Origin of the sequence: Sinorhizobium sp. B11 (assembly GCA_039725955.1) — a bacterium.
In the GTDB taxonomy this organism is placed as follows: Bacteria; Pseudomonadota; Alphaproteobacteria; order Rhizobiales; family Rhizobiaceae; genus Rhizobium.
In genome coordinates this window covers 794,149-851,819 of sequence record CP091034.1, presented here as the reverse complement: position 1 = coordinate 851,819, position 57,671 = coordinate 794,149, and the positions used below count along the sequence as shown (strand labels likewise).

The 57,671-nt window shown below is 60.4% G+C and carries 47 protein-coding genes and 2 pseudogenes (2 of these 49 only partly in view); 18 read left to right on the top strand and 31 right to left on the bottom strand.

The window, feature by feature from the left end; all coding sequences use genetic code 11:
* Positions 1-1,755 carry the 3' portion of a 1-deoxy-D-xylulose-5-phosphate synthase gene (gene dxs / locus LVY75_13925; protein ID XAZ24310.1) on the top strand. It extends 162 nt beyond the left edge of the window, so only the last 1,755 of its 1,917 coding nucleotides appear in the window; the start codon falls outside the window, past its left edge; the stop codon is at positions 1,753-1,755.
* A gap of 23 nt (positions 1,756-1,778) precedes the next feature.
* Here dxs and LVY75_13920 read toward each other — a convergent pair whose 3' ends face one another.
* Both LVY75_13920 and LVY75_13915 read right to left on the bottom strand, forming a co-directional pair.
* Positions 1,779-2,108 (bottom strand): Atu4866 domain-containing protein, encoded by a 330-nt coding sequence (locus tag LVY75_13920; GenBank protein XAZ25716.1) that lies wholly within the window; start codon positions 2,106-2,108, stop codon positions 1,779-1,781.
* 2 nt (positions 2,109-2,110) lie between these two features.
* Positions 2,111-2,848: an SDR family oxidoreductase gene (locus LVY75_13915; protein XAZ24309.1), complete on the bottom strand. Its 738-nt coding sequence runs from the start codon at positions 2,846-2,848 to the stop codon at positions 2,111-2,113.
* A 173-nt stretch (positions 2,849-3,021) separates the two neighbouring features.
* On the opposite strand from LVY75_13915, the gene LVY75_13910 reads away from it, so the two are divergent.
* On the top strand, positions 3,022-3,897 hold the full coding sequence (locus LVY75_13910; protein XAZ24308.1) for an AraC family transcriptional regulator: 876 nt from the start codon (positions 3,022-3,024) through the stop codon (positions 3,895-3,897).
* 122 nt (positions 3,898-4,019) lie between these two features.
* On the opposite strand, the gene LVY75_13905 is transcribed toward LVY75_13910, so the two are convergent.
* A complete protein-coding gene (locus LVY75_13905; GenBank protein ID XAZ24307.1) occupies positions 4,020-5,963 on the bottom strand; it encodes a methyl-accepting chemotaxis protein in 1,944 nt (647 codons plus the stop codon).
* A gap of 310 nt (positions 5,964-6,273) precedes the next feature.
* Between LVY75_13905 and LVY75_13900 the strand changes: the two genes are divergently transcribed.
* Both LVY75_13900 and LVY75_13895 read left to right on the top strand, forming a co-directional pair.
* Positions 6,274-7,020, top strand: coding sequence for a TlyA family RNA methyltransferase (locus LVY75_13900; protein ID XAZ24306.1), 747 nt, complete (start codon positions 6,274-6,276; stop codon positions 7,018-7,020).
* Positions 7,017-8,267: a class I SAM-dependent RNA methyltransferase gene (locus LVY75_13895; protein XAZ24305.1), complete on the top strand. Its 1,251-nt coding sequence runs from the start codon at positions 7,017-7,019 to the stop codon at positions 8,265-8,267. Before LVY75_13900 ends, LVY75_13895 begins: the two co-directional genes overlap by 4 nt.
* A 4-nt stretch (positions 8,268-8,271) precedes the next feature.
* On the opposite strand, the gene LVY75_13890 is transcribed toward LVY75_13895, so the two are convergent.
* From LVY75_13890 to LVY75_13875, 4 genes and pseudogenes are all read right to left on the bottom strand, one after another.
* The gene (locus tag LVY75_13890) at positions 8,272-8,745 is read right to left on the bottom strand and encodes an SRPBCC family protein (protein ID XAZ24304.1); all 474 of its coding nucleotides are present in this window, start codon (positions 8,743-8,745) and stop codon (positions 8,272-8,274) included.
* Positions 8,746-8,749: 4 nt separating this feature from the next.
* Positions 8,750-9,082 (bottom strand): metalloregulator ArsR/SmtB family transcription factor, encoded by a 333-nt coding sequence (locus LVY75_13885; protein ID XAZ24303.1) that lies wholly within the window; start codon positions 9,080-9,082, stop codon positions 8,750-8,752.
* Positions 9,083-9,405: 323 nt separating this feature from the next.
* Positions 9,406-10,159: pseudogene (locus tag LVY75_13880) on the bottom strand (crotonase/enoyl-CoA hydratase family protein).
* A 10-nt stretch (positions 10,160-10,169) separates the two neighbouring features.
* Positions 10,170-11,948, bottom strand: a complete 1,779-nt coding sequence (locus tag LVY75_13875) for an acyl-CoA dehydrogenase (GenBank protein ID XAZ24302.1) — start codon at positions 11,946-11,948, stop codon at positions 10,170-10,172.
* A 309-nt stretch (positions 11,949-12,257) separates the two neighbouring features.
* On the opposite strand from LVY75_13875, the gene LVY75_13870 reads away from it, so the two are divergent.
* Positions 12,258-13,250 carry a transporter gene (locus LVY75_13870; protein XAZ24301.1) on the top strand — a complete coding sequence of 331 codons (993 nt, stop codon included), beginning with the start codon at positions 12,258-12,260 and terminating at the stop codon, positions 13,248-13,250.
* Positions 13,251-13,305: 55 nt separating this feature from the next.
* Here LVY75_13870 and LVY75_13865 read toward each other — a convergent pair whose 3' ends face one another.
* Positions 13,306-13,791, bottom strand: coding sequence for a BA14K family protein (locus LVY75_13865; GenBank protein ID XAZ24300.1), 486 nt, complete (start codon positions 13,789-13,791; stop codon positions 13,306-13,308).
* 143 nt (positions 13,792-13,934) lie between these two features.
* Positions 13,935-15,179, bottom strand: a complete 1,245-nt coding sequence (locus LVY75_13860; GenBank protein XAZ24299.1) for an aromatic ring-hydroxylating dioxygenase subunit alpha — start codon at positions 15,177-15,179, stop codon at positions 13,935-13,937.
* Positions 15,180-15,572: 393 nt separating this feature from the next.
* On the opposite strand from LVY75_13860, the gene LVY75_13855 reads away from it, so the two are divergent.
* From LVY75_13855 to LVY75_13845, 3 genes are all read left to right on the top strand, one after another.
* On the top strand, positions 15,573-16,181 hold the full coding sequence (locus LVY75_13855; protein XAZ24298.1) for a hypothetical protein: 609 nt from the start codon (positions 15,573-15,575) through the stop codon (positions 16,179-16,181).
* A gap of 89 nt (positions 16,182-16,270) precedes the next feature.
* Positions 16,271-17,245 carry a threonylcarbamoyl-AMP synthase gene (locus LVY75_13850; GenBank protein ID XAZ24297.1) on the top strand — a complete coding sequence of 325 codons (975 nt, stop codon included), beginning with the start codon at positions 16,271-16,273 and terminating at the stop codon, positions 17,243-17,245.
* A 19-nt stretch (positions 17,246-17,264) separates the two neighbouring features.
* On the top strand, positions 17,265-18,695 hold the full coding sequence (locus tag LVY75_13845) for an FAD-binding oxidoreductase (protein ID XAZ24296.1): 1,431 nt from the start codon (positions 17,265-17,267) through the stop codon (positions 18,693-18,695).
* Between the two features lie 117 nt (positions 18,696-18,812).
* Here LVY75_13845 and LVY75_13840 read toward each other — a convergent pair whose 3' ends face one another.
* On the bottom strand, positions 18,813-22,535 hold the full coding sequence (locus LVY75_13840) for a DUF1217 domain-containing protein (GenBank protein XAZ24295.1): 3,723 nt from the start codon (positions 22,533-22,535) through the stop codon (positions 18,813-18,815).
* A gap of 300 nt (positions 22,536-22,835) precedes the next feature.
* On the opposite strand from LVY75_13840, the gene LVY75_13835 reads away from it, so the two are divergent.
* Positions 22,836-23,402, top strand: coding sequence for a DUF6101 family protein (locus LVY75_13835; protein XAZ24294.1), 567 nt, complete (start codon positions 22,836-22,838; stop codon positions 23,400-23,402).
* Positions 23,403-23,478: 76 nt separating this feature from the next.
* On the opposite strand, the gene ubiA is transcribed toward LVY75_13835, so the two are convergent.
* The 5 genes from ubiA to LVY75_13810 form a co-directional block, all read right to left on the bottom strand.
* Entirely contained in the window at positions 23,479-24,438 is a 960-nt protein-coding gene (ubiA, locus tag LVY75_13830; GenBank protein XAZ24293.1) for a 4-hydroxybenzoate octaprenyltransferase, read from the bottom strand.
* 167 nt (positions 24,439-24,605) lie between these two features.
* Entirely contained in the window at positions 24,606-25,415 is an 810-nt protein-coding gene (locus LVY75_13825; GenBank protein ID XAZ24292.1) for a MipA/OmpV family protein, read from the bottom strand.
* 118 nt (positions 25,416-25,533) lie between these two features.
* Positions 25,534-26,112, bottom strand: coding sequence for a histidine phosphatase family protein (locus tag LVY75_13820; protein XAZ24291.1), 579 nt, complete (start codon positions 26,110-26,112; stop codon positions 25,534-25,536).
* A 48-nt stretch (positions 26,113-26,160) separates the two neighbouring features.
* The gene (locus LVY75_13815) at positions 26,161-27,420 is read right to left on the bottom strand and encodes a cyclopropane-fatty-acyl-phospholipid synthase family protein (GenBank protein ID XAZ24290.1); all 1,260 of its coding nucleotides are present in this window, start codon (positions 27,418-27,420) and stop codon (positions 26,161-26,163) included.
* Between the two features lie 125 nt (positions 27,421-27,545).
* Positions 27,546-29,864: an RNA-binding transcriptional accessory protein gene (locus tag LVY75_13810; GenBank protein XAZ24289.1), complete on the bottom strand. Its 2,319-nt coding sequence runs from the start codon at positions 29,862-29,864 to the stop codon at positions 27,546-27,548.
* Positions 29,865-30,102: 238 nt separating this feature from the next.
* Between LVY75_13810 and glyS the strand changes: the two genes are divergently transcribed.
* Entirely contained in the window at positions 30,103-32,280 is a 2,178-nt protein-coding gene (glyS, locus tag LVY75_13805) for a glycine--tRNA ligase subunit beta (GenBank protein XAZ24288.1), read from the top strand.
* A 49-nt stretch (positions 32,281-32,329) separates the two neighbouring features.
* Here the strand turns inward: glyS and LVY75_13800 are convergent, their stop codons facing one another.
* A complete protein-coding gene (locus LVY75_13800; GenBank protein XAZ24287.1) occupies positions 32,330-32,539 on the bottom strand; it encodes a 4-oxalocrotonate tautomerase family protein in 210 nt (69 codons plus the stop codon).
* A 97-nt stretch (positions 32,540-32,636) separates the two neighbouring features.
* On the opposite strand from LVY75_13800, the gene LVY75_13795 reads away from it, so the two are divergent.
* Both LVY75_13795 and LVY75_13790 read left to right on the top strand, forming a co-directional pair.
* Entirely contained in the window at positions 32,637-33,551 is a 915-nt protein-coding gene (locus tag LVY75_13795) for a LysR family transcriptional regulator (protein XAZ24286.1), read from the top strand.
* A gap of 32 nt (positions 33,552-33,583) precedes the next feature.
* Positions 33,584-34,105, top strand: coding sequence for a DUF523 domain-containing protein (locus LVY75_13790; GenBank protein XAZ24285.1), 522 nt, complete (start codon positions 33,584-33,586; stop codon positions 34,103-34,105).
* 37 nt (positions 34,106-34,142) lie between these two features.
* Here LVY75_13790 and LVY75_13785 read toward each other — a convergent pair whose 3' ends face one another.
* The 11 genes and pseudogenes from LVY75_13785 to LVY75_13735 form a co-directional block, all read right to left on the bottom strand.
* Positions 34,143-35,966 (bottom strand): methyl-accepting chemotaxis protein, encoded by a 1,824-nt coding sequence (locus tag LVY75_13785; GenBank protein ID XAZ24284.1) that lies wholly within the window; start codon positions 35,964-35,966, stop codon positions 34,143-34,145.
* A gap of 279 nt (positions 35,967-36,245) precedes the next feature.
* Positions 36,246-38,068: pseudogene (locus LVY75_13780) on the bottom strand (methyl-accepting chemotaxis protein).
* Between the two features lie 348 nt (positions 38,069-38,416).
* Positions 38,417-38,869: a hypothetical protein gene (locus LVY75_13775; protein XAZ24283.1), complete on the bottom strand. Its 453-nt coding sequence runs from the start codon at positions 38,867-38,869 to the stop codon at positions 38,417-38,419.
* Positions 38,870-39,067: 198 nt separating this feature from the next.
* On the bottom strand, positions 39,068-40,339 hold the full coding sequence (purD, locus tag LVY75_13770; GenBank protein XAZ24282.1) for a phosphoribosylamine--glycine ligase: 1,272 nt from the start codon (positions 40,337-40,339) through the stop codon (positions 39,068-39,070).
* 91 nt (positions 40,340-40,430) lie between these two features.
* Complete coding sequence (locus LVY75_13765) at positions 40,431-42,368, bottom strand: DUF2207 domain-containing protein (protein XAZ24281.1); 1,938 nt, start codon at positions 42,366-42,368, stop codon at positions 40,431-40,433.
* Positions 42,369-42,402: 34 nt separating this feature from the next.
* The gene (gene aroA / locus LVY75_13760) at positions 42,403-43,674 is read right to left on the bottom strand and encodes a 3-phosphoshikimate 1-carboxyvinyltransferase (GenBank protein ID XAZ24280.1); all 1,272 of its coding nucleotides are present in this window, start codon (positions 43,672-43,674) and stop codon (positions 42,403-42,405) included.
* A gap of 83 nt (positions 43,675-43,757) precedes the next feature.
* On the bottom strand, positions 43,758-44,309 hold the full coding sequence (locus LVY75_13755; GenBank protein XAZ24279.1) for a LemA family protein: 552 nt from the start codon (positions 44,307-44,309) through the stop codon (positions 43,758-43,760).
* Positions 44,310-44,424: 115 nt separating this feature from the next.
* Positions 44,425-46,161, bottom strand: a complete 1,737-nt coding sequence (locus LVY75_13750) for a DUF2207 domain-containing protein (protein XAZ24278.1) — start codon at positions 46,159-46,161, stop codon at positions 44,425-44,427.
* Between the two features lie 168 nt (positions 46,162-46,329).
* On the bottom strand, positions 46,330-47,289 hold the full coding sequence (locus tag LVY75_13745) for a glycine--tRNA ligase subunit alpha (protein XAZ24277.1): 960 nt from the start codon (positions 47,287-47,289) through the stop codon (positions 46,330-46,332).
* Between the two features lie 135 nt (positions 47,290-47,424).
* Positions 47,425-47,616 carry a hypothetical protein gene (locus tag LVY75_13740; GenBank protein XAZ24276.1) on the bottom strand — a complete coding sequence of 64 codons (192 nt, stop codon included), beginning with the start codon at positions 47,614-47,616 and terminating at the stop codon, positions 47,425-47,427.
* An 18-nt stretch (positions 47,617-47,634) separates the two neighbouring features.
* On the bottom strand, positions 47,635-48,495 hold the full coding sequence (locus tag LVY75_13735; protein ID XAZ24275.1) for a S49 family peptidase: 861 nt from the start codon (positions 48,493-48,495) through the stop codon (positions 47,635-47,637).
* A gap of 194 nt (positions 48,496-48,689) precedes the next feature.
* Between LVY75_13735 and LVY75_13730 the strand changes: the two genes are divergently transcribed.
* Positions 48,690-50,033: an Nramp family divalent metal transporter gene (locus LVY75_13730; GenBank protein XAZ24274.1), complete on the top strand. Its 1,344-nt coding sequence runs from the start codon at positions 48,690-48,692 to the stop codon at positions 50,031-50,033.
* A 60-nt stretch (positions 50,034-50,093) separates the two neighbouring features.
* Here the strand turns inward: LVY75_13730 and LVY75_13725 are convergent, their stop codons facing one another.
* Complete coding sequence (locus tag LVY75_13725; protein ID XAZ24273.1) at positions 50,094-50,870, bottom strand: methyltransferase; 777 nt, start codon at positions 50,868-50,870, stop codon at positions 50,094-50,096.
* A 3-nt stretch (positions 50,871-50,873) separates the two neighbouring features.
* The gene (locus tag LVY75_13720) at positions 50,874-51,101 is read right to left on the bottom strand and encodes a DUF2007 domain-containing protein (protein XAZ24272.1); all 228 of its coding nucleotides are present in this window, start codon (positions 51,099-51,101) and stop codon (positions 50,874-50,876) included.
* Positions 51,102-51,210: 109 nt separating this feature from the next.
* On the opposite strand from LVY75_13720, the gene LVY75_13715 reads away from it, so the two are divergent.
* The 4 genes from LVY75_13715 to moaB all read left to right on the top strand — a co-directional run bounded on the left by LVY75_13715 (position 51,211) and on the right by moaB (position 55,712).
* On the top strand, positions 51,211-52,227 hold the full coding sequence (locus LVY75_13715; protein XAZ24271.1) for a polyprenyl synthetase family protein: 1,017 nt from the start codon (positions 51,211-51,213) through the stop codon (positions 52,225-52,227).
* Between the two features lie 201 nt (positions 52,228-52,428).
* Entirely contained in the window at positions 52,429-54,261 is a 1,833-nt protein-coding gene (locus LVY75_13710) for a tetratricopeptide repeat protein (GenBank protein XAZ24270.1), read from the top strand.
* Between the two features lie 6 nt (positions 54,262-54,267).
* Entirely contained in the window at positions 54,268-55,161 is an 894-nt protein-coding gene (locus LVY75_13705) for a 4-(cytidine 5'-diphospho)-2-C-methyl-D-erythritol kinase (protein ID XAZ24269.1), read from the top strand.
* Complete coding sequence (gene moaB / locus LVY75_13700) at positions 55,161-55,712, top strand: molybdenum cofactor biosynthesis protein B (protein XAZ24268.1); 552 nt, start codon at positions 55,161-55,163, stop codon at positions 55,710-55,712. The genes LVY75_13705 and moaB overlap by 1 nt, the downstream gene beginning before the upstream one ends.
* A gap of 23 nt (positions 55,713-55,735) precedes the next feature.
* On the opposite strand, the gene LVY75_13695 is transcribed toward moaB, so the two are convergent.
* Both LVY75_13695 and LVY75_13690 read right to left on the bottom strand, forming a co-directional pair.
* Positions 55,736-56,050 (bottom strand): hypothetical protein, encoded by a 315-nt coding sequence (locus tag LVY75_13695; GenBank protein ID XAZ24267.1) that lies wholly within the window; start codon positions 56,048-56,050, stop codon positions 55,736-55,738.
* 182 nt (positions 56,051-56,232) lie between these two features.
* Complete coding sequence (locus tag LVY75_13690; protein XAZ24266.1) at positions 56,233-56,751, bottom strand: glycosyl transferase; 519 nt, start codon at positions 56,749-56,751, stop codon at positions 56,233-56,235.
* A gap of 140 nt (positions 56,752-56,891) precedes the next feature.
* Between LVY75_13690 and LVY75_13685 the strand changes: the two genes are divergently transcribed.
* A protein-coding gene (locus LVY75_13685; protein XAZ24265.1) for a PA0069 family radical SAM protein crosses the window boundary here: on the top strand, positions 56,892-57,671 show its 5' portion. It continues 378 nt past the right edge of the window; 780 of the gene's 1,158 nt are visible here — the first part of the coding sequence; it begins with the start codon at positions 56,892-56,894; its stop codon lies off the right edge, out of view.

Below are 57,671 nucleotides of genomic sequence, written 5' to 3'. Positions count from 1 at the left end.
GTGGTGGAGCTGACGATCGCGATCCACAACGTCTTCAATACGCCTGACGACCGGCTGATCTTCGATGTCGGCCACCAATGCTATCCACACAAGATCCTGACGGGGCGCCGCGACCGGATCCGGACGCTGCGCCAGGAAAACGGTCTGTCCGGCTTCACCCGCCGGGCCGAAAGCGAATACGATCCCTTCGGCGCCGCACATTCCTCGACTTCGATTTCCGCCGGCCTCGGCATGGCGGTCGCCGCCGATATCGACAAGACGGACCGCCGTGTGATTGCCGTTATCGGTGACGGGGCCCTCTCGGCCGGCATGGCCTATGAGGCACTCAACAATGCCGGCGCGCTCGATGCGCGACTGATCGTCATCCTCAATGACAACGACATGTCGATCGCCCCGCCAACGGGCGCAATGAGCGCTTATCTCGCCCGCCTTGCTTCCGGTCGCACCTATATGGGCTTCCGCGATTTCGGCAAGAAACTGACGGCCTATCTCGGCAAGAATATCGACCGCGCCATTACCCGCGCCGTCGAGCATGCCCGCGGTTACGTGACCGGCGGGACGATGTTCGAGGAGATGGGCTTCTATCATATCGGCCCGATCGACGGTCACTCCTTCGATCACCTTCTGCCCGTCCTGCGCAATGTACGCGACAATGCGAATGGCCCGGTGCTGATCCATGTCGTGACCCAGAAGGGCAAGGGTTATGCCCCGGCGGAAGCTGCAGCCGACAAGTATCACGGCGTCAATAAGTTCGATGTCATCACCGGCACACAGGCGAAGGTAAAGCCGAATGCGCCGAGCTATACGAATGTCTTTGCCGAGACGCTGGTCCAGGAAGCTACGCTCGACGATCGCGTCGTCGGCATCACCGCCGCCATGCCAAGCGGCACGGGCCTCGACAAGTTTGCGGAGATTTTCCCGTCCCGCTGTTTCGACGTCGGGATTGCCGAGCAGCATGCCGTGACTTTCGCCGCCGGACTTGCCGCCGAAGGTTTCAAGCCGTTTGCAGCGCTCTACTCCACCTTCCTGCAGCGCGCCTATGACCAGGTCGTGCATGATGTGGCGATCCAGGGCCTGCCGGTGCGCTTCCCGATCGACCGCGCCGGTTTTGTCGGTGCCGACGGACCGACGCATGCGGGTTCCTTCGACACGGCCTTCCTCGCCACCCTGCCCGGCTTCGTCGTCATGGCCGCCGCTGACGAGGCGGAACTGAAGCATATGGTGCGCACCGCCGTTGCCTATGATGCCGGCCCGATCTCGTTCCGCTATCCGCGCGGCGAAGGTGTTGGCGTCGACATGCCCGAGCGCGGCCAGATCCTGGAAATCGGTAAGGGCCGGATCGTCAAGGAAGGTACGAAGGTTGCGCTTCTTTCCTTCGGTACGCGGCTTGCCGACTGTCTGCTGGCGGCCGAAGACCTCGATGCCGCCGGGCTTTCGACGACGGTTGCCGATGCGCGTTTCGCAAAGCCGCTCGACCACGCCTTGATCCGCCAGCTTGCCCGCCACCACGAAATCCTCATCACCGTCGAAGAAGGCGCTGTCGGCGGCTTCGGCAGCCAGGTGATGCAGTTCATGGCGATGGACGGACTGCTCGACCGCGGCCTAAAGGTTCGCTCGCTGGTGATGCCCGATATCTGGATGGAGCAGGCAAAGCCGGAGGCGATGATCGCCCATGCCGGCCTCGACCGCGCCGGCATCGTCTCGACGGTGTTCAATGCACTCGGACGCGGTGTTGCGGTCGGCGTGGCCGGTTAAGGCAGCACGCCGACGCGCTTCGTTTATTCCTGCTTTTTGCCATCACGGTAGAAGATCATTCCGCCGTGATGCAGCACGCCGTCGATGAAATCGCCATCGGCGGTAAAACCGGTATCGTCCCAATATTCGATATGATCGCCGGTCACCTCATAGCGGCCCCGATAGGCGCTCGTTCGCGTACCGCGCGCCTCGTCATAACGGCCGTTCGGCAGCAATTCCTGGCGGATATGGCCGTCACCAGTAATCCACATGCCGAGATAGGGATGGTTCTGCACTTTGCTTTCCTCTGAGAAGACCGGAGATGGAGCGGCAAACGAAAGAGCCGCCCCGACAATAGCCTCGCGGATCCGCATGGTCACATGCCCATACTGGCCGTCGGGCGGACGGTAATGTCGTTGATATCGACATCCTCGGGCTGCTCGATGGCGAAGCGGATTGCCCGCGCGATAGCGTCAGGCTTCAGGGCGATCTCGCGGAAGGAGACCATCGCCTCGGCCGAGAAGGGTTCGGTGATCGTCTCCGCCAGCTCGGATTCGACGACGCCCGGATAGATGCAGGTTACGCGCAGCTTCTTGTTTTCCTGGCGAAGCCCATCGGAAATCGCCCGCACCGCATATTTCGTCGCGCAATAGACCGCCGCGGTCGGCACGACCGACAGACCTCCGATCGAGGAGATGTTGATGATCTGCCCACGCTCCTGCGCGTTCATGATCGGCAGCACGGCGGCGATGCCATAGAGAACACCCTTGATGTTGACGTCGACCATGCGATCCCATTCCTCGACCTTGAGCGAGGACATCAGAGAGAGCGGCATCACGCCGGCATTGTTGATGAGCACGTCGATGCTGCCGAAGGCATCCACCGTTACCCTGGCGAAGGCCTCGACATCGGCCCGGTCGGTAACGTCGAGCGCACGGAATTCCACCGTGCCGCCGCTACTGCGGATTTCCTTTGCCAGTTCCTCGAGCCGGTTGGTGCGGCGCGCGCCGATCATGAGCTTTGCGCCAGCCGCGCCCAGTTCGCGTGCGGTGCCGGCGCCGATGCCGCTGCTGGCGCCAGTAATCAGAACTGTCTTGCCTTTGATACCAGTCATGTTCTTTCCTCATGCTTCAATCGGGACCGCAGCCGGATGCCGCTGGTCCATACGCATGAGATTGGGCTTGCCGGGCGCCAGCCGGTAGCAAACTTTTCCGGATTTCTTGCACGATCTTCCGAAAGCGATTGAAAGCACTTGGCATTCGACGCAGCGCGGTTCATCCTGCCTTCATGGAAAAAATCGCCGAACTTGCAGACCTGATTGATCGCCACACCGCGGCAGATGGCAACTTCGACACGATGCTGCCCAGGGTCGGCATCATACGATCCTCTGCTCGCACGGAGCCGATCCACACACTCTATGAACCCTCCCTGTGCATCGTGGCCCAGGGGCGCAAGCGTGCCGTGATCGGCGATGTCGCGCATGTCTATGATGCGGCGCACTATCTCGTCGTCGGCGTCGATCTGCCTGTGATCGGCGCCGTCGTCGAGGCAAGCGCCAACCGGCCCTATCTGTGTTTGCGGCTGCAGCTCGATCGCGGCCTGCTTACCGAGATGCTGCCTGCCGTCCAGGGACGTTTATCGGAGAGCCCTGCCGCCGGTGTCAGCGCCACGACGCCTGAGCTCATCGACGCAGCCGTGCGGCTGCTACGCCTGCTCGACACGCCCGATGATGCAGAGGTTCTGGCGCCGTTGATCGAAAAGGAAATCCTCTACCGGCTCATCCGCGGACCGCAGGGCGCGCTTCTGCGGCAGATCGCCAATGGCGAGAGCCGACTCAACCAGATCGGTCGGGCGATCGACTTCGTGCGGAAGAATTTCAGCGAGCCTTTCGCCATCGAACATCTGGCTTCGGTCGCCGGCATGAGCGCCTCATCCTTCTACGAACACTTCAAGACTGTCATGGCGATGAGCCCGCTGCAATTCCGCACCCAGCTTCGCCTGCAGGAGGCGCGGCGACTGATGGTGACAGAAGGGTTGACTGCGGCCGAGGCAGGTTTCCGTGTCGGCTATGACAGCCCTTCGCAGTTCAGCCGGGACTATGTGCGCATCCACAATGTTCCGCCGCGGCGCGATATCGAGCGGATGCGCGCTTCCGCCGGCTAAAGCAATTCCAGCAAAAGTGTGCAGCGGTTTTGCGTCCGGAATTGCGTGAAAATAAAAAAGATAAAGCAAAAGGAAAGGGCGGCACTGAATGCCGCCCTTTTTCGTTTCCGAAGAGGTCGCTCTCAGAACTCGGTCCAGTCTTCCTGGACGACGGCGGCAGCCGTCGCCTGCTTGCCGCCGAAGGCCTTGGTGACCTTGCTGGCAAGCGCGCGGGCCGGAGAGGCGACCGGGCGGGACGTGGCGGTTGCGGCAACCGTCCGCTGAGCCGGAGCGGCAGCCTGCGCGCCGAGCTTGAACTGGCGCAACAGATCGTCGAGGGCGGAGGCTTCCTGGGCAAGCGCGTGGCTTGCCGCCGTCTGTTCTTCGACCATGGCGGCGTTCTGCTGGGTGCCCTGGTCCATGTTGTTGACGGCGGTATTGATCTCCTGCAGGCCGATCGACTGTTCGCGGGTGGCCGTGACGATCGCGCCAACATGACGGTTGATTTCCTGCACCTCGGCGACAATCGCTTCCAGCGCCTTGCCGGTTTCGCCGACGAGGCCGACGCCGGAATTGACCTGTTCGCTTGACGTGTTGATCAGCGCCTTGATTTCCTTGGCGGCGTTTGCCGAGCGCTGGGCCAATTCGCGGACTTCCTGGGCGACGACGGCAAAGCCCTTGCCGGCTTCACCGGCGCGGGCCGCTTCGACGCCGGCGTTCAGAGCCAGAAGGTTGGTCTGGAAGGCAATGTCGTCGATGACGCCGATGATGTTGGAGATTTCGCCCGAGGACTTTTCGATCTGCTGCATGGCCGAAACGGCCTTGCGGACGACTTCGCCCGACTTTTCCGCGCCGAGGCGGGTGCGCTCGACAAGATTGCCGACGTCCTCGGCGCGCTTGGCGGAGTCACGGACCGTGGTCGTGACTTCTTCGAGAGCAGCTGCGGTCTCTTCGACGGCCGCGGCCTGCTGCTCGGTGCGGTGAGCGAGATCATCTGCGGCGGAGCGGATTTCACCGGCGCCGGCATTGATCGCCGAAGCGTTGCGGCCAACGGACTGCAAGGCAGCCTGCAGCTTTTCGACGGCGTTGTTGAAATCATTGCGCAGGCTATCATACTGCGGTGCGAATGGCGTGTGGATGCGGGCTGCTACATCGCCAACGGCAAGGCCAGCAAGACCGCCGGCCAGAGCTTCGACGGCGAAGCGGATCTCGCCCTCTTCACGGGCCTTCTGCTCGTCGCTGGCCTGGCGCTGACGCTCGGCTTCTCCGCGCATGCGGTCGGTTTCGCCGGCAAGCTGCTGTTTTTCGATCGCGGCATCCTTGAAGACCAGCACGGACTGGGCCATGCGGCCGACTTCGTCCTGACGGCCGGTTGCCGGAACCTCGATATTGTGGTCGCCGCCGGCGAGACGGTCCATGGCAGCGGTCATGCCGACGATCGGGCGGACGATGGTTCGCGACAAGGCCCAGGCAAGAGCAGCAGCGGCAAGGGCAGCGGCAACGCCACCGACCAGAAGCGTGGTCTTGAGGTCGCTGTTGGCATCCGCTTGCGCGGCAGCGAGAGCCGTCGACTTGTCACGAGCAAGCGACTTGATCTTGGCGGAAGCGGCGCGGAAGCCGTCAAGCTGGCCCTTGGTGGCGTTGACACCGATCTTGACGACGTCTGCGATCGGGGTCTCGGTTTCCTTGCGGGCCTTGGCCTGCGGCTCGGCAAGCTCATGGAAATAAAGGTCGGCAGCCTTCTGCATGTCGTCGATCATCGACAGCAGTTCGGGCTGGGAAGCGGCGGTCTGCTTGGCAGCGGCAATCGCCTTCAGCATACGCTCGCGGTTGGCAAAAATATCGCCATAGGTGCTGTCGCTGCGGAAGAGGATGAAGCCGCGCAGGTTGACGGCCTGCTCCAGCATGGCCTGAAGCGCGTCATCGATCTGGTTGACGAGAAGCTCGGACTTTTCCTGTTCGGCGGAAGCGCTCGCCGATGTCGTTGCCTTGGAATAGACGAAAGCGGAAACGGAAACGAAAATAAGGATGAGTGCTGCGAAAGTGGCCGCAAGCTTACCATTCAAGGATATGTTTCGGGCGAACATCGGTCAATTTCTCCTGGCGACATCAGGCGCGACAAGGGGCGACTACGCAAATGCGCAGCCACAAGACTTCTTGATGAGGAACATGATCGGCGGGGAGGACGCGGGAGCCTTCATGGCACCAAGCGATTCAAAGGCGAACCGCTACAATCAAGGTGAACCTAGGCGGGTGGGATTTAAAATTGTTTAAATTTGTGCATCGCAGCACAAGTTGCTTCGAATTATTCCAGACGATGATGTGAGACCGTGCCCGCGTATCGGCAATATCAACAAAATGCTTGCAACCCGAGGCTTTGCCGGTCATTCACAGCCAATGTCCGATCAGAACAGCCAACGCCTCGACCAGCTTCTCGTCACCCTCGGCCTTTTTGCGAGCCGTTCACGGGCACGGGACGCCGTGTCGCGAGGCACCGTCAAGGTCGCCGGCAAGGTGGTGACGAAGGCCGGCGCCATCTTCGGGCTTGACGCGGCAATCGAGATCGACGACCCCGCGCAGGATTATGTTTCGCGTGCAGCATTGAAGCTCGTTGCGGCGCTCGACCATTTCGGGCTCGATCCGGCAGGACGGCACTGTCTCGATGTCGGCGCTTCGACCGGCGGCTTCACGGAAGTGCTGCTCGAAAGGGGGGCTGTGCATGTCACGGCCATCGATGTCGGCCACGGGCAGATGCATCCGAGAATATCAACCGATACGCGCGTGACCAATATCGAGGGGCTCAATGCCCGCAACCTGACGGCTGAGGACATCGACCATGCGGTGGACTTCGTCGTCTCCGACGTCTCGTTCATCTCGCTGAAGCTGGCGCTTGCTCCCGCACTCGATATTGCCGAAACGAATGCGATCGCCGCGATCCTCGTCAAGCCGCAATTCGAGGCGGGGCGCGAGGCGATCGGAAAGGGCGGGCTGCTCAAGGATCCGGCCTCCGGCCCCGACGTGGCGGCAGAACTGGAGCGCTGGTTTACTGAAGATATGGGCTGGAAGAGTTTAGGGCTCATCCCCTCGCCGATTTCAGGCGGAGACGGCAATCAGGAATTTCTACTGGCAGGGACGAAAGCGTGAGCACGGAAACCATCACCATCGACAGGCTCGGAGCACAGGGCGACGGCATTGCCGCCAGCCAGGACGGGCCTGTCTACGTTCCCTTCACACTGCCCGGAGAGACGGTGGCGATCGCCCGCGTCAAGAACCAGGGCACCGTCATGTCGATCGCGTCGGCCTCCGCCGACAGGCGGGAGCCGCCTTGCCGGCATTTCGGGCCTGACGGTATCAACGGCACCTGCGGCGGTTGCACGCTCCAGCATATGGCCGATGCGCCTTACCGCGCCTTCAAGCGGCAGCTTGTTGTCGACGCGCTGAAGTCCAAGGGGCTGACGCCCGAGGTCGGCGAAATCGTCGCCGCCCATCCCGGCGAGCGACGGCGAGTGGTGTTTGCGGCGCGCAAGACCGAAAAGGACATGCTCATCGGCTTCAACCAGGCCGAAAGCCATCATATCGTCGCCATCGAGGAATGTCCCATCTCGTCGGCCGGGATCATCTCCCGGCTGCCGGCGATCAGGGCAGTCGGAGCGGCGATCGCGACCAATGCAGAGGCCTTCCGCATCGCGGTTCTGGAAACGCTCTCCGGCCTCGATCTTGCGGTCGAAGGCGTGAAGAAGCTTTCCGACCAACAGCGTCGCAAGGCGATCGAAGTCGTGCTCGGCCTTCGCGGCATCGCCCGCGTTTCGCTCGACGGCGAAATTCTCATCGAGCCATCCAAGCCGATCGTCGAATTCGGTGGCGTGCAGGTCTCGCCCCCGGCCGGCGGTTTCACGCAGGCGACGAAGCCTGCCGAAGAAGCGATGGCGAAGCTCGTGCTTGCCCATGTCGGCAAAGCCAAGCGAATAGCGGATCTCTTTGCCGGCGCCGGTACCTTTTCGCTGCAGCTTGCCCGCCTCGGACGCGTGCATGCCGTCGAAGGAGACGCCAAGGCGATCGCCGCACTCGACCACGCAGCGCGTAATACGCAGGGCCTGAAGCCTGTCACCGTGGAGAAGCGTGATCTCTTCCGCCGGCCGTTGATGACATCGGAGCTCAAGGTCTACGACGCCGTTGTCTTCGACCCGCCGCGTGCGGGGGCCGAATTCCAGTGCAAGGAACTGGCCCGCTCGACGGTGAAGAAGATCGTCGCCGTCAGCTGCAATCCGCTCACACTTGCCCGCGACCTCGCTATCCTCGTCGAGGGCGGCTACCGGATTACCTCGGTAACGCCCATCGACCAGTTCCTCTGGACCTCGCATGTCGAGGTGGTGGCAACGCTGGAAAAGTAAGCGGTCAGGCGACCTTCTCGCCGGCGAGGTAGCGGCCGAGCTGGTCGAGCTGTCCGGCGATGCCGGCTTGGCGATATTCCACCTTGTCGCCGCCATCGAGGATCGTGATCTGTTCCGTCACCGAGACATGCGTGCCTTCCGGCACTGGCGTCAGGCTGATCGTCGTCAGTGACGAGGAGATGCGCCGCTCGTTGTGCGACATCGTATAGGCGTAGACGATACGGCGATCCCGGACGATATCCTCGTAGCGCGCGTCGGCGACATATTCGTCACTCTTGCCGAAATTGAACCGGCTGATATCGCGGCCGCCGACGCGGAAATCATTCTCGGTATAGGTGGTGGTGAAGTCCTCGCCGATCGCCTCCCACTGCAGGCGCGCCTTCGGATCGGACCAGGCGGCGAAGACACGCGGGGCCGGCACATCGTATGTGCGTTCGATGGAGAAGGTGGAATGGAGGGTACTGTACTCTTCCTGCATGGTCTTACTCCTTTTCTGTCTTTCCGGGGTTCTCCGGCATATCCGGATTGGCTTCGAGATAGGCACCGAGCCTGTCGAGACGGTGCTCCCAGAGGATGCGGCGCTCATTGATCCAGTCTTCGGCGGAGCGCAGCGCCTGCGGCTCTATCCGGCAGGTGCGAATACGGCCGGTCTTTTCCGAACGCACCAGGCCGCTCGCTTCCAGCATCTGCAGATGCTGGAGGACGGAAGGCAGCGCCATGGGCAGCGGTTCGGCCAGTTCTTTCACAGAGGCTGGCCCTTTGCAGAGCCGATCGACCATGCTGCGCCGGGCCGGGTCCGCCAGAGCCTGAAACATCAAATCAAGTGCATGCGATTGGTTAGGCATACGCCTAACTATAGGCACGGCAGGATCGGAGTCAATAAATAGTTTGGCAAACGCCTAACTATTCTGAGCCTGGAAAAGGTACAGCCGGGATGCAGGCGGCCCAAAAGCTTCGCAGCGCGGGGGTTAAGCGCGCTGCGAACGGGCGATGGCCGTGGGTGAATTCGGACAGAGGGTCGTACGAAACACGTCACGCCCGGACGGTTGGGGGATCCGTCCTCTATTCAATAATTATTCTATGCTTAAGGGATGCTTTAAATTGACAACTGATAATATTAGCTGATTTTTAGGGGTGCTCAGCGACGCATGAAAGCCTCGAAAGCCGCGCGGGCCTCAGCCGTTTTCAACCGCGCTGCGAAATGACGGGCCTCTTCGTCAATCCGCGCAATAATCTCCTCACGCGGGCCACGAATAAGATCGCGGGCAATCTTCAGCGCTTCCGGAGGCTTGGCGGCCAGCTTCGCGGCGGCAGAAAGCGTCTGGTGTTCTACCTGTTCCGCGGTCGTCACTTTCCAGATGAGACCGGCCAGCCTGGCGTCTTCCGCCGAGAAAGCCTCGCCGGCAGCGAGCATCGCAAAGGCGCGCTGCTGCCCCATGATGCGCGGAACGATCAGGCTGGAGCCCGCTTCCGGCACGAGCGCCAGATCGACGAAGGGCGTGCGGAACTGGCTGCGGTCGGAAGCGATCGTCAGGTCGCAATGCAGGTTGAGAGTGGTGCCGATACCGATCGCAAGACCATCGACGCCCGAGACGAGCGGTTTTTCGGCTTTGGCGAGTGCGTAAAGGAAATCGATCAGATCCTGCCCCATGCTGCCGCCCATGGCTGCAGCGAGGAAATCGCCGATGTCGTTTCCGGCGGAGAAAACAGCCTTCCGTGCCGAAGAACACAGTCACCCTGACGCCGTCATCGCTGTTTGCGGCATTCAGCGCATCCGTCATCGTGCGATACATGTCACGGGTGAAGGCGTTCTTCTTCTCCGGCCGGTTAAAGCGGATGACCTGGACAGCGCTGTTTTCCGCGTATCGCTCGATGATGACGGGCTCGCTCATTTTCATCTCCTCAGGCAAGGATGGCACGGGCTGCGGCAAGGCTATCGGCGCCTTTGACGACACGGTCTTTCAGTGCCGCCGTTTCGGACAGAAGATTTTCAGCAGCGAAGCGGCAGAGCGCGATGCGGCTCTCGCCTGCCCCGTCCGCGGTCTGGACCAGACCACCCTTGGCAAGATAGCAGCCGGTGAGTGCAAGACCGAAAAGGCGCTGATAAGGCGTCGCGCCCGCCAGAGCCTCGGCGGATCTGCTCTCGGCAAGACGCGCGAGCAGCCAGCTTGTCGCCTGCTCCAGATCGGCAAGGGCGGAATCCAACCTGTCCGCCGTTGATCCGAAACCGTCGAGGTTTGAACTGCGAACAGCCCCGGCGATCGCCTTCAACTCGGTGATGAGGCCCCCGACCTGCTTGCCATCAGACAAAGGCAGCTTGCGGGTGACGAGATCGATCGCCTGAATGCCATTCGTGCCTTCGTAGATCGGGGCAATGCGGGCGTCGCGCAGATAGCGTGCAGCACCTGTTTCCTCGATGAAGCCCATGCCGCCATGAACTTGAATGCCGAGAGAGGCGACATCCACGCCGGCATCGGTAGCAAAGGACTTGGCGATCGGCGTCAGGAGAGCGGCGCGCTCCTGCCAATGTTCACGACGATCGGCAGCGCGGTGCGACATATCGATTGCGTGGGCGCAGGTATAGGCAATGGCGCGTGAGCCCTGCGTCAGCGCCTTCATGGTGAGCAGCATCCTGATGACGTCGGGATGCTCGATGATCGGGCTCATGCCCGGGCCGCTCCAGCCCGGCGCCTTGCCTTGGGTGCGCTCCTTGGCGTAAGCGATTGCCTTCTGCGTCGCCGCTTCGCAGATCGCTACCCCCTGCATGCCGACAGCGAGGCGGGCGTTGTTCATCATGGTGAACATGCAGGCGAGGCCCTTGTTCTCTTCGCCGATCAGCCAGCCGACCGCCCCCGTCTCATCACCGAATTTGCCGTCGCCATAGATCATGGTGCAGGTGGGAGAGCCATGAATGCCGAGCTTGTGCTCCAGGGAATGGCAGTGAAGATCGTTGCGGGCGCCGAGCGAGCCGTCCTCGTTGACGAGGAATTTCGGCACGAGGAAGAGCGAGATGCCGCGTGTGCCTGCGGGCGCATCCGGCAGGCGTGCAAGAACGAGATGGATAATGTTGTCGGCAGCGTCGTGCTCGCCCCAGGTGATGAAAATCTTCTGGCCGAAAATGCGATAGCTGCCATCCTCGCGGCGTTCGGCACGCGCCTTCAGCACGCCGAGATCGGAGCCTGCATGGGGCTCTGTGAGGTTCATGGTGCCGGTCCACTCGCCAGACACCATGCGCGCCAGATATCTGTCCTTCAGAGCTACGCTGCCGTGCACGTTGAGCGCCTCGACGGCGCCAATCGTAAGGGTCGGGCAGAGGGCGAAGGCCATGGACCCGGAATTCCACATTTCGAGTGCCGCGACATTCAGCATGTGCGGCAAGGCCTGGCCGCCGAACTCCTCCGGCGCGGTCAGACCGTTCCAGCCGCCGGCTGCCCAGTTGCGGTAAAGATCGCGCCAGCCGTCCGGCGTTCTTACCTCCCCGTTGGAAAGGCGGGCGCCCTGGCGGTCGCCGATGTCGGCCAGAGGGGCGATTTCCTCCGTGGCAAATCGTCCCGCCTCGGTCAGGATGGCATCGACCAGATCCTCGCCGAGATCGCCCAGAAGACCGCTGTCCATCACCTCGACCATGCCGGCAACATGCTTCAGCGTGAACGCGATTTCCTCGACCGGCGCCTTATACATCTTATTTTCCTCGCTTTTGGCCCACATGCGGCAAAGCCGGCGCGCAAGCCCCTCCAGCTGAAGAGCTAATTGATTTTTACGTAAACGTCAATTTGGTTTCCGTCGACAACCTCTGACGTGCGCGCCTTTTCCCTTGTGCACTTGCACAAACAAACGTCATGGAGAAACTCTAAGCGTGTCGCGATCTTTCAGGTCGGCAGCCGCGCAGAAGGTCTTTGTTTTAAGCGTGCCGCTATTGCAAAACCGCTGTGCAGTTTTGAGCGACTTGCTTTAGTAGGATTGATCGCTTTCGCGAGAGGATCGGCAATAATGGATACCTTGCCCGTCAATATACCCGGTCTCGTATGGGCCTACCGTTTCTCGCCGGAAAGCAAGAAGGCCGTGCGGCTGCAAAACAGCGCGACGGCCGCGGAACTGACCGCCGATGACGGTTTCTACTGGCTGCATCTCAATCTCGCCGATGCCCGCGTGCCCGCCCTGCTCGACACCCTCGGCGTGATGGATGACGCCAAGTCGGCGCTGACCACCCGAGACACGCACGCGGTCCTGACCGTCGACGAGCAGATGCTCTATGGCACGCTGGTGGACTGCCAGCGCGAATTCGATCAGGACACGGCCGATCTCGGCTGGTTGCATTTCGCCATCTCCGACCGTTTCATCATCACCACGCGCCTGCAGCCGCTGAGAAGCGTAGAGCGGACGCGTGTCATGATCGAGAAGAATCCGGGCAAATTCACCCGTCCCGTCGATCTGTTCGAACTGCTTGTAACTGAGTTTCAGCGCACGCTGATCTCCGTCGTCATGGAGCTCACCGAAGAGCTCAACCTCATCGAGGACTTCGTCTACGACAACGCGCCGCGTGACGAACGCCGCAGGCTTGCTCCCGTCCGCCGCACGATCGTCCGTCTGCATCGCCACCTGCGCACCGTGCTCGCGCTGATGCGCCGAGCCGCAGCCTCCGACGAAGACGAAATGCCCTTCGGCTTCGACGATATTGCCGGGCGGCTGACGAGCCGGCTGGAGACTGTCGACCATGATGTCTACGCGCTGCAGGACCGGGCAAGGCTGCTGCACGAAGAAATCGACTCCAAGCTCTCCTCGGAGACGAACCGCCACCTTTACATCCTGTCGATCATGACGGCCTTCCTGCTGCCACCGACGCTGGTCACAGGCTTTTTCGGCATGAACACGGCCAACCTGCCCTTCGCCATCGGCGACCACGGAACGGAATATGCCATCGGGCTGATCATCGCCTCCATCGTGTTTGCGTGGTGGCTCCTGAAGCGCGTGCATATCCTCTAAGAAAAAACGCCCGGCTCACAGGGCCGGGCGTTTCATCTTGGACTCTGGCTCCGCCTCAATAGTAGGGCGAATAGCACTGCTGGCGCGGACCGTTATAGGGCTGGAAAGTATTGTCGTAGGCCCTGTACGACCGGTAGCGGTCTTCACACCAGGCGACATGGCTCGGATTGATGCCGGTGGGCGCGGGCGCGGGTGCATAGTAGCGCGGCTGAGAGGCGATGGCTCCGCCGATGACTGCACCGGCACCGAAGGCTGCCAGCGGATACCAGTAGCCCTCATAGTGACGGTAACCCGGGCGGTAGTAGGAATAACCGCGATACCCGCCATACCAGCCGGGTCGATAGGCCGGACGGTATCCCGGATAATAGCCGGGGCGATAACCCGGACGATAATAGCGACGATATTGGACGTTTTCGACAGGCGAAGACTTTTCCACCTGCGGGGCGGCCGGCATCTGGATTGCCTGCGACGGCACAAAGCTCGTCACAACGACAGCGGCGGCCACAACCGCAGTCGCGACCTTCTTACTCAGCCCAAACATTGCATATCTCCGATCAAGAGCGAAAAAGCCTGCCGAAGAACGGATAAAACGGAGAAATGTTCCCGTACAACCCGTAAACGGCCCTCACGCTTATTTCTACCGGAGGCGAAATGAACCGGACATTAACCGGGTGATCTTTGCTCTCAGGCAACGACCGAGAGCTTGGCCTGATCGCCCTGCAGACGATTGACCATGAAGTTCGAATACCATTCGAGGAACTGCATGACGCCGCCTTCATGGACCGACGAATAAGGACCAGGTTCGTAAGCCGGCGAGCGGATACCGAATGCGTTCTCTTCGACGATGCGGCGGTCCTGATCGTTGGTTTCGGTCCAGACGTGGGTCAGTTCCTCAAGATTATAATCGACGCCTTCGACGGCATCCTTATGGACGATCCATTTGGTCGTCACTGCCGTCTCATTGGCACTCAGCGGCAGAACGCGGAAGGAGATGGCGTGATCGCCGAGCAGATGGTTCCACGTCGTCGGATAGTGGAAGAGCAGCATCGTGCCGATACGGCTGATCTTGACGTCGTCGGAGAGCGGGCGCTTGACGGCGGGCCTGCCGGACATGGTGTAGCTTTCGGCGTCCTCGATCAGCGGCATGCGGGCGGTGCGGAACTGTCCATCTGGCGAGATCTGGAACTTGCTCGGCAGACCTGCGGCCTCGCAGCGCGCCCAATGGCCGGCGATCTCGGGATCGTCGGCACCACCATCCGTGCCGGTCACGCTCGGCGCTTCCGGATAGGTGCGGCAGAGCTCAGGATGATTTGCGGCGCAGTGATAGCACTCGCGGTTATTCTCCCATACCAGCTTCCAGTTGCCCTTCTCGATGATGGTGCTCTGGAATGCGATCTTGGCCTCGCTGATGTGATGAGGCGCCATATAGGGCTCGATCTTGTCGCGCACGGACTGGAAGTCCGGTGCGTTATTGGCGAGGCAGATGAAAACGTAACCGGCCACGATTTCGCAATGAACCGGCTTCAGGCCGTAGCCGCTCTTGTCGAAATCATCGCCCATGTGGCGTGCGAAGGCGAGCTTGCCGTCGAGGTCGTAGGTCCACTGGTGGTAGGGGCAGACGAGGCGCACCGACGAGCCGTGCTCCTTGGTGCAGACGCGCGAGCCGCGGTGGCGACAGCTGTTGTGGAAGGCACGAATGACATTGTCGCGTCCGCGCACGATGACGACGGGATATTCGCCAATCTGGACGGTAAAGTAAGCGCCCGGCTTCGGCAGTTCGCAATCATGGCCGATGAAGAGCCAATCGCGATAGTAGATCATCTCCATATCCAGACGGAAATAATCCTCGTCGATGTAGAAGGGCTGTTCGAGACTGAAGCCCTCGCGGCGGCTCTTGAGCTGGCGCAAAACGTTGCTGCGAATATCCATCTGCCTATCCTCGTGCATGTGGCTGCTACTCTTCTCAGAGCCCTGCAGCGGAAGCGCGCCCGCTTCCTTCTCCATCAGGAAAACTCGTCATGGCGTTATTTAAGCACCGAGCATGCCGGCCGTTTGGTTGTAAAGCGACATCCGCTTCGAAATTGACGACAGGGAACCGAGCGGCCCTCAGAAACACTCACCTGCCTTTGATTGTCGTCAATTGCGACATTTCTTGGTGCTTCAGACACAAGCGAATCCAATGCGCCGGGCACAGCTCTATCGCATTTGCGACATGCGGCCCTCAACCTTCAGCTCCCGTGCCTTCTTCCCGTTATTTTAACAGGGCGTTAAGCATGAAATTCTATCCTTGTCGGCAACCCTTCACAGCGAAGACTGCAAGCCATGGCCAAACTTCGATATTTCGACACGCGGGAAGAAATCAAGCCTGCGGAACCGCGGCTTCAAACCAAGCATTCGGAATTCCTGCGCACCGGCCGTATCAGCCGCCGCCGCGAGGACTGGCTGCCGGAAGAACGCCGCTATCTCACACATGACGAAGTCGCCGAAAAGACCGCACGCAAGCTGCAGACAGCCGGCGAAAAGACCCATCAGAACATCAACGGCTTCCACCGCTCGATCCAGTTCCCCAAGCTGATTTTCCATAGGACGCTGGCCGATAGCCCCCATCTCGGCTACTGCCATGTCACGGCCGCACGCACCAAATTCGCCCGCTACGACGAAGTGGCGTGGGCCTTCTACATCGCCAACTTCTATTCCGACATCGGCGATAACGACAATTTCTTCGACAATATCGCAGTGCAGAATTCCCGCATGTATTTCGCCGTGGCGATCAAGGCGGGTGAAAGCACGCCGGAGAGGATGGTGGTCGACCGCTCGGTGCGCGGCAATGGCCTGCTCTTCCGTACCAACGATCCGCAGATCGCCATCCGCAATATCCTCCTGCTCGGTGCCCGCAACGAGCAGCTTCGCCAGATCATCCGCCAACTGTAGCTCCAGCGACAGCTGATCCACCGTTCCGGGCGGGATTGATCGCGCTGCAAGGAAGGCCTAATGACTGCCGCAGCAAAACCGGGCAGGACATGGCAACAATAATCGACATCAAGGCGGACAGGCAGACGGCACTCGAAGCCGGCTGCGCGGCACTTGCCGAAGGCTTTGCGATCGCCATACCGACCGAGACGGTCTACGGCCTTGCCGCCGACGCCACCAATCCGGCAGCAATCACCCGCATCTATGAGACAAAGGGGCGGCCACGCTTCAATCCGCTGATCTGCCATATGGCGGATCTTGCCATGGCCGAGACCTATGCGGAATTCGATCCCATCTCCCGTGCCCTGGCAGAAGCCTTCTGGCCGGGCCCGCTGACGCTTGTACTGCCGCTGAAATCAGGCACCGCGATCCATGCGCTGGCGACTGCAGGCCTCGACAGCGTTGGGATCCGTATACCCAAAGGTTTTACCGGCGATCTGATTCATGCCTTCGGGCGGCCGCTTGCAGCTCCAAGCGCCAATACGTCCGGCAAGGTGAGCGCCACAAGCGCTGCCCATGTCGAAGCCGATCTCGGGGGAAAGATACCCCTCATCCTCGACGCGGGCGCGAGTGCCGTCGGCGTGGAATCGACGATCGTCAAGGTTGAAAACGGCGAGCTGCGCCTCCTGCGGCCCGGCGGCCTGCCGGCCAAGGAAATCGAGCGGGTGGCAGGCAAGCGTTTGCTGCGTTCGAAAAAGGCGGCAGCGGCGATCGAAGCGCCGGGCATGCTCGCCTCGCATTATGCGCCAGGTGCGACCGTCCGGCTCGACGCTACGGCACTGGAACCCGGCGAAGCTTTGATTGCCTTCGGTCCGGACAGGGTGGCAGGCGCCGAGCAAGCGGCTATCGCGCTGAACCTCAGCCCGCGAGGCGATCTCTCGGAGGCGGCTGCCAATCTTTTCGACTACATGAAGAGGGCCGATGCCAGCGGCGCGGCCGTAATCGCCTTTTCACCGATCCCCGACGAAGGGCTTGGAGAGGCAATCAACGATCGACTGCGGCGAGCAGCGGCTCCGCGCGAGTAAGGAAGAGGGACCGGGTTCCATGAGCAGCACAGGCATTTCGGCAGATATTATCGAGCGTTTCACCGCCATCGTCGGCGAGAAATATGCGCTACGCAGCGAAGCTGATCTCGCGCCGCACCTCATCGAAAATCGCGGCCTTTATCATGGCTCCTCCCCTCTTCTGCTGAAGCCCGGGACGGTCGGAGAAGTCTCTGCGATCATGAAGCTTGCCACCGAAACCGGCACGGCCATCGTACCGCAGACCGGCAATACCGGCCTTGTCGGCGGGCAGACGCCGCGTGAGGGCAAGGCGGACGTCATCCTTTCGCTCGAGCGCATGAACAGGATCCGCGATGTCGATCCGGTCGCAAACGTGCTCGTCGCCGACGGCGGGGCGATCCTGGCCGAGGTGCAGAAGGCGGCCGAAGCGCATGGCCGTCTGTTTCCGCTCTCGCTCGGCTCGGAAGGTTCCTGCCGCATCGGCGGCAACCTGTCCACCAACGCCGGCGGCACGGCAGTTCTCGCCTATGGCAACATGCGCCAGCTCTGCCTCGGCCTCGAAGTCGTCCTGCCCACGGGCGAGATCTGGGAGGGGCTTCGTCGTCTCAAGAAGGACAATACCGGCTACGATCTGCGCGATCTCTTCATCGGCGCGGAGGGCACGCTCGGCATTATCACCGGCGCAGTGCTGAAGCTCTTCCCGCAGCCACTCGGCCATCAGGTTGCCTTTGCGGGGCTTTCGTCTGTCGAGGACGCGCTCGCGTTCTTCAATCTCGCTTCCAGCCTCTGCGGAACTTCGCTGACCGGCTTCGAACTGATGCCGCGTTTCGGCGTCGAGATCACCGTGCGCAATATCGACGGCGTGCGCGATCCGCTGGAGACGCCGCATGACTGGTATGTGCTTGTTGATATCTCCACCTCCGACTCCGCCGAGACGGCAGAGCGGATGATGAATGCCGTGCTGGAACAGGGTTTCGAAGCAGGGCTCGTGCAGGATGCGGCAATCGCCTCCTCCGTCGCGCAGCAGAAGGCGCTCTGGCATATGCGCGAAAGCATGTCGGACGCTCAGAAGCCCGAGGGCGGTTCCATTAAGCACGACGTTTCCGTGCCGGTTTCGAAGATCCCGCACTTCATGAAGGAAGCCGGAGAGGCGGTGATGGCGGCAATGCCCGGCGCGCGCATCTGTGCCTTTGGCCATATGGGCGACGGCAACATCCACTACAACATCTCGCAGCCGGTTGGAGCCGATAAGGATGCCTTCATCGCCCGCTGGCACGAGATGAACCATATCGTGCATGGGCTGGTGCTTGCCCATGGCGGTTCGATCTCCGCAGAGCATGGTATCGGTCAGCTGAAGCGTGACGAGCTGGCATCGGTCCGGCCCGCCATCGAGATGGAGCTGATGCGTCGCATCAAGCGCGCCTTCGATCCAGCCGGTATCATGAACCCGGACAAGGTGGTGAGCCTCTAAAGCGTGCCTTGCCACGCTTTAGGTCCTTGCTTCTGCACGTCGTTGGCGCAAAACCGCTGCACGGTTTTGCGCGACATGCTTTAGAACCTTCGTGGGCTCCGGCAGGCTACACCATTATCAGAGCAGCGATGACGCCTGGCCGGTACCGCCGGTCAGGAGCTGGAGCGCCGGCGACTGCTGCGTGTTGTTCTTGATATCGTACATGGCCGTGAAACGCTTGATGAGCTTGTCGACCTTCTTCGGATCCTGAAGGTCTTCGAGCTTCACGAAGCGACCGAGAAGATCGACCTGCTTGGTCACGTCCATTGCCGAAATCTGCTGGGGCAGGCTATAGGCGGTCTGGATGACCTGATAGAGTGCCTTGTCACCGAGAATGTTGTAGAGCGACGTGACGTCACCGGCCTTGCGCTTGAAATAGAGCGCCAGGCGAACGCCATCGTTCTTTTCGCCCTCTTGGGCTTCCAGGGTCATCTGCACATATTGCTGCTGCGTGCTTGCTTCGGCCTGCTTGTCCTGGATGGTGCCCATCTTGGCGCGGGTCAGGTTGCCGTCCTTGTCGAAATTGAAGGAGGCGACGATTTCCTTGAAGCGCGCGTCAGCCGTGGTGTTGAGATAGCTCTTCTTGTCGTCAGGATCGGAGGTGAAGATCTTCTTCAGCGTATCCTTGTCGTAATTCTTCGGATCGAGGCCATTTGCTTTCAGCACAAGATCCGTCAGGCGCTTGTCGGCCAGGAAATCATCGAGCGACGTTATGGTTGGAATGGTCTTGCCGAAATAATCCACTTCCTTGGTCGCATCCTTTGAAGCGCGGTCCTTTGCAGGACCGTCCTTCATGAGCATGGTCACGTGCGACTTATAATCGGTCGCATATTTCGCCATGGTGGCAGCAGAGAGCGCCGACATGGGCTCGGCAGCTTTGCCATCGGCGCCGAAATTGAAGGCACGGACCATATTGGTGATGCGCTCATCCTTGAATGACGCGACATATCCCTTCGGATCGTAGGGGTCGCTGACGAGCAGCTTGCGCATGGTGGAGCGCGAGACGTCGTTCGTCGTCAGACCATAGGCCTGCAGCGCTATCTGATAAAGGTCCGGATAGGAGTCGTTACCGAGGAGCGTATCGGCGGTCTTGTTGGTCTTCATGAAATCATTGACATTCTTCACGCCATTGGCGTCATCCATTCGCGACTTGTAGTTCGCGATGATGCGGTCGATGAGATCGTTGCCCTGATTGTTGGCGCGAGCGCCGTAATTGTCTGACGTGTTCGTCGTCTGCTCACCGGTCTGGGGCGAGGTCGAGGTTGGCAGCGACCCGTCCGCAGCGAAATTGAAAGCGGCGTTCAGATCAGCCTGGCCGACGGATGCTGCATGGGCCGGGTCGGTGAGAATGCTCTTCAGCTCGGCGTTGCTGGTGTCGTAGGCCAGGCCATACGCCATTTTGAGATAGTCAGTCAGGGATGAATCGGCGAGCAGCTGGTCGACATCATTGACGTCGCCCATCCGGTCAAGGGTGCTTTGCTCCCGTATGCTGGCAGCCGAGTTCAAGGAGGCCATCTGCGTGGTGGTCTGCGCCGGAAGACCGGGGGCAACGGTGCCGTCCGCCTGGAAATTGAACGCAGCCTTCACATTGGCATAGGGACCGGTACCGCTTTGATCGGTGAGGATGTTGCGCAGATCAGTGTCCGAAACGCTCGCCGGGATACTGAAGGCATAACGGATGTAATTGTTGAGCTTCTGATCGGCCAGCAACTGATCGACGCTGGCGATCGAAGGCATCGTCCTGCCGTAATAGGAGGCGGCGTCGTCCGCCTTTGTGTTCATTGCTGCAACCTGGTCGGCGCTCTGCGAGAACGTGTTTTGAGCGACCGTCCCGTCCTGACGGAAGTTGAAGAGCTGGTAGACGTCGCTATAGCCCTGGGCCGCCGCGACCGTCGGATCGGTCAGAATGCCGCGAAGCGTAGTGTCGCTGACGTCGTCGCCGATCTGCAGGTTGGTGCGCAGGAAGCTGACCAATTTGTCGTCGGCGAGGAAAACGTCAACGGCCGCGGTCGAGCCGTTGTTCGAGAGATCCGGGAGCTTGGCCTGATAGTAGGACGCATTGGCTGCAGCGAGCTGGTTGATGCTCTTGAGCTGCGCGTCGCTCTGGATCGTGCCGTTGATCGAACCATCCGCGTTGAAATTGAAGGCGTCATGGATGTCCTGATGGCCCGCCGTCGTGGCGTAGGCGGAATCCGTGAGGATGTTCTTCAGCTCGGCATTGCTGAAATCCTGGCCAAGGCCGTAGGCATCCTTGATGTAAGAGGTCAGAGTCTTGTCGGAAAGCAGTTCGTCGACGTTGGTGATCGTGCTCGGACCGCTCGCGGGTATCATCTTGTTCGAGAAGTAGCCGGTAACGTTCGACGCTGCATTCACCATGCCCGTCAACTGATCATAGGATTGCGCGCGCTTCGTCGGGGAGACCGTACCGTCGGACTTGAAGTTGAAGGCCTTGTAAGCCTCTCCCATATCGACCGAACGGGCATAGGTCGGATCTGTCAGGACGCTCTTCAGCTGCGTAAAGCCCGGATCCATGCCGAATGCGGCGCGAACGTAGTCTGCAAGCCGCTTGTCGTTGACCAATTGATCGACATTGGTGATCGTGCCGATCTTGGACTGATAGTAGCTCTTGTTGAGATCCGACATTGCCGGGCTGGTATAGTACACATCGCTGGCTGTGCCGTCGCGGTCGACGATCTGCGGTGCAGTCTTGATGTTATACTGTTCGATGACGTTGTTCTTCTGTGTCGCAGTCTGGGCCACGCCGCCAACTGCAGGCGCGCGGAACGCGTATAGTTCTGCGACCTCATCGGTCTGGCCGGAATTCTGGGCCGAACCATCGACCGAACCATCGGCTTTGAAATTGAAGTAAGAACGAAGTTCCTTGTATTTGTCGCCGACATAGTTGAGCGACGGATTAGGGTTGTTGAGCGGCGCGTCGCCGCCAAGTGTGGCCGGATCGCTTGTCAGCACCATCTTGATGAAAGCGTCGTCGGCCGTTGCCGGATCGATGCCGACGGACTGGAGCGCCACCGTGCGCAGGCGCGGATCGGCGAGCAAGTCGTCGACCGACTGCACCGAACCGATATTGGCGCGAAAATACTGGGTGTCGCCATTGTCCGGCTTGAAGTTGAACTGCTGGGCGAGCGCATAGAGCTTGTCACCGACATAGGTCTTGGTCGGATCGTAGGCCGGATCGCTCGTATCGGGCGCATTGCCGCCAAGCTTGCTGATGTCCGTGGATAGGACGCTGGCGATGTAGTCCTTCGAGATGTAGGTCGGGTCGATGCCGACGCTCTTCAACGCGTAATTCAACAGGCGGGAATTGCCGACGAAGTCCTGGACGTTCTTCACGTCGTCCATCTGCGCGCTGTAGTATTTCGTTTCCGTGGCGGCCTGATCGGCTGCATCGGCGAAGGATTGCTTGTAGAGGCCGATCAGATCGTCTTCCTGCGCGTCCGTCTGAATATCCTTGGGCGGCGCGTGGAAATTGAAGGCGGAGGCAAATTCCTTGTAACGCGTGTCGGAAAGCTTGTTGGCGAAACTGTTCGCGTCCGTGAGATCGCTTTCCACAACCTTCTTCATGAAGGCCTTGGCATAGATCATGTCATCAAGCCCGTAAGCTTTCATGGCGTAGCTGTAGAGCTTGTAATCGCCAAGGAAGTCGTCGACGTCCTTCACCTTGTTGATGTTGTCGGCGTAATACTGAGCATCTTTTTTGACCTGCGTCTGATTGGCGACGCGGTCGAGGCTTTTCGGCATATCACGAGACAGAATGACGTATGCCAGGGATGCCGTGATCATGAATGCGCCCTTTTCAGCAAAGTCTTTAAAGAATGACGGACTATTGGTGCGAGCATTTTGCCATGCAAAACTTACCCGAGACTTACCTGGAGCTGTCCTGCTCTGGCACGGGGCCGCGTTCATATTCCGGAAACCGTGCCATATTCGTTTTTGCTAACCATCCCCGGAGGCAGGATTTTTTTAACCGCAATTTTTAAGCTGTACGGAACGGCGGCCGCCTATTGTCGGGCCATAGAGGACGAAAAGTCCCAAGGAGAAGACCGGAAACCGGCTCTCAGGTAAGACAAGGGTAGAAATGAAATGAAGGATACCGTTCTGAAGCCCGTCTGGGCTGGCACGACATTGCGTCTTGATCCGTCTCGCTTTCCGCAGCAGGTAAGCTATGCCATCCACGACGATACCGGTGACGTCAGCATAACGATCGACGAACGCGGCGCAGTCCTGCGCAAGATTCTCCCCTCCAGCGGCCTGCCACTCTCCATCGCCCTGCCGCGACGTGTCTTCAAGGGCGTTGCAGCCCGCGCCATCGACCACGGCAATGGTGAAGTCACCGTGACGCTCGAGCTGCATCACGAAGATCCGGAACTCTGCATCCCGCTGCTCGTCGCCCACGATCTCGGCGATATCGCCGCCGACTGGCGCAGCTGGTCGGAAGCCTTCGGCATTCCTATGCTGATGGTGGAAGCCGATGGCATCGCCCGCCCCCTCGAAGAACATCTCGGCGGACTGCGCACCAGCGAAATGAAGCCGCGCCGCCGCCACGCCTATTTCGCAAACCGTCGCCCGCGCTTCCTCGTGCGCCGCACGACCGGCAAGCTCGGCGTCCTCATGAAGATCGAAGGCAAGGAAATCATCGCTCGCAACTGAGCGATACGTTCCGACCCGTTTTCAAACCCGGCCATCGCGCCGGGTTTTTCATTTAACGGACATTCCTCACTTCAGTTCAGGGAATGGCGAAAAGCAGCGAGACGAACAGGCCGAGGAAGATGATCCACCCAACTCGGGTGTTCGATTTGAAGAGCGCCAGGCACTGAGCGCCGTCGTCGATATCGAGCGTTCTGATCTGCCAGGCGAACATTCCGGCCGCAATCAGCAGGCCGATGAAGGCCAGAATGCCGACGCCGGCAAGCGCGAAGGACAGGAACATCAGCACTAGGGTCAGCCCGTACAGGCCGATAAGCGCAAGATGTGTGCGCTCGCCGAACAGGCGGGCCGTCGAGCGAACGCCGATCAGTTCGTCGTCCTCCTTGTCCTGATGGGCGTAGATCGTGTCGTAACCGATCGTCCAGACGACCGAGGCAAGGTAAAGCAGGACGGCAGAGAAGGAGAGGCTACCGAAAATGCCTGCCCAGCCCATGAGCGCACCCCAGGAAAAGGCGAGACCGAGGAAGAATTGCGGCCAGTCGGTAAAGCGCTTGGCGAAGGGATAGAGGGCGACGACGCCGAGCGACAGAACGCCAAGAAGCACGGCAAACCAGTTGAACTGCAACAGCACTAAGAGGCCGACCAGCGCCTGCAGTGCGATGAAAATCTTCGCCTGCCTGCGGGTCACACGACCCGAGGGCAGAGGACGCGAGCGGGTGCGCGCCACCTGCGTGTCGATCTCGTGGTCGACAAGGTCATTATAGGTGCAGCCGGCGCCGCGCATGGCGACAGAGCCTATAAAATACAAGAACAGATGGTAGAGAAGCAGGGCGCCGGAAAACACACGCGGTTCGATTGCCGCATTGGCGGCAAGCGTGGCCGACCAGAAGCACGGCCACATGAGAAGCTGCCATCCGATCGGCCGGTCCCAGCGCGCAAGCTGCGCATAGGGCCATAGCCAGGGCGGCAGGATGCGATAAACCCAATTATCCGAGGGCGCATCGGCAACGCGCCCGTTGAGACCATCAATCTGTTGCATGCCGACATCTAGCGACGGGCGGCGTTGATGGTCAAGACTTCATCGCCTTCGAGGTCGCCCTTCGCGGCGCGATGGAGGTGCTTCGTCCCACAAGGGACCTGCCCTGCGCGACAAAGGAAGTTCATCGCATCGATGGCCGGCTGGGTTTAGACGATTCGAATAGCCGATCAGTTCAGCGTGAAATTGAACTTGTAGCTTGCCGACACACCGATCAGGAACTGGTTCTTCGACCCTTTCTCCCGCACGAGGCTGCTGTCGGCTGCCGGACCAGCGAGGCGCTTATATTCCGCGAAGGCGCTCGTCGACAGGTTCTCCGTTGCGTTCCAGGTGAGTGCGGTGCCGGCACCGTACGACTGGATGCCGCCCGAGGGATCATATGGCTTCAGTCCGCTTGCAGCCGACTGCGCTTCGTTGACGCCATAATAGGAATGGAAATAGCCGCTGGTCGCAAAGGTGGCACGCGGGCCTCCCGATAGCTGCAAATCGGGCGCGATATCGGTGAAGGCATCAAGAGCCACGTCGGCCACAAGCCCGTCATGCGAGCGGATGCCTTGGCGCACTTCGGCGCGAGCGCGCAGCCAGTCGGTCGGATAGACTTCCGCAAAACCACCGATTTCGGCGCCCCATTTGACCTTCTTCAGCCCGCGCAGATCGCTGTCGTCATCCTGGTCACGCTGCGGCACGTAGCGGCCGACGATACCGGCGCGGAAGCGGCTGTTATCAACAAGGGCGAACGAGGGATTGTCGTTGCGCGAGGAAAAACGCGGGCCGGGACCTTGACGTCCTGCAGAGATCAGCGGGCTGAACTTGAATTCGTTGGTCGACGCGCCTTCGAATTTCGGTGCTGAAAAGCCCGATACGCCGACTTTCAGATACCAGTCACCCGACCACCAATGGCCGCCTTCCTGAGCAGAAGCGGTGCTGAATGAAGCAAGGGCAATAGCTAAGGAGATCGATACGACTGATCGATTAAACACAATCCGCACTCCAGAAAAACGCAATACAAGAACGGCCGCGGACGGCGGCGGTCGCTACATTTATAGCGAGGGTGTTACGTCATTCTTAACCAAGAGAGCGAGATCGAGGGGATCAGAATTACTTCTGGTTCCAGCGGCGGATGACCGGCTCGGTCAGATCGTGCTCGTAGCCGAGGACACTGACGCTCGTTGTATCCAGAATGAAGCGGGAGCCGTCTTCCGGCGGCAAACCGAGCCAGCGGGCGCCAAGCACGCGCAGGAAATGCGAGCTCGAAAAGATCAGGATCGGTGCATTGGCCTCGCGCAGTTCGGCAATGATACGATCCGCACGGGCACCGACATCGCTTGCCGCTTCACCATCAGGGCAACCATCGCGAAAGAGCCGCCAGCCGGGACGCTTGGAGAGGATTTCCTTGGTGGTGATGCCTTCATAGGCGCCGTAATCCCATTCGGCGAGATCGGCCTTGATGATTGCCCCCTCCCCGAAACCAGCAAGCGCGCAGGTATTGCGCGCCCTCTGCGACGGGCTCGACCAGACGGCGGATACCGAAAGACCTGAAAGCCGCGGAGCAAGCGCGCGTGCCGCCGCCTCGCCATTTTCGGTCAGCGGGATATCGCTGCGGCCGGTATGCTGGCCGGACAGCGACCATGCCGTCTCGCCATGGCGCACGATGGTGATTTCAGGAAATGCGCTCATATCCGTCTCTCCAAAAAGAAAAAGCGCGGCCCAGCCGCGCTTTCGACATCAGAAGGTGAATTTTTCCAGGGGTGGGCGCGTCGCCTCGAATTCCCGGAGCTTCGTCTCGTTTTGCGGAATGTAATTCCGGTTATCGGGCGTCGCAAACTGGTTCTTGGTGATCTGGATCTGCTCGATGAAAAGTTCATCCCAGCGGAAGCCCATTTCGGAGCCAGCCAGATAGAATTCCCACATGCGGAAGAACTTCTCGTCGTAAAGTGCCACCGCCTCCTGCCTGCGGGCCACGAAGCGCTCGCGCCAGTGGCGCAGCGTATAGGCATAGTGAAGAGGCAGCACTTCGACGTCGCGGGTCAGCAGGCCGGCCTTTTCAAGCGGAACCAGCGTTTCGGCGATCGAGGGAATATAGCCCTGCGGGAAGATATATTTCTCGATGAATGCATTGGTGGCGAAACTCGGCTTCGGACGCGCGATCGAATGCAGTAGCATGACGCCGTTGTCATCCAGCAGTTCGTGCACCTTCTTGAAGAAGTTGCCGTAATTGCCGATGCCGACATGTTCGAACATGCCGACCGAGACGATACGGTCGAACTTCTTGCCCGTCAGGTAACGATAGTCCTGCAGCTCGAAGCGGACGCGATCGGTAAGACCGCGTTTCTGAGCCCGTTCGCGGGAAATCTTCAGCTGCTCTTCGCTGAGCGTGATGCCGGTAACATCAAGGCCGGGCGTCGATTCCGCGAGATACATGGCCATGCCGCCCCAGCCGGAGCCGATTTCCAGCACGCGCTGACCCGGTTGCGGATTGAGCTTGGCCGCGATGTGGCGCTTCTTGGCAACCTGCGCCTCTTCCAGGCCAATGCCCGGCGGATCGAAATAGGCACAGGAATATTGCCAGTCCTCATCGAGGAAGAGTTCGAAGAGCTTTTCCGACAGGTCGTAATGGTGGGCGACATTACGCTTGTTATGGTTGACCGGTATGCGGCTCTTGAGCTGCTGCATGGCGATGCGGCCGATCAGCAGGGCGGCCATCTTGAAATCGAAGATTTCGTTGGTGGTGTTCTGCTTCACCAAGGCGAGGAAGTCGTAGATGTTGCCCTGTTCGAGGATGAACCGGCCTTCCATATACATTTCGCCGAGCTTCAGCGTCGGATCGCGACGGATCGCATCCTCGGCCTCCTGATCGGCAAGACGAGCGGCAACCGGTTCCCCGGTGCCATCGCCAATCGTGTGGGTCTCGCCATTGGCGAGCGTAAGGGTCAAAGAACCCTTGCGGACAATTTTTTGGACAATCGATAAGAATGCCGACGCCATGGACGCCTCGCAAATGTGACAGGATGGTCACATCAACTTAATAGCTCTCTTCTGCCTTACAAGCGCCGGATTTAGCACTCCGCAGATTCAATTGCCAAAGTGTGACATTTTTGCAAATATAGGGGCTAAGCCCTTATTTTCGCTTCATGGCTTCGGCGAGCGCCGCGCCGAATGCGCCCTGGCTCTGTGGCTTGGACTGTGCCGGCTTGCGGTCCTGTTGCGGGCGCTGGCCGACATTCGGGCGCGAACTCAGCACGCGGAGAACCCGCGGAAACGCCGTCATCCTTGCGCATGGAGAGGCCGATGCGCTTGCGCTTCACATCCACCTCAACCACACGAACCTTGACGACATCGCCAGCCTTCACGATTTCGTGAGGATCCTTGATGAAGCGGTCGGCAAGCTGGGACACGTGGACCAGGCCATCCTGATGCACGCCGATATCGACGAAAGCACCGAAGGCCGCGACGTTGGTCACCGTGCCTTCCAGCATCATGCCCGGCTTCAGGTCGCTGATTTCGTTGATGCCTTCGGCGAAGGTCGCGGTCTTGAAGCTCGGGCGCGGGTCGCGGCCGGGCTTGTCGAGCTCAGCGATGATGTCCTTGACCGTCGGCAGGCCGAACTTCTCGTCGATGAATTTGCGCGGGTCGAGCGCCTTCAGCGTGGCGCTGTCGCCCATCAGCGAACGCAGGTCACGGCCGCAAGCAGCGACGATCTTCTTTGCGACACCATAGGCTTCCGGATGCACGGAAGAAGCGTCGAGCGGCTCCCTGCCATCAGGGATGCGCAGGAAGCCGGCTGCCTGCTCGAAGGTGCGCTGGCCGAGCCGGGCCACCTTCAGGAGATCCTTGCGGCTCTCGAAAGCACCATTCTGGTCGCGGTGCAGGACGATCGCATCGGCGATGGAACGGCCGAGGCCAGAGACGCGCGACAGAAGCGGCGCCGACGCGGTATTGAGATCGACACCGACGGCATTCACGGCATCTTCGACGACTGCATCGAGCGAGCGGGAGAGCTTCGTCTGATCGACATCGTGCTGATATTGGCCAACGCCGATCGACTTCGGCTCGATCTTGACGAGTTCGGCGAGCGGGTCCTGCAGGCGCCTCGCGATGGAGACGGCGCCGCGCAGCGACACGTCCAGTTGCGGGAATTCGGCGGCTGCGGTTTCAGACGCCGAATAGATGGAAGCGCCGGCTTCCGAGACGATGACCTTGGTGGGTTTGGGCGCCGGAAGGGCGGCAAGCATATCGGCCACCAGCTTTTCCGTCTCGCGGCTGCCAGTGCCGTTACCTATGGCGATCAGCTCGACATTATGCTTGCGGATCAACGAGGCAAGCTCGGCCTGCGTGCCGCGCACATCATTCTTCGGCGGGAACGGATAGACGGTGGTCGTATCGAGCAGCTTGCCGGTGCCATCGATGATCGCGACCTTGACGCCGGTGCGGATGCCCGGATCGAGGCCCATCGTGGCGCGCGAACCGGCGGGTGCTGCCAGAAGCAGATCCTTGAGATTGCGGGCAAAGACGTGGATCGCCTCTTCCTCCGCCCTTTCGCGCAACTCGCGCATCAGGTCGAGCGACAGCGACATGGAGAGCTTCACACGCCAGGTCCAGCTTGCGGCATCCATCAGCCAGCGGTCGCCGGGGCGCGACGCGCCGATTTCATAGGCGGTCGCAATCATGCGCTCGACCGGCTTGTTCGGCGAGGCGATCTCGGCATCGGCCTCGATCGTCAGCGTCAGCACTTCCTCATTCCAGCCGCGCAGCATGGCGAGCGCGCGGTGGCCGGGAGCCGTCGCCCAGCGTTCGGAATGATCGAAATAGTCCGAGAATTTCTCGCCGGTCGCCTGCTTGCCATCCACGACCTTGGCTTTCAGAAGTGCGGCATTGCGCAGATGGGCGCGCAGCTTGCCGAGCAGATCGGCATTTTCGGCAAAACCTTCGGCGACGATGTCGCGCGCGCCTTCGAGCGCCGTCTTCACGTCGGGCACGTCGGCGGTGATATAGGCTTCGGCGAGCGTTGCCGGCTCCTTGCTGCGGTCGGCAAGGATCGCCTCGGCAAGCGGGCCGAGGCCGCGTTCCCTGGCGATTTCGGCCCGGGTGCGACGCTTCGGCTTGTAGGGCAGGTAGAGGTCTTCAAGCTCGGCCTTGGTGGCGGCGCCCGAAAGCTTCGCCATCAATTCCTCGGTCATCTTGCCCTGGCCGGTGACGGATTCGATGATCGTATCGCGGCGGGCTTCGAGCTCGCGCAGATAGACCAGACGTTCGGCCAGTGTGCGCAGCTGCGTATCGTCGAGACCGCCGGTCACTTCCTTGCGGTAGCGGGCAATGAACGGCACTGTCGCGCCTTCGTCCAGCAGCTCGATCGCAGCCTTGGCCTGATCGGGCCGGGCATTGATTTCAGCGGAGATGCTTGCTGCGAGCGAACGAAGGTCAGCGGCCATGGGATTTCCTGCGGTTTGTTAGGGTGGGCGGACCATAGCGGCGAAAAGCGGCAAGGCAATGCCTCCCGCCGCTTTCCACAGTTGAAGGCAGCGCTCCCAGCGATTTAAGCGGCATGACTGAGGCGCAATTGAGCCTTCTTCTTCCTGTTTTTGCGGTTGTGCAGATGCGGCATTCTTTGGTAGCAGAGGCGACCATTTTTGATTGCCCCTGCCCTGCAGGCGCCAGGAAAAGAGTACCATGCCGAACCTGCTTCTCGAACTTCGCTCCGAAGAGATCCCCGCCCGCATGCAGCGCAAGGCCGCCGGCGATCTCAAGAAGCTCCTGACCGATGCCCTGGTGGAAGCAGGCCTGACATACGAAGGTGCGCGCGAATATTGGACGCCGCGCCGCCTGACGCTCGATATTCACGGCCTGACGGCCCGCTCCGCCGATGTGCGCGAAGAGCGCAAGGGGCCGCGTACCGACGCTAATGAAAAGGCGATCGAGGGCTTCCTGCGTGGCGCCGGCCTTTCCTCCATTTCCGAAGCGCAGGTCGTCAGCGATCCCAAGAAGGGCGATTTCTACGTTGCCGTCATCTCCAAACCGGGTCGCAGCGCGGAAGAGATCATCGCCGAAGTCATGCCCGGCATCATCAAGGATTTCCCGTGGCCTAAGTCGATGCGTTGGGGCAAGGCTTCCTCGCAGCCGGGTTCGCTGCGCTGGGTGCGCCCGCTGCAGTCGATCGTCTGCACCTTCGGCAGCGAGCATGAAGAAACCGTTGTCATTCCCTTCGAGATCGATGGTCTCGTCGCCTCCAATGTGACCTACGGCCATCGCTTCCACGCGCCCGAGGCGATCACCGTCAAGCGTTTCGACGATTATGTCGCGAGCCTCGAAAAGGCGAAGGTCATCCTCGATGCGGAGCGGCGCAAGGATATCATCCTGCATGACGCTCGCGACATTGCCTTTGCCAGCGGGCTTGAGCTGGTCGAGGACGAAGGCCTGCTGGAAGAGGTCTCCGGCCTCGTCGAATGGCCGCAGGTGCTGATGGGCTCCTTCGAGGAGGATTACCTTTCGATCCCGTCGGAGATCATTCGCCTGACCATCAAGACCAACCAGAAATGCTTCGTAACTCGCAAACAGGGCGAAGAGACGCTTTCGAACAAGTTCATCCTCGTTTCCAACATCCAGGCGACTGACGGTGGCAAGGAAATCGTCCACGGAAACGGCAAGGTCGTGCGTGCGCGCCTGTCCGACGCGCTGCATTTCTGGAAGCGCGACCAGGGCAACCTGCCAGACCTCGAAACGCTGGAAGCTTCCGCCAAGAAATTCAGCCTCGACCTTGCCAAGCCGCTCGACCAGCGCATGGCCAAGCTCGATGCGCTGAGCGTGACCTTCCATGCCAAGCTTGGCACGCAGGGCGACCGCGTCGAGCGCATCCGGGCGATGGCTGCCAAGATCGCCATGCCTGTTGGTGCCGATTACAAGGTGGTGGATCGCGCCGCGGTTCTCTGCAAGGCGGACCTGCGCACCGAAGCGGTCGGCGAATTCCCGGAACTGCAGGGTGTCATGGGCCGCAAATATGCCGCGCTGCAGGGCGAAGATGTCTCGGTTTCCACCGCCATAGAAGACCATTACAAGCCGCAGGGCCCATCCGACCGCGTGCCTGACGACAAGGTTGCGATCACGGTGGCGCTCGCCGACAAGCTCGATACGCTGATCGGTTTCTGGGCGATCGACGAAAAGCCAACCGGCTCGAAGGATCCGTTTGCATTGCGCCGTGCCGCGCTCGGCATTATCCGCATCCTGCTCGAAAAGCGTGCCCGCGTGACACTATTGCCGCGCATCATCTCCCATATGCAGCGCATCGACATGGATATCGGCGCCAATATTGCTACCGACGACCTGTCGCGGCAGTTCGACTTGCTCTCCTTCTTCCATGATCGCCTGAAGGTCTATCTGCGCGACCAGGGCGCCCGCCACGATCTTATCGATGCGGTCTTGACGCCTGAATCCGACGACCTCCTGATGGTCGCCCGCCGTGTCGAGGCGCTGACCGCCTTCATCACCTCGGAAGACGGCATCAACCTTTTGGCCGGCACCAAGCGCGCGACGCAGCTTCTGGCCGCCGAGGAGAAGAAGGGCACTGTCGTTGCGGACGGCGTTTCCGAGGCCTTGCTTAAGCTTGATGCCGAGAAGGAACTGTTCGCGGCCATCAGCAAGGCTGCGTCGGAAGCTGCCGGCGCCGTTGCGCACGAAGACTTCCGCTCGGCCATGGAAGCGCTGTCGAAGCTGCGTGCCCCCGTCGACCGCTTCTTCACCGATGTGCTGGTCAATGACGAGGATGCCGCGATCCGCGCCAACCGTCTTGCGCTGTTGCGGATGATCCGGGCGGCGACCGGTACGGTGGCGGATTTCTCGAAGATCGCCGGCTGAACGGCCGACAAAAAAAATGGGGCCAGATGGCCCCATTTTGCTTTTGCCCTTATCGTCCCTTTTGCATCTTGGCGATGGTGAGCGTTTCTCCGGCGCGGCCATAGCCGCCATCGATGACTTCATCGACGAGAACCATCGTGTAGGGGCGGACGCCCTCCCCGAAAAAGTCAACGAACATGGCGGTCGTGCGGAGGATGATGTCCTCCTTCTGCTCCGACGTCAGAGTACCCTCGGGAAACTTGTAATTTGCGAATGGCATGATGAACTCCTGCCCGGTTTATGTTGCGACCGGGCGAAGGTAGCGCCGATCTCGGCATGCTTGAAATTGATATGGAGTATGTGCATTCATCCACGCCATGGATTTACATGGAATCGATCTCAACCTGCTTGTCGCCTTCGACGCGCTCATGAAGGAGCGCAGCGTGACGAAGGCCGGCATTCGCATCGGCCGCACACAACCGGCCATGAGCGCTGCCCTGGCGCGGCTGCGAAGCCTGCTGAAAGACGAGCTTCTGGTGCGAGGGCCGCAGGGCCTGCAGCCGACGCCAAGAGCGCTTGATCTCGCCGAGCCATTGTCACGCGCCCTTGCCGACATCCAGCGCACACTTGATTTCACTCAGGCGTTCGATCCCGCGACCTCCTCTGCTGCCTTCACGATCGGCCTCTCCGACCACCCGACTTTCGCGCTTCTACCGCAACTCGTTGCGCATTTCGCCAAGGCGGCTCCGGCTGCAACATTACAGGTCCGGAATTTCAGCGCGCGTAACGATGCCATCGATCTCCTGGATGCAGGAGAGGTCGATGTGACGATGGGCGTGCCGGCAACGAAAACCGGGCGCATTCTGACCCAGCCTCTGTTTGAGGAGCGTTTCGTCAGCATCGTCAGGAAGGATCATCCGGCTGCAGGCAAGGCGCTCGATCTCGACGCCTTTCTGGCTCTTCCCCACCTGCTCGTCTCGCCTGAGAACGAGCGTTTCGGCCATGTCGATGCGGCGCTGGCCAAGGAAGGACTTCAGCGCCGGCTCGCGCTCACGCTTCCCAATATGTATGCCGCACCGCTCTTGATTGCCCGCTCCGACATGATCACCACCTTGATGGCCGGTGTCGTGGCAGCCTCCGGCCATGCGCACGAACTTGTCCTGTTGGAGCCACCGCTCATGCTGGAGCCCATCCCCTTCGTCATGTCATGGCATCGACGCAACGACGCCCATCCGGCGCAGCGCTGGTTTCGGAATTGCGTTGCCGAGGCTGTGCCTGACGTCAGGCAATGACGCCTGCATGAATATCCACTAAAGCTCGTTCCATGATGTCGAAGATCCTCGTCAGTGCCTGTCTCATGGGCCACGCCGTTCGATATGACGGGCGCGCGAAACCTCTCGTCCATCCGGCAATCGAACGCTGGATGCAGGAAGGCCTGATCGTGACAATCTGTCCGGAAATGTCGGCCGGCATGCCTGTGCCGCGGCCACCTGCCGAAATCGGCGATGCGGCTGACGGCGAGGATGTGCTGGCAGGAGCTGCCCGCGGCGTGGAACTGACCGGTGGCGATGTGACCGAGGAATTCCTGCGGGCGGCGGAAAATGCCGTGCGGCTCGCGGTCGACAGCGGCTGCCGCTATGCGCTGCTGATCGACGGCAGCCCGTCCTGCGGTTCCGGTTTTATCTATGACGGCTCCTTCTCGGGCAACCGGCGGACCGGGAACGGCGTTACCGCGGCAGCACTGAAACGGGCAGGCATTGAAGTCTTTTCCGACCGCGAGATCGATCGGCTGATAGAACGCATCGGCGTCAACGGCACGGCCGCCGGGGATGCCGGCGGCCGCTAACTTCTTTCGTGATAAAATCCCTTGCAGTCGCCCCGTCTTAAGCGGCGCGGCGACCCTGATGCATGACCGGAGCCGCAGCGGCATTGCCGATGCGGAAGCCGCGGATGAGGTTCAGCAACTCGTCGGTATCGGCAGCCAGCGTCTCGGCCGATGCCGTGGTCTCTTCGGCCATGGCGGCGTTCTGCTGGGTGGCGGCGTCGAGCTGGTTCATCGAAGACGAGATCGAGCGCAGCGTCGTATCCTGCTCGGAGGCGCTGTGGGCGATCTTGGCGACGATCTCGTTGGCAGCCTTGATCTGGTCGGAGATGCGCTTCAGCGCTTCGCCTGCCTCGCCGACGAGGCGGACACCGTGGTCGACCTGGCTGGACGAACGGGCGATCTGATCCTTGATCTCCTTGGCGGCTGCAGCCGAGCGCTGGGCCAGTTCGCGCACTTCCTGGGCGACGACGGCAAAGCCCTTGCCGCTTTCGCCGGCACGTGCTGCCTCGACACCGGCGTTGAGCGCCAGCAGGTTCGTCTGGAAGGCGATCTCGTCGATGACGCCGATGATCTTGGTGATCTCGGACGAGGACTTCTCGATGCCGCTCATGGCTTCGATCGCCTGGGTGACGATCGCATCGCTGTGGGTGGCTTCGGTCGAGACCGAGTGAACCCGCTTGCTGGCTTCATGGGCACCATCGGCGGTCTGGCGAACGGCGACGGTCAGCTCATCGAGAGCAGCCGAGGTTTCTTCCAGGCTGGCGGCCTGGCGCTCGGTGCGCTGCGACAGCTCGTTGGAGGCACGACGGATCTCTTCCTTGGCGACGCCGATGTCACCACCCTTGGCGCTGACCTGGGCCATGGCAGCTTCCAGATGCGAGAGCGCATCGTTGAAGTTGTCACGCAGTGCCGCGTATTTCTGGCCGATATCGGCGCAACGAACCGTCAGGTCGCCGCGGGCGATCTGTTCCAGCGCCTGGCCGATGGTGCTGACGACGCGGGCCTGCAGCGAGGCTTCGTCCTGCTGATGGCGCAGGTTGCTTTCGCGCTCGCTCTCGAGAGCCAGCTGCTGGGCAGCCTCGCGATCCGACATCGCATGGCGTTCCCGGATCTTTTCCTGAAGCGACTGCGTCGCCTTCGCCATCATGCCGACTTCGTTGTTCATGCCCGTATGCGGGATCTTCAGGGAGACATCTTCCTCGGCAACCGCCTGCAGCGCCGTGTGAACGTCCTTCAGAGGGTTCGATATGCCGCGGATGACCAGATAGGCGGCCACGATGGCGACAAAGAACAGCACGATGCTGCCGGACAGTGCAGACAGGATCTTGTCGTTCACCTGGGCATCGAGATCGTCCATGTAGACGCCGGTGACGACGACGACCTTCCAAGGGTCGAAGGCCAGTGCATAGGCCGTCTTGCGATAGTCACCGACGGGCTGTCCCGGCTTGGCCGTGGAATAATATTCGACGAGACCGCCGCCCTGCTGCCCAACCTTGACCAGTTCTTCGCGATAGAGCTTGCCCTTGCTGTCTGGCTGACCCTTGTTGATCTGCCCGACCTTCGAGGCGTCGTAGTGGAACATCATCTGGATGTCGTAGCTGTAGCCGAAGAAATAACCGTCGGGGTCGTATTTCATGGCGTTCAGGGTGGAATAGGCCTGCTTCTGGGCGTCTTCCAGCTTCATTTCGCCTGAAGTCACCTTCGCCTGATAGAGCTTGAGAACGGAGACCGCGGACTGGACCTCCGAGCGCAGCATGTCGTAGCGCTCCTTGTAGATCGCATTGACCGAGGAGCGGACCTGGAGGGTGGTTGCGATCGCAAACGCGATCATCAGACCGACGACCAGCAATATAAGCTGTTTCGATATTTTCAAATTTTTCATGATGCCTCGCAACGGGAATGGGTGGCTGCATTCCGGTGCGGTTTTCTACCGCCTGTGCGAGCGCGCCGGATAAAGGCGACGCATCTACCGCTGCTAAAAGAACATGCTGCGACCGGTTCGCTACGATTGGCATTCATCCTATAATAAAGCTTTAATTTTATTAGATTTTAGACAAAATTTCCCTACAAATCTGGGGGTATACCAAAAGCAAAACCGCCGGATATTCATCCGGCGGTCCGCTAATATTTTGGTGATGAAAAGGCTTGCAGTCGCCCCGTCTTAAGCGGCGCGGCGACCCTGATGCATGGCCGGAGCCGCCGCGGCGTTGCCGATGCGGAAGCCGCGGATGAGGTTCAGTAACTCGTCGGTATCGGCAGCCAGCGTCTCGGCCGATGCCGTGGTCTCTTCGGCCATGGCGGCGTTCTGCTGGGTGGCGGCGTCGAGCTGGTTCATCGAAGACGAGATCGAGCGCAGCGTCGTATCCTGCTCGGAGGCACTGTGGGCGATCTTGGCGACGATCTCGTTGGCAGCCTTGATCTGGTCGGAGATACGCTTCAGCGCTTCGCCTGCCTCGCCGACGAGGCGGACACCGTGGTCGACCTGGCTGGACGAACGGGCGATCTGATCCTTGATCTCCTTGGCGGCAGCAGCCGAGCGCTGGGCCAGTTCGCGCACTTCCTGAGCGACGACGGCAAAGCCCTTGCCGCTTTCGCCGGCACGTGCTGCCTCGACACCGGCATTCAGCGCCAGGAGGTTCGTCTGGAAGGCGATCTCGTCAATGACGCCGATGATCTTGGTGATCTCGGACGAGGACTTCTCGATGCCGCTCATGGCTTCGATGGCCTGGGTGACGATCGCATCGCTGTGGGTGGCTTCGGTCGAGACCGAGTGAACCCGCTTGCTGGCTTCATGGGCACCATCGGCGGTCTGGCGAACGGCGACGGTCAGCTCATCGAGAGCAGCCGAGGTTTCTTCCAGGCTGGCGGCCTGGCGCTCGGTGCGCTGCGACAGCTCGTTGGAGGCACGGCGGATCTCTTCCTTGGCAACGCCGATGTCACCGCCCTTGGCGCTGACCTGGGCCATGGCAGCTTCCAGATGCGAGAGCGCATCGTTGAAGTTGTCACGCAGTGCCGCGTATTTCTGGCCGATATCGGCGCAACGAACCGTCAGGTCGCCGCGGGCGATCTGTTCCAGCGCCTGGCCGATGGTGCTGACGACGCGGGCCTGCAGCGAGGCTTCGTCCTGCTGATGGCGCAGGTTGCTTTCGCGCTCGCTCTCGAGAGCCAGCTGCTGGGCAGCCTCGCGATCCGACATCGCGTGGCGTTCCCGGATCTTTTCCTGCAGCGACTGCGTCGCCTTCGCCATCATGCCGACTTCGTTGTTCATGCCGGTATGCGGGATCGTCAGGGAGACATCTTCCTCGGCGACCGCCTGCAGGGCGTTATGAACGTCCTTCAGCGGGTTCGATATGCCGCGGATGAAGTAGAAGGCGGCACCGATACCGCCAACGAAGACGATGGCGCAGGCCGTGAGAGCCTTCCACATCGTCTCATTGACCTTGGCCTGCAGGTCGTCGAGATAAACGCCCGTGCCGACGACGATCTTCCAGGGTTCGAAGGCCTTCGAATAGCCGCCCTTGAGAAAGACCTGGTCTTCCGGCTGACCGGGCTTGGTCCAGTAATAATATGTACGGCCGCCGCCGGCCTTGCCATGGTCGACAAGGGCCTGGCTGAATTTCGCGCCCGTCTTGTCGACCTGGCCGCTCATGTCCTTGCCGAGATTGACCGGGCTCGGATGGAAGATCTGGATGACGTTGTAGTCAAGCCGAAAAGATAGCCCGATGGCTGGAAGGTCACGCGCTTCAGAATGTCGAAGGCTTCCGCCTGGGCGGCCTCATGCGTCATCTGGCCGGCCTTCTCGCGTTCGTAGAAGGTGTTGAGGACGGAGATGCCCGATTCGACCTGCGTGCGCAGCATGTCGAAACGCTCATCATAGATCGCCTGCTCGGATGTACGGATTTCAAAATAGGTCGCGACTGCAAATGCAGCCATCAGAACACCGACCAGCGCAAAAAGCTGATGGGCAATCTTGAGCTTCTTCATGATTGACCTCACGGAAAAGGTGAAAAGCAATATCCCGGATCGGTCAACTCCCGACCTGCGCGCGAGAAATCGCGCGCCCAGCTAACGCGTTCATGCGCTCTCCGGTCCTCCCTAAGTAAAATTAGAGAGGATGACTAAATTATCATTTAACAAAGGCACGACTTCTACTCGAGCGGACTAGTAGAATTGATGGGTGTCTTCTTGCAGACTTGTGTAAGTTGCAATCAAGTCGCGAATGCAATCATGTAAATTAGAATATACTTATTTTAACAGAAAAACGCACCCTGCTTTTGTTCAGAGTGCGTTCGCGGTGATCGAAACTTCGATAGGAGTGGCAAAAGGATCCAACTAGAAACGGAGCTCAAACGCGGAGACGTCGAGAGGCAAGGCTCCAACAACGCCAGCCGCCACCGGCTTGGCATCGCTGCCTATGACGGCAGCTGTCGCCACATTGTCGATGCCCTCGACGGGCGCCGATGGGGCCAGCGCAAGCATCTGCTCGGGCGTTGCCTTGCTCACGAAGAGGACGGGGGAACCACCCATCCAGTTTTCGGTGCGATAGATTTTCTTTTCTCCGTCGACATCACGGACCTCGGCCTGCTGGAAGGCGCCGGGAAGCAGTTCCGGCACCGAATAATCCTTCTTGGAGGCTTCCGTCTGAAGCGGCGGGCAGTGGTCGCAGGTTTCGGTAATGATGCTGCCTGTTTCCTTCGCCTTGCTCGGTCCGACCACTTCGATCGAGCCCGCCATGACGGAACCAGCCGCCAGCAGGAATACCGCACTGAGGAAAATCCGACGCATCAATGTTACTCCGTCTCCCTTGAGAGCAGCGACGGGAAACGGTCCACCGCTCTCAGTTTGTTCGAGCATCGGCTGTCCGAAAACCGTTTCACACTTTTCGGTCCGATGTATTGGGAGCCAGATTAGCGCAGCTTTGTTTCCATCCCGTCAGAAGAAAGGGTAAAAATTTAGCGAAACGGCCCGTCGTCCGCCCGCTGCTTACGCCTTTTCGCGTTCGACTGCGCGCCAGCCGATATCGCGACGGCAGAAGCCATTTTCCCATTTCACGCCGTCGAGAAGGGCATAGGCACGGTCCTTGGCCTCACCAACCGTGTGGCCGGTCGCAGTCACGTTCAGCACGCGGCCGCCGGTTGCCACCAGAGCACCGTCCTTCAGCGATGTGCCGGCATGAAACACCTTCTCGCCCTCGCCGGCGGCCGGCAGCGCGAGGATCGGCGTGTTCTTCTCATAGGAACCTGGATAGCCTTTTGAAGCCATGACGACGGTCAGGGCCGGGTCGTCGGTCCATTCGGCCGCGACCTGATCCAGGGTGCCGTGAGCGCATGCAAGCAGCAGCGGCAGGAGATCGCTCTTCAACCGCATCATCAGCACCTGGCATTCGGGATCCCCGAAGCGGACATTGTATTCGATGAGTTCCGGCCCCTTGGCGGTCATCATCAGGCCAGCGAAGAAGACACCGCTGAAGGGATGGCCGCTTTCGGCCATGCCACGGATAGTCGGCTCGATGATTTCCTTCATCGTGCGTTCGATCATATCCGCCGTCATGACAGGCGCGGGCGAATAGGCCCCCATGCCGCCGGTGTTGGGTCCGGTGTCGCCCTCGCCGACGCGCTTGTGATCCTGGGCGGTTGCGAGCGGCAGGGCATTCTTGCCGTCGCACAGGCAGAAGAAGCTCGCCTCCTCGCCATCGAGATAGGCTTCGACGACGACTTCGGCCCCGGCCTGCCCGAAAGCACCTTCGAAACAATCGTCGACGGCGGCGAGCGCCTCGTCAAGCGTCATGGCGACCGTCACACCCTTGCCGGCGGCAAGGCCATCAGCCTTGACGACGATCGGCGCGCCCTGCTCTCGGATATAGGCCTTGGCCTTCGGAGCATTGTTGAAGCGCTGATAGGCACCGGTCGGGATGTTGTAACGAGCGCAGATATCCTTGGTGAAACCCTTGGAACCCTCGAGTTGAGCCGCCGCCGCAGACGGTCCGAAGACCGCAAAGCCCGCGGCACGCAGCCGATCGGCAATGCCTGATACCAATGGGGCTTCCGGTCCGACGACGATAAAGTCGATCGACTTTTGCCGGCAGAAGGCGACCACCGCATCGTGGTCATCGATATCAAGGGCAATGAGCGTGGCATGTTCGGCGATGCCGGGATTGCCCGGGGCGGCATAGAATTCCGTCATCAGCGGCGATTGCGCCAGCTTCCAGGCGAGTGCGTGCTCGCGTCCGCCCGATCCGATCAACAGAACCTTCATGCCTGATCCCTTTCCTGCCGGTCAGGCCTCTTGACCTGGCCTGTTGGTCTGGCGGTTAAGCGGGAAGGCCAAAAAGGTCAAGCGGGAATGCTTACCAGCCCCCGCCTCCGCCGCCTCCGCCACCGCCACCTGAGGAACCGCCGCCGGAAAAGCCCGAGGACGAACTGGAGGGCGGTGGGGACGGAATGGTGGAAGCAATGGTCGAGGCCATCGATGACGAGAAGCCGCCAATCCGGTCCGAAAAGCTGCCGCTATTGAAGTTGCCGGAATACCAGCCAGGATTATAGGCAGCCGCGGCAGCGCCCGCCGAGGCTGCGGCCAGCCATGACTCAAAAGTCCGCGACCACGGCTTTTCGACACCGAGAGCCACCGCGTAGGGCAGCAGGGTTTCGAAATGCTGCGGCGACATTTGCGGCACGCCGGCCATGTTCATGCGGTCCTTTTCGGCGAGCGTCAGATATTGCCTGAGGCCATCCACGCCGGCCGTCATCTTGGCGCCGAGCGGTGTCGGAGCACCCATGATGAAGAAATAGAGGATATTGAAGAGCACGATGCCGCCGACGGCAAAGAGCATCGGCGTTTCGTGAAATTCCATCAGTGATGAGGCGAGCGCCAGCACGACGCTCGATAGAATGCTCAAGCCCACGAAGACGGCGATCGCAATGGCAACAACGGCGAAAATCTTGCTCACGAGCGAGCCGCCGTGATGCAGTGCTTTCGCAAAACCCGCAACGAAGATGGACAGGAAGACGGAAATGCCGATCGGGATAACCATCAGTGCGATCGTATCCGGTTCCAGCGAACCGAAGACGAAGAGGGCCACCAAAGCCGCGGCACTCAGGATCACGCCGCCGGTGATATAGCCGGCATTGGAATTGTAGTATTTGCCGCGGTGTTCCCGTTCGATCGAGGAGCGGAAGCTCTGGCCGACGGATTTGACCTTCTCGCCGTGGGCCTTGTCGATGGTCAGCGTATCGTTGCTGCCGCCCACGGCTTTCAGGAGATCCGCCTCGCCTGCCTGCAGCTTCTCCTTGCCGAGCGGCTTGTCGGTGCGGCGTATGACGATGGCGTTCTTGAGGTCATCGAGCCGGACGTATCCGCGCACGGCGAGATCGAGAGCCGTGGCCGAAAGGGCCGTCCAGCCCTGACCGGAAAAACCTCTGTTGTCGATGTAGTTGACGAGGGCCGGCGAGATGCCGGAAGGTGGATCCCATCGCGGCACGACGATCTCACGCGCCGGATCACGGCCAACCTTCAGCCAGGAGCGCGTATAATAGAGAAAGACGAGCATCAGCCCGCCGAACCCAATGAAATAATCCCGGTTATCGTTGAACCACCAGGAACTTTCCTGATCGGCACTCGGTGGATCGATCGCCCCCTTCGGCAGCTTTGCGGCAAAGGTCAGCCCCTCGCCTTCACCGAGAGGCGCGGTGGTCGCGACAACCAGCCTGTTGTCATCGGTGCTTGAGCGAGCATTCTTATCCGTGGCCCCGAGCGGGCCGGTGAAGAACGTCACATCCTCTGGCATCACCCCTTGGGGAAAGGTGACCGTCGCCACGGCCGAGCGGATCGGGAATATCCAGCCATTGCCGGTGACGTTCCAGTAAAGTTCGTCATGATCGTTGAAATAGCGGATCTGACGGTCGCTCCGATAGGTGAAGACATATTGGTGGCGGCCGGGAGAGATCGTGACATCTTCGGAGCCGGCATAAATGCGGATGCCGCCGGAGACGGATTCCGTATGCCACGGCTCGTCCCTGCCGTCACGCTTGACCGAGACGACGCTGAAATCGACGCTGCGACGCCGCCCGCTTGCATCTCTGAAGGTCAGCGGAAAATCGCGAAAAATGCCTCGCCGTATGCGGTCACCTTCGGCATTGACGGTGATCGTTTCCGTTACCGTCATCGCCCCGCTCTTTTCCACTTGGATGGCGGAATCGAAGGACGCAATGAATTCCGCACCGATCGCTGGCTGTGCCGCAAGCGCCAGCAATAGCGCGAAACAAATGCCGAAAAACCGCCGGACCATGTCCCCTCCCGATTGCGGTCAGCCCTGGCTCAGCTCAGGCCTCGTCCTTGTAGGCAACCCCCAGCCCCGCAAGCGTACGCCAGTAAGCCGGAAAGGTCTTGCCGACACAATCAGGGTCCAGAATGGTAATGTCGTCGATCTTCAAACCGGCAAGCGCAAAGCTCATGGCGATGCGATGGTCGGCAAAGGTGTCGATATCGGCCGGCAGCGTCTGGCCCGCGAGCGCAGGGTCGGAATGGACGATCAGATCATCGCCTTCCTCGACCGCCAAACCTTCGCGAATATTGTTCAGCCCCGTGGATAGGGCGCGGATACGGTCGCATTCCTTGACGCGCAGGTTGGCAATGCCGACGAAACGGACCGGTGTCTCGTTGAAGGCGGCAAGAACCGCGATCGTCGGGATGGCGTCCTGCATCTGCGAGCCGTCTATTTCGGCCGGCAGGTGCGGGAACTTGGCGATCGTCTCATAGGCCTTGGCATCCGGCTGGGTGAAGGCATCGTTCGCTACACCAAGATCGATCGTACCGCCGCTCAGCACTTCAGCGGCCCAGAGATATGTTGCCGCTGAGGCATCCGGCTCGATGACGAAATCGGTTGCGGTGTAGCCGGTCGGCTCGACGCGCCAGGTCGCGGCATCGAGCTGTTCGACCTTGGCACCAAAGGCCTCCATGGCTGCAAGCGTCAAATCCACGTAGCCGCGGGCACCGATATCGGTACCGGCAAGCGCAATCGTGACGGGCGCGTTGGCGCCCTGCTTGGCGAGCGGTGCGGCCATCAGAAGAGCTGAAACATACTGGCTGGAAAGACCGGCATCGATCTCGACGCGGCCGGAGGCAAAATGCCCGTTGCCGCGCACGGTCACCGGCGGGCAGCCTGTCGGCGCCTCAGCATCGATGCCCAGCGACCTCAGCGCCGCGACGAGCGGGCCGATCGGCCGCTTGCGCATATGCTCATCGCCGTCAACCACGACCGTGCCGTCGACGGAGGCAACAGCGGCCGCCAGGAAGCGGGTGGCCGTGCCTGCATTGCCGAGGAAAAGCGGGGCTTTCGGCTGATGGAGCTTGCCGCTGCCGGTAACGACAAAGGTCGTATCGTCGGGCTCCTCGATCTGCACGCCCATGGCCCGCAGCGCTTCGGCCATATATTTCGTGTCGTCGCTCTTCAGCGCGCCGGTCAGCCGGCTCGTGCCCTTGGCAAGACCTGCCAAAAGCAGGGCGCGGTTAGTGATCGACTTCGAGCCCGGAACCACGGCACGACCGGTGAGCGGCTTGCCCGGCGGGATGATGGTGAGCTTGGCTTTACTCATTGCGCTTGTCTCTTCTGTCCCTTGCAGCGGCCGCGAGCGGCCTTGTCGGACTGCTCATAGCAGTTTTTGGGCAAAGACAAAGGTCAGAACTTGACTGACGGTACGGCGCGATCGGCCTCGTTGGTGATTTCGAAATATTCGCGCTTGGAGAATCCGAACTGGCCGGCAACGAGGTTCGAGGGGAAGCTTTCGACCTTGACGTTCAGATCGCGGGCCGCGCCGTTGTAATAGCGGCGTGCCATCTGGATTTCGCTTTCCATCGTTTCCAGCGAGGCTTGGAGTTCGGAGAAATTCTGGTTGGCCTTGAGATCGGGATAGGCTTCGGCCAGCGCCATCACCCGGCCAAGCGCCTGCCCGAGCAGACCTTCGGCCTGCGCCCTGCCGGCAACATCGCCAGCAGGAACGGCCTGAGCCTTATTGCGAAGCTCGACGACCTCTTCAAGCGTGCTCTTTTCGTGGGCCGCATATCCCTTGACGGTCTCGATCAGGTTCGGGATCAGGTCGGCACGGCGCTTCAGCTGCACATCGATTCCGGACCACGCCTCCTCGGCCATCTGCCGGGAACGGACGAGGCCGTTATAGATGAAGATGACGTAGAGTGCGATGAGGACGACAATAGCGAGTATTATGTACATGCGAATGCACTCCGAGTTCCGATCACCGCACGTTAATGATTCGACGCAGTAAAGTCATGATGGCGCAGGAATGCTTTTGCCGATTTGGTGGGACCTTGACGGCTGAGATCCAATTCTAGGATTTTTTCAACCAATCAGGAGCGTAGGCATCTATCTGTTCGCTCGCCAGCCACTGATTGAAGCGCGCGGTCCAGCGTTGCTCTGCGCCAAATGCTATGGCGAATGGAAGGCAACGCTCGTAGCTTTCGATCGACATTTTCGGACCATCTATCTTACCGAGAAAATAACGATTTAGCGCCAGCAGATTGTTACGGAGCTGACGTTGTGTTGGGGTTGGCGTGCGCTTCATCATCAGAGCGGCGACGAGGGCGGCAATATCCATCACAATGATCAGCAGATATGGCCACTGTTCGCTGACAAGCTCGGCGGTGGTAATGTAGTACAGCGCAATAACCGCCAATACAGGTAGACCTACATATAAACCGAGCGCGTCCTTAAAATTGTTGGGCCAATTGATCCGCTCCGGGCGCAGGCTTCCCATCGCGACAAGAAGCGACATTAGCAATATACCGCATACGGCCACAGAATAAAGCAATAGGCCCGAAAAATACGCAACCCCAACGCTAATAACCAGGACAGAAAGTACAGTCAATAATTTACTGCGATCCACCCCACTACTTAAGCGCCCGTATTCCTCGACAACTTTCTTGTACAGCTCTCCGTTCAAATTGTTCCAAGCCCGCATAATTCTGCGCCGATCATCGACAGGTTTTTCTTTCTCAATCTGCTCGAAGACCAAACGGCTGGCGGCCGGAAGGCTATACCACTTGACGCCAGTCACCTTGCCCTTTCGTGCTTTCTTGGCGGACAATTCCGAAGCCTCGGCGTCTTCATTGAGACCGGAAATGCGGAACTTTCGCTTCACTGCGAGATGGCAGACAGAAGCCAGAAACGCGGCCTTTGCAGCATCCTCCTTCCAATCCCAGAAAAGATAGGCGGCCAGAGCAGGAGATGTGGTCCGCACCACTTTGGTGTCTACGTCCGCCAAATTCTCAGGCAACTGCCACTTGGATCGCAATCTCAATGCGACGAACAGGCCTGTGATCACCGGCCCGGCAATGCTTATGAATGTCAAAAAATGGTCGGAGAGCCACCAGCGCGCCTGCGTCCCAATCGTCGCCTGCCGAAAGGTTCCTTTCGGGTATTCGATCTCAATGTCAGGGAGCACCCGGTCAGGCTCACCTGCAGCAATAGATACTTCGATCTCGCCGGGTGTATTCTGCGTCATTTCATAAGCTGCGGGGTCAAGCTTTAACGGGCGCAGCACACCCCCGGGCGGAACTGTGAGAACAACAGTCTTCTCGGCGCTCCAGTCATGAACACGGCCCATATAAGCAGGCAGGACAAGAACCTGTTGATCATCCTCTTCACGGACCAGACGGCCTAGCCGGTAGATGATCTTGATATAGCTGAGGCCGACGGGAATGTTGGTAGGGCAGCGCTTACAATGCTCCTTGCCGATATAAATCGAGTAGCCCGGCACATTCTGTTCTACAAAATGGTGTTCTTCACGCCCATCGCGCCGGGTAGAAAACAGCTCGAAATCTCGCCGGTGAACGTTACCTGACGCATCCTTGAAGCGTTGCGGTACATCAACGTAGACGCCACCGTAATTGGTCGACTTCTTGACCGCGATGGCGAAGTTTTCCGACACGTCAGCACTGCCGTCATCGGACACTTCAACCGTCGTCTTTACGGACTCGACCAGGAACTCCTCGTCAAAATTGCCGCATGACGTCAGCAATGCGGAAAACACGCATAGGATAATCCACGATGAGACCACCCGAAGCATTCCGCTCGGACAACTCACAGATGAAATTCTAAAACAAAGAGGCTTGCTCTTCAAAGGGCGTCCCGAATCTATACTTCAATTTTACCGCGCAACGAGACAATGTAGGAGCGGTCCATGCAACGTAAAAGCAGAATGGTTGAAGAAGCAGAGATTTTTTCCGAGCGGCTTTTACGCCGCCTCTTTCGGGAGATTTAGGCCACCCGCGTCCGTCAGCAGGAACGCTTCGCCGCAGGCCTTGGCCAGCGTGCGTACGCGAAGGATGTAACTCTGGCGCTCGGTGACGGAGATCACGCCGCGGGCGTCGAGCAGGTTGAAGACGTGGCTTGCCTTGATGCACTGGTCATAGGCCGGGAAGACGCATTTATGCAGGCGCTGGTTGGCATTGTCGCCAGGCGCGCCGGCAGCGAGAAGCGCTTGGCATTCCTTTTCGGCATCGATGAAGTGGCGATGCAGCATCTCGGTATTGGCGAATTCGAAATTGTGGCGGGAATATTCCTGCTCGGCCTGCAGGAAGACATCGCCGTAGCTGATCTTCTCGTCGCCCTCGCGGCCGTTGAAGTTCAGGTCGTAGACGTTATCGACGCCCTGAACATACATGGCGAGGCGCTCGAGACCATAGGTCAGCTCGCCTGCGACCGGCGAGCATTCGATGCCGCAGATCTGCTGGAAATAGGTGAACTGCGAGACTTCCATGCCGTCGCACCAGCATTCCCAGCCGAGGCCCCAGGCGCCGAGTGTCGGGCTTTCCCAATCGTCTTCGACGAAGCGGATGTCGTGCAGCAGCGGGTCGAGGCCTATCGCCGCGAGCGAGCCGAGGTAAAGCTCCTGCAGGTTCGGCGGGTTCGGCTTCAGGATGACCTGATACTGGTAGTAGTGCTGCAAACGGTTGGGGTTTTCGCCATAGCGGCCGTCGGAGGGGCGGCGGGAGGGCTGAACGTATGCGGCTTTCCAAGGCTTGGGGCCGAGCGCGCGCAGCGTCGTGGCCGGGTGGAAGGTGCCGGCGCCAACTTCCATGTCATAGGGCTGCAGGACCGCACAACCCTTGTCCGCCCAGTAATTATGCAGGGTGAGGATCAGCGCCTGGAAAGAGCGCTTCGGGTTCATATGGTCTGGAATTGTCGCGGGCATGGAAGAATACCGATTGCTTGGAATATGAGCGCGACAGGTGCCACGCAGCGCCGCAAGGGTCAAGACTTTTGCGCCGTGTCCGGATAAAGCCGACAAACGGCGGGCCGGTTAGTGATAGTAGCGACCCAATTCGGCCTAATCCTCTTCCCGTTTCAGGCGATATTCGCCCGTGGCGGGATCCTTCACCAGCGTGCCGACCGCTCCCGTCTGGCGCTCCTTCTCGGCGCGGCGGGATTTTTCAGCAAGCCTCTGTGCATCGGAAACAAAGCGGCGGTAAAGCCACCAGCCCGCGCAGACGAGGATCAATAACGTAACTAGCTGTGCCATGTCCCCTCGTTTCTCCCGTTAGAGCCCGTAGCGGCTCCACAATGCCCTTTCTTCCGCCGCTTCGACAAGCCCCGATGCGAGACCGGAAGCCGCCCCTTCAAGCGAGACCGGCGAGATGCCGGGAATACGGCGACCGAGCAGGCCACGGGTGGCCGTTACGAGCTGAAGCTTCGTTTTCTGGCCATAGCGTTTTTTCAGTTCCTGGCGCATGTCGCCGAGGCCATCGATGAGGCCGAGTTCCAGGCCGCGCGTGCCGCTCCAGAAGAGGCCGGAGAAAACTGTCGCATCGTCCGTCAGCTTGCCGGCGCGGCGCTCGCGCACCATCGAGATGAAGACCTGGTGGATCTCGAGCTGCAGGCTCTTCAGATATTCGATGTCCTTTTCCTTCTCGGGCTGGAAGGGATCGAGGATCACCTTGTTCTCGCCTGCCGTATAGACGCGGCGCTCGACGCCGATTTTCTTCAGGAGCTCCGGAAAGCCGAAGCCGCCGGAGACGACGCCGATCGAGCCGACGATGGAGGTCGGGTCGGCGATGATTTCATCGCCCGCCAGCGCGATCATGTAGCCGCCGGAGGCCGCCACATCTTCCACGAAGACCAGCACCTTCTTCTGCTTTTCGCGCGCCAACTCACGGATGCGTGCGAAGATAAGGCGAGACTGGACAGGCGAACCGCCCGGCGAATTGATCGAGATGGCAACAGCCGGCGTGTCCTTCGCGGAGAAGGCCTTCTCCAGAACCGGCGCGACATTGGCGAGATTGAGAGTCGGGCGGAACTGACCGCCGCCGCTGATGATCGCGCCCTGCAGCTTGACGACGGGTATGACGATCCCATCCTTCCGAAACCGCTTCGGCATCAGCTTTCTCAAAAATCCAGCCATCTCTCTTCCTTCGATATGATCGGCGACGCCAGCATGCATATGCACATTACAAGGGCATTGCATGTATGCGCTGCAGTGACAAACGCAATGGCTGCGCTCTCAAAACATTGCCTATGAATTTTCTTGTTGCGAATGACTTGCATTATCATTCTAATCAGGCATAGTGCCGGCATGGATAATCAGGTAAAAGTGGCATGGACATCATAAATCCGAACGCAAAGGGCGGCTGGCGAACCGAGCGCGGGGAAGCCTCGCTCTCCGACGTTTACCGCACTGTTGGCACGGGACGGCACAGCTCCACGTGGCGACGCGCGGCCGCCTTCCTCGGCCCTGGCTACATGGTTGCCGTCGGCTACATGGACCCTGGCAACTGGGCGACCTCGCTCGCCGGCGGATCGAAGTTCGGTTATGCGCTGCTAACCGTCGCACTGCTTTCGAACATCATGGCGATCGTGCTGCAATCGCTTTGCGCGCGTCTTGCCATCGGCTCCGGCCGAGATCTGGCGCAGGCCTGTCGCGATGCCTATCCAAGCTATGTCGCCGTACCGCTCTGGGCCTTTGCAGAAATCGCCATCATCGCCACCGATATTGCCGAAGTGATCGGCACGGCGATCGGCCTCAATCTGCTTTTCGGAATTCCGCTCGAAATCGGCGTGGTGATTACCGCGCTCGACGTCTTCGTCATCCTTCTCCTGCAAAGGCTCGGCTTCCGTTGGATCGAGGCCTTCATCATCACGCTTCTCGGCGTCATCGCAATCTGCTTTGCGGTGCAGATCTTCCTTGCCGATCCGCAATGGGGCGCCGTCATCAGGGGTTTCCTGCCGACAACGGAGGTCGTCACCAATCCGGAAATGCTCTACTTGGCGCTCGGCATTCTGGGCGCTACCGTGATGCCGCATAACCTCTACCTTCACTCCGGCATCGTGCAGACGCGCTCCTACGGCCATACCGTGCCGGAGAAGAAGGAGGCGCTGACCTTCGCGACCCTCGACTCCACCGTGGCGCTCTGCTTCGCGCTGCTGATCAACGCCTCCATCCTCATCCTTGCCGCAGCCGCCTTCAATGCCAATGGCAAGACGGATGTGGTGGAACTTGGTGAAGCGCATTCGCTGCTGTCGCCGCTGCTCGGTCTTGCGATTGCGCCGACGCTCTTCGGCATCGCACTGCTCTGCTGCGGCCTGAATTCCACGGTCACCGCCACGCTTGCCGGGCAGATCGTCATGGAAGGTTTCCTGAAAATCCGGCTGAAGCCATGGGTGCGCCGCCTGATCACCCGCGCCATCGCCATCGTTCCCGCCGCTTTCGTGACGATCTGGTACGGCGATCAGGGTACGGCGGAACTGCTGATCCTGACGCAGGTGGTGCTCAGCCTGCAGCTTTCCTTCGCCGTCTTCCCGCTCGTCATGTTCACGGCCAGCAAGGCGAAGATGGGGGAACTGGTGGCACCGAAGTGGCTGAGCGCCGTCGCCTATGTGATCGCTGTCGTGATCGCCGGTCTGAACGTCAAGTTGCTCCTCGACGTCGTGACCGGTGGCTAAACTTGTTCTGTGGCAATTCCTGAACTGGTTCTTTACGCAATTGCGAACGGTGGAATTGCTTCAGAGCCTGCCATAGGCCGCGCGTCCATTGTTGAAATCATCGACGAGAGGGGAGAACTTGTGGCTCCCCTCTTCGTGCATGATGAGGGGCGCACGCAGCGAAAGCCGTGCCCGTGAGCCCTTGATCGCCGTCACCAGGATGCGGACGGCGTTTTCTCCTTCACGCGGATGAACGGCAGTGATCTCGATGCCGCCGAAGCGTCTGCCGCAGGCGTCGATGATCTCGGCGATCGATTGCGGCCTTGCGATCAGCGACAGTTGTCCGCCCGGTATCATGATGGCCCCAGCCGTTCGGATCCAGCTTTCGAACAGGTCATCCGTCATGGCGTGGGCTTCGGCCTTCAGCGCATCCGGCGTCCTGCGGTCGCCGGCATCGTTGAACGGCGGGTTCATAATAACGTGATCGAAGCTTTCGTCGATGAGACCTGCGTCGTTTCGCGCCCTGGCCGTCAGCGTGACATCGGCCTCGACGACCGAGACGCGCCCCGCCATAGGGGCATTGCCAGGCAGTTCGATGCTGCGGCGGGCGTAGTCAGCCATCTCCGCCGATCGCTCGAAAAGTACGACCTCGGCCTTTGCAAGGCGCGAGGCGACAGCAAGGCCGGCTGCACCCGCTCCGGCACCGAGATCGGCCACCTTGATCGCGCGATCATCGGCAATAAGAGCGGCGAGCAGCATGGCGTCCATGCCGGCACGATGGCCCCTGCCCTTCGGCTGAACGATATGAAAAAGGCCGCGATGAAAGGCGTCTATCGTGTCAGTCACCGCCTGCGTCATCTTTCACTTCCGCTCGCGCAATTCGCCGCCGAGACCCGCATCGGTGAGGATGCGCCTGGCCTGATCGGCCATCGTCTCGTCAACCAGGAGGCGGCGCGGCAGCATGCCGAGCGATCCCTCGAGCACGCTCATTCCCTGATCGGCAATGAAGCACGCAATTCCCGCATCCTTCATAAGGCTCTCGGCAAAAGAGAGCAGAACGGGATCGTTTGCGCGGATAAGCTCATGCATTTGCCGTTATTTTCCCTTCCGAATTTGCTGGCAGCGACAATTCACCCCTTGCCGCCTCCATCGGCCCTTTCTATTGTCAAAGGCAACGAATGAACAGGAGTCCGGGTCGTTGGGCGTGGTCATACCGCTTGAAGAAAACAAAAACAAACTGGCTTCCATCAAGCCGCTGGTGGACCTCACCAAGGCTGACATGGAGCGGGTGAATCAGCTTATCCTTTCCAAGGCCGGCTCCGATGTCCAGATGATTCCGGAGGTGGCGAACCATCTCATCTCCTCGGGCGGCAAGCGCCTGCGGCCGATGCTGACGCTCGCTGCAGCCTCGCTTTTCGGCTACAGGGGCGAGAATCACATCAAGCTCGCGACATCAGTCGAGTTCATGCATACGGCAACGCTGCTGCATGACGACGTGGTGGACGAAAGCGACCTGCGCCGCGGCAAGTCGACCGCGCGTACGATCTGGGGCAACCAGGCAAGCGTTCTCGTTGGCGACTTCCTGCTCGGCCAGGCCTTCCGTATGATGGTCGAAGTCGGCTCGCTGGAAGCGCTGGACGTGCTTTCGTCGGCTGCCTGCGTCATCGCCGAGGGCGAAGTGCTGCAGCTTTCGGTCGCAAAGAACATGGAAACGACCGAGGATGACTACCTCTCGGTCATTCGCGCCAAGACGGCAGCCCTCTTTGCGGCTGCCGCCGAAGTCGGCCCGATCGTTGCCGAGACCAATAAGTCCAACCGCAACGCGCTGAAATCCTACGGCATGAATCTCGGCCTCGCTTTCCAGCTGGTTGACGACGCGCTGGACTACGGTGGCAAGGCTGCCGATCTCGGCAAGAATGTCGGCGACGATTTCCGCGAAGGCAAGATCACGCTTCCGGTCATTCTCGCCTATCGCCGCGGCACGCAAGACGAGCGCGCCTTCTGGCGCGATGCCATCGAAGGCGGCAACAGCAGCGATGCCAATCTGGAAAAGGCGCTTGGCCTGATCACCAAATACGGCACGCTCAACGACACGATCCAGCGGGCCGTGCACTACGGCACGATCGCACGGGATGCGCTGGCACCGCTGCCGGACAGCCCCTGGAAATCGGCCCTGATAGAAGTCATCGATTTCTGCATCGAGCGCGTGAACTGAGGCGTGCCTCGACGAGAAGCATGACTTTGCCGCAAGGCCGCCGTACGCTTTGGCGCGGCGGGCTTTAATCAAACGTCCTTGAACGTGGGCTGAATTTCTTGCAGGGCCGCTTCAAAAAAGCCATCCTGTTGTGAATCAGTGTTTGCAACTGATTTTGCGGTCGGCACGTTGTTCCGGCCGTCCCTGAAGAAAGGTTTTCTAATGCGGCAGAGATTTGTCACCCGTCTCCTTTCGAGCGCAGCCCTCGCGGCAGTGCTTTCGCTCGGCGGGATCGGCGGCGTGAACGCCGAAGACGCGGCCAAGGCGGATGATGCCGGCAAGACCGTGACCTTCGATCCGGACAGCGTTACCACGTTCTCGGGCGCGTTTCTCGCTGCCCGCACGGCCGATGTGGACCACGACTATCCGACGGCGATCGAGCTCTACAAGAAAGCCTTGCAGATCGAACCGGGCAACCCGGAAATCCGCCAGCGCCTGATGATCTCGCTGCTGTTGAACGGCGACATCAAGGACGGCGTGAAATATGCGAACGACCTGAAGGGTGACCCGACCGTCGAGCGTATCACCACGATCGTGCGCGGCATGGATGCGATGCGCCGCGGCGAGTTCAAATCTGCAGAATCGATCCTGAAATATGACGGGCCGAACGATCTCGACCGCATGATGAACGACCTGCTGCTGGCCTGGGCGCGCGTCGGCGCCGGCCGCGGCAAGGAAGGGCTTGCGATGGTCGAGAAGATGAAGGGCCCGGATTGGGTCCGCATCTTCCAGAACTACAATGCGGGTGCTATCGCGATCGTCAACGGCGACGTCAAATCCGCCCGCCAGCATCTCAATGATGCCGTACTGGACAAGGAAGGCGGCGCAACTGCGCCCGACACCTTCATGCGCGCCATCATGGCACTCGCACGCCTCGAAGCTTCGCAGGGCAACAAGCAGAAGGCGCTCGACGCTGTCTCGGTCGGCGACAACCTGCTGCCGAACTATACTCCGCTGAACGCACTGCGCGACAGCATTGAAAAGGGCGAGAAGCAGGAACAGCAAGTCAAGAGTGCAGAAGAAGGTGCAGCCGGCGTGCTGTTTTCAGTCGGCGGCGCGCTGAACCGCGACGGTGCCGAAGATATCGTCTCGCTCTATCTGCAGACGGCCAATGCGCTCGATCCGAACAGCGCCGACACGCTGGTTCTGCTCGGCGGCATTGCCGAAAAGCAGGAACAGATGGACCGGGCCATTGCGCTTTACCAGAAGGTGCCGGCGAATTCGCCGATGCGCCGCATTTCCGAACTGCAGCTGGGCCTCGCGCTCGCGCAGGGCGGCAAAGTGGATGAAGCCCGCAAGCACCTGCAGGCGCTGATCGCTTCAGACCCGAAGGATGTCAGAAGCTATCTCGCCTATGGCAGCGTGCTTTCCGACGCCAAGGATTATCAGGCGATGGCCGATAATTACGACAAGGCTGTCGAGGTGATCGGGCCGCTGCCTGGCCGCGCAGACTGGAGCGTCTTCTTCCAGCGTGGCATCGCTTATGAGCGGCTGAAGAAGTGGGACCAGGCGGAACCTAACTTCCGCAAGGCGCTCGACCTCAACCCGAACCAGCCGCAGGTTCTGAACTATCTCGGCTATTCCTGGATCGATATGAACCGCAACCTCGACGAGGGCCTTGAGATGATCAAGAAGGCCGTCGAGCTCCGTCCTGACGACGGCTACATCATCGATTCGCTCGGCTGGGCCTATTTCCGCCTCAGCCGTTACAACGATGCCGTCGACGAATTGGAACGTGCAGCGCAGATCAAGGCTGGCGACGCGACAATCAACGACCATCTCGGCGACGCCTACTGGCGCGTGGGCCGCAAGCTGGAAGCTGTCTATCAGTGGAACCGGGCACTCGCCTCCGAACCCGAGGAAGCCCAGATCCCGAAGATCAAGGATAAGGTCGCAAACGGCTTGCCGGCGCAGGACGATGATGCCAAGGCGGCCGACAAGAAGCAGCCTGACCCGCCGCCGGCGACGCCGCCGCCGGTCGACAAGAAATCCTGAGGCCGCATGCCTGAAACGGGCATGCTGCTTTCCGGGCTCGGCGATTTCGCCGTTGCTGAAGATGCCTGCGCAAAAATCAATCTTGCCCTCCATGTGACGGGCCAGAGGGCCGACGGCTATCACCTTCTTGAAATGCTGGTGACATTTACGCGCCACGGCGATCGGTTGGGTTTTGCCCCAGCCGATGCCGATGACTTCACGCTTTCCGGCCAGTTCGCCGACGTGCTTGCCGATGACCCCGGCACCAATCTGGTGTTGAAGGCCCGCGACCTGCTGCGGGAAGCGGCGGGTGGTGCTCCGCCTGTGCGCATCCATCTGGAGAAGAACCTGCCGATCGCTTCCGGCATCGGTGGCGGGTCTGCCGATGCAGCAGCGACTCTGCGCGGACTTATGCGCCTGTGGGACGTGCCGCTTCCGACAGAAACCATTGCTGCGCTTGCGCTGACGCTTGGAGCCGACGTGCCGATGTGCCTGAAAAGCACGCCGCTGATTGCACGCGGCATCGGCGAACAGATAGAGGCGGCCGATGCCCTGCCCTCCTTCGCTGTGGTGCTCGCCAATCCGCTGAAAGGCGTTTCCACGCCCGAGATCTTCCGGCGGCTTGTCATCAAGAATAATCCTCGCCTGGTCCTGAAAAGGTCGTCGCACTGGATGGAAGCCATACGAGCGACACGCAATGATCTTGAGCCGCCGGCGCGGGAGCTGGTTCCCGAAATTGCAGAGATTTCTGGCATGCTCGCTGCAGAAGGCGCGCTTTTCACCCGCATGTCCGGCTCTGGTGCGACCTGCTTCGGCATTTTCGAGACGCCCGTTGCCGCGCTGCGTGCCGCCGAGCGTCTTCACGCCGCGCGCCCGGACTGGTATTTCCAGGCGACGGAGACTTTCGCGGGAGGCGCGTGATGGCAGGCCTGGACGAAAAACGACCTTTTATTCCGCTCGGCATAGCGGTTCTGACTGTTTCGGATACGCGTACGCCGGCCGATGACAAATCCGGCGACACGCTGGCGGCACGAATTGCGGAAGCCGGACATCAGCTGATCGACCGCGATATCGTTCCCGACGACCGCGAGAGGATCACCGCCCGCGTGCGTGCCTGGACGGAAGCCAAGGAAATCGACGTCGTCATCACCACGGGCGGGACCGGTTTTACCGGCCGTGACGTGACGCCCGATGCGCTGGAACCGCTCTTCGAAAAGCGGATGGATGGATTTTCGGCCGTGTTCCACCGGATTTCCTACGACAAGATCGGAACGTCGACGATCCAGTCGCGCGCTACGGCAGGTGTTGCCAACGCCACCTTCATCTTTGTGCTGCCGGGCTCGCCCGGCGCCTGCAAGGATGCCTGGGACGGTATATTGAAGGCGCAGCTCGACTACCGGCAGATGCCCTGCAATTTCGTGGAGATCATGCCCCGGCTCGACGAACATCTGAAGCGCGGCGCGACGAAATAGACCGGCTGCGACAGCGATGTCCTCTATGTTGCCAGACCCGGCAGGGCGGGCATCGTTTCCCAGCTGTCGCCTGACAACAGCACGCAGCTTATGCCATGAACATCCGTGACGAGGAGCGTCCAGGTGCCGCTTTCGGCGGCATAGACCTCGAGAATGGCGTTCTGATTGATCAACCCGACTGCAGTGAGCTTTTCACCAAAGTTGCTGTCCAGAAATTTGACGATCTCGGATCGGCCTGCGCAACTGCGCATCATCTGCGATGCTGCCGGATGCGGATGCGCGATCAGCGATGCCGTCAGTATGGCGGCCAGCAGGCCGTGGACCATATTGCGTAGCATGACGCACCTCCTTTCGCCGGAAGCCCGGCAGAAGAGGAGATTTTCGTTGACCTGCTCTGCCGCTCACCGGCATCTCATGGCCATCCGTTACGAAGCGAGGCGCTTCGGCGGCGCCATACTCTAATTATAGCGCAAAATTCGATTGGGCGCCATTTTTGCGCAATGTCGCGGAAATGTCGTAGCTACCGCGCGGCACGGGCGACCCAGGAGGGAATCAATTCGCTGGAAAGCTGACGCGGCTTCTGTGCCTTGACGAATTCGGTCAAGCGCATGCCGCTCTTTGCCGCTGAAATGGCGAGCTTCTTCGGCATGAGCAGGCCGAGTTCGAGCGGCGGCCTTGAACGACCGACGCGCTGGAAGAAGGGACGTCGATAGCCGCGCGAGGCAGTGAAGCGCGCAGGGACTTTGTTCAAGGCGACATATTCCGAAACTTCATCGATCCAGCCCGCCTGAGGTCTTGCGCCCGGCTCGACGAAAAGCAGCCATTCGCCACGGGCCGATCGGATGATGTCCTTGATATCCCACTGCGAATGGAACCGGCAGCCGGCAGCGTCCGCCACCCGCGAGGTGCCATCGCGGGAGCCGTGATCAAGCACGACCACGTCGCTGACGAGGCCTTCTACGGCGCCCGCCACCAATACCGATAGGGTCTGGGCCAGCTCAGGTTCCTGATCCTGGCATTCAAGAACAACAGTCAACATTGCCTGTTTATAGAGCGCCGCACAAAATTTTGCCAGCGCGACTTTCCTCATTTTGTTCTTGCAATGTTCTCTTTTTGCCGATAGGAATATAATCATCAAAACGAGCGAAATCGAACGTTTTTTCGCCGCTGGAGAATCCTATGAGACCACAGTCCCTTGCAGGACAGGCCGCATTTGCGCCTGCCAATAAGGCAGATATTGCCGACGCGATGATCGCGGCCTCGGGGCTGCGCGTCGAAGTCGACCGGCGACGCGGCCGCGGTGCGGGGCTGAACCCCACCGGCCGCTTCGAGCCGACACAGCGCGAGGCCTTCGATGACGGCTGGCAGACGCTCGAGGAACTGCCCCCCTTCAAGACGGATGTCCAAATCGAGAAGCCACGCACGGCGATTACCCGCAACGAGTCGCCCGATCTTTCCTTCGACAGGTCGATCAATCCCTATCGAGGCTGCGAGCATGGCTGCATCTACTGCTTTGCCCGGCCGACCCATGCCTATATGGGCCTGTCGGCGGGACTGGATTTCGAAAGCAAGCTCTTCGCCAAGCCGGACGCACCGAAGCTCCTGGAGCGCGAGCTTGCCAAACCCGGCTACAAGGTCCGCGTCATCGCGATCGGCACCAATACCGATCCCTACCAGCCGATCGAAAAGGAATGGCGCATCATGCGGCAGATCCTCGAAGTGCTGAACAAGGCGAACCACCCCGTTGCGATCGTCACCAAGTCGGCGATGATCCTGCGCGATCTCGATATCCTCACGGAGATGGCGGCAAAGAACATCGTGCGCGTCGGCATTTCGGTCACGACGCTCGACCGCAAGCTTGCGCGCCTGATGGAGCCCCGAGCTTCGACGCCGACGCGCAGGCTGGAGGCGATCCGCGGGCTTTCCGAGGCCGGTGTGCGTACGTCCGTGATGGCCGCG

Coding starts and splice junctions, on each gene's coding strand:
- LVY75_13850 (XAZ24297.1), top strand. CDS start 16,271: ATGGCAACAATAATCGACATCAAGGCGGACAGGCAGACGGCACTCGAA.
- LVY75_13820 (XAZ24291.1), bottom strand. CDS start 26,112: ATGAGCGCATTTCCTGAAATCACCATCGTGCGCCATGGCGAGACGGCA.
- LVY75_13710 (XAZ24270.1), top strand. CDS start 52,429: ATGCGGCAGAGATTTGTCACCCGTCTCCTTTCGAGCGCAGCCCTCGCG.
- LVY75_13810 (XAZ24289.1), bottom strand. CDS start 29,864: ATGGCCGCTGACCTTCGTTCGCTCGCAGCAAGCATCTCCGCTGAAATC.
- LVY75_13690 (XAZ24266.1), bottom strand. CDS start 56,751: ATGTTGACTGTTGTTCTTGAATGCCAGGATCAGGAACCTGAGCTGGCC.
- ubiA (XAZ24293.1), bottom strand. CDS start 24,438: ATGCAACAGATTGATGGTCTCAACGGGCGCGTTGCCGATGCGCCCTCG.
- LVY75_13915 (XAZ24309.1), bottom strand. CDS start 2,848: ATGACTGGTATCAAAGGCAAGACAGTTCTGATTACTGGCGCCAGCAGC.
- LVY75_13865 (XAZ24300.1), bottom strand. CDS start 13,791: ATGTTTGGGCTGAGTAAGAAGGTCGCGACTGCGGTTGTGGCCGCCGCT.
- LVY75_13890 (XAZ24304.1), bottom strand. CDS start 8,745: ATGCAGGAAGAGTACAGTACCCTCCATTCCACCTTCTCCATCGAACGC.
- LVY75_13900 (XAZ24306.1), top strand. CDS start 6,274: ATGTCCGATCAGAACAGCCAACGCCTCGACCAGCTTCTCGTCACCCTC.
- moaB (XAZ24268.1), top strand. CDS start 55,161: ATGGCAGGCCTGGACGAAAAACGACCTTTTATTCCGCTCGGCATAGCG.
- LVY75_13855 (XAZ24298.1), top strand. CDS start 15,573: ATGGCCAAACTTCGATATTTCGACACGCGGGAAGAAATCAAGCCTGCG.
- LVY75_13910 (XAZ24308.1), top strand. CDS start 3,022: ATGGAAAAAATCGCCGAACTTGCAGACCTGATTGATCGCCACACCGCG.
- LVY75_13870 (XAZ24301.1), top strand. CDS start 12,258: ATGGATACCTTGCCCGTCAATATACCCGGTCTCGTATGGGCCTACCGT.
- LVY75_13800 (XAZ24287.1), bottom strand. CDS start 32,539: ATGCCATTCGCAAATTACAAGTTTCCCGAGGGTACTCTGACGTCGGAG.
- LVY75_13765 (XAZ24281.1), bottom strand. CDS start 42,368: ATGGTCCGGCGGTTTTTCGGCATTTGTTTCGCGCTATTGCTGGCGCTT.
- LVY75_13750 (XAZ24278.1), bottom strand. CDS start 46,161: ATGCTTCGGGTGGTCTCATCGTGGATTATCCTATGCGTGTTTTCCGCA.
- LVY75_13735 (XAZ24275.1), bottom strand. CDS start 48,495: ATGGCTGGATTTTTGAGAAAGCTGATGCCGAAGCGGTTTCGGAAGGAT.
- LVY75_13795 (XAZ24286.1), top strand. CDS start 32,637: ATGGATTTACATGGAATCGATCTCAACCTGCTTGTCGCCTTCGACGCG.
- LVY75_13775 (XAZ24283.1), bottom strand. CDS start 38,869: ATGCGTCGGATTTTCCTCAGTGCGGTATTCCTGCTGGCGGCTGGTTCC.
- LVY75_13790 (XAZ24285.1), top strand. CDS start 33,584: ATGATGTCGAAGATCCTCGTCAGTGCCTGTCTCATGGGCCACGCCGTT.
- LVY75_13705 (XAZ24269.1), top strand. CDS start 54,268: ATGCCTGAAACGGGCATGCTGCTTTCCGGGCTCGGCGATTTCGCCGTT.
- LVY75_13920 (XAZ25716.1), bottom strand. CDS start 2,108: ATGCGGATCCGCGAGGCTATTGTCGGGGCGGCTCTTTCGTTTGCCGCT.
- LVY75_13730 (XAZ24274.1), top strand. CDS start 48,690: ATGGACATCATAAATCCGAACGCAAAGGGCGGCTGGCGAACCGAGCGC.
- LVY75_13845 (XAZ24296.1), top strand. CDS start 17,265: ATGAGCAGCACAGGCATTTCGGCAGATATTATCGAGCGTTTCACCGCC.
- LVY75_13725 (XAZ24273.1), bottom strand. CDS start 50,870: ATGACGCAGGCGGTGACTGACACGATAGACGCCTTTCATCGCGGCCTT.
- purD (XAZ24282.1), bottom strand. CDS start 40,339: ATGAAGGTTCTGTTGATCGGATCGGGCGGACGCGAGCACGCACTCGCC.
- LVY75_13905 (XAZ24307.1), bottom strand. CDS start 5,963: ATGTTCGCCCGAAACATATCCTTGAATGGTAAGCTTGCGGCCACTTTC.
- LVY75_13885 (XAZ24303.1), bottom strand. CDS start 9,082: ATGTTTCAGGCTCTGGCGGACCCGGCCCGGCGCAGCATGGTCGATCGG.
- glyS (XAZ24288.1), top strand. CDS start 30,103: ATGCCGAACCTGCTTCTCGAACTTCGCTCCGAAGAGATCCCCGCCCGC.
- LVY75_13755 (XAZ24279.1), bottom strand. CDS start 44,309: ATGTACATAATACTCGCTATTGTCGTCCTCATCGCACTCTACGTCATC.
- LVY75_13740 (XAZ24276.1), bottom strand. CDS start 47,616: ATGGCACAGCTAGTTACGTTATTGATCCTCGTCTGCGCGGGCTGGTGG.
- LVY75_13745 (XAZ24277.1), bottom strand. CDS start 47,289: ATGCCCGCGACAATTCCAGACCATATGAACCCGAAGCGCTCTTTCCAG.
- LVY75_13835 (XAZ24294.1), top strand. CDS start 22,836: ATGAAGGATACCGTTCTGAAGCCCGTCTGGGCTGGCACGACATTGCGT.
- aroA (XAZ24280.1), bottom strand. CDS start 43,674: ATGAGTAAAGCCAAGCTCACCATCATCCCGCCGGGCAAGCCGCTCACC.
- LVY75_13840 (XAZ24295.1), bottom strand. CDS start 22,535: ATGATCACGGCATCCCTGGCATACGTCATTCTGTCTCGTGATATGCCG.
- LVY75_13695 (XAZ24267.1), bottom strand. CDS start 56,050: ATGCTACGCAATATGGTCCACGGCCTGCTGGCCGCCATACTGACGGCA.
- LVY75_13815 (XAZ24290.1), bottom strand. CDS start 27,420: ATGGCGTCGGCATTCTTATCGATTGTCCAAAAAATTGTCCGCAAGGGT.
- LVY75_13875 (XAZ24302.1), bottom strand. CDS start 11,948: ATGTATAAGGCGCCGGTCGAGGAAATCGCGTTCACGCTGAAGCATGTT.
- LVY75_13860 (XAZ24299.1), bottom strand. CDS start 15,179: ATGGATATTCGCAGCAACGTTTTGCGCCAGCTCAAGAGCCGCCGCGAG.
- LVY75_13720 (XAZ24272.1), bottom strand. CDS start 51,101: ATGCATGAGCTTATCCGCGCAAACGATCCCGTTCTGCTCTCTTTTGCC.
- LVY75_13785 (XAZ24284.1), bottom strand. CDS start 35,966: ATGAAAAATTTGAAAATATCGAAACAGCTTATATTGCTGGTCGTCGGT.